Below are 56,555 nucleotides of genomic sequence, written 5' to 3' on the forward strand. Positions count from 1 at the left end.
AGTTCGCCCAGAACGCCGTCGCCACCCGGATCCGTCTGCACAACCGGGCCGCCGGGCCCGCCACCCCGCGACCACGGCCCTTCGAGAACGGGCCGCTGGCCGTCGTCGACGCCGAGGGCGGCACGGTACGTGCGTACTGCACGGGCGGCCGCGTGCTGCACTCCCCCGCGACGACGCTCGACGAGCTCCTGGAATGGACGCTGACCCGGTCCGGGCTCGGCGCGGCGCGGCTGCACCGCTACGGCACGGACGCCGATCCGCTGCTCGCCCTCACCCCGGCCGCCGCCGAACGGTTCGAGCTTCCGCGCGGTCCCGGCGACGGCCCCCGGTGGTCCCTTCCGGACGGCCACGAGGTCCTCGTCCGGCTTCGGCGGGCGGGCTGGCAGCCGACCCGGAGCGGCTTCGGCCCCTGGGCCCGGTTGTACCGGACCGCTCCGGGGGGCCGGCGGCGATGCGTCCGGTTGTGCGTACTGCCCTGGGGGGCACTCGACCCCCACCACTGGGGCGCGACCGCGCAACTCCCGCCCGCCGAGGCCGCCCGCGTGCTCGGCGTCTACGCCGAGCGCGTCATCACCCCGAGCGGCTCTCCTGGAGTCACGGGGCTGTCCCTGATGACCGCGCTGCGCCCGCCGACCCGCGCGGTGCGGGACAAACGGACCGGGGCCTGGGTGACCGGCCCCAACCCCGGGGCGCTCACGGACGCGGTGGACTGCGCGCCGTGCGAGGCCCCGGACGGGCACCCGGTGCTCGCAGGCCTTCACCGGTCCGGCCACCGGCGCACTCCGGACCAGGTGCTGATGGAGGAGGCGCACGCGTGGTCGCGGCCGCCGACCGACGCCGAGCTCCGATCGTCCCACGTGGTGGGCATCCGGGTGAACCTGGTGCCGGCCGCGGCGGCGAGTCGGCTCGGCCTGGGGCTCGACGCCCCCGTGCACGTCGTCCGGCCGGGCTTCGACAAAGCGCTGCCCGGCAGTTGGCTGGTGGACCTGTCCCGCATCCCTCTCGACGAGCGCCTGCCCTCCCCGTTCACATCGCACGGGCGACCGCCGACGGGCCCGGCCTGGTACACCACCCCCACCGTGGCCTACGCGGTGGAGCTGGGCTTCGCGGTCCACCCGATGGAGGCGTACGTCCGTACCAGGAGCGCCCCTTACCTCGACCCCTGGTACGAGCGGCTGCGGGACGGCTACATGGCCACCATGGCCGACCTCGGCATGGGCCCGGGCCTCACCGGCAAGGAGTTCCTGGACGCCATGACCCGCCGGCACCGGACCGATCCGGGGGCGGCGGTCGTGCTCGGCGCGATCGAGGCGACCGCCAAGGACGGTCTGGCGATGCTCGGCGAGCATCCGTGGCCGGTGCCGCAGCGCCCGACCTGGCGCCCCGACATCCGGGCCGCCGTCACCGCGCGGGCCCGGATCAACATGCACCGCAAGATGCTCACGTCGGCGCGGCGGACCGGTCTGCATCCGCTGGCGGTCTTCGGCGACTACGTGGTGTACGCGTCGAACAGCCCGTCCCCCCTGGACCTGCTCCCCCGCACGCCGGAGGGCGAACCGCTCCTCGGCGGCTTCCGGCTCGGGGTGTCGCCGGGGATGGTCACGTACGCGGGCGCACGGACCACGAAGTGGTTCGAGGCCCTGCGCGCGGAGCACGGTCCGGAGTTCAACATCGCGCAGGACATCGCGACCGACGGAGGCGAGGAACTCTGACCTGTCCTCATGTGCCGTCGGAGGCCCGGCGGATCGCGTCCAGGGTGTGTGACACGTCCTCGTCGGTCGTCGACCAGTTGCTCACCGAGATCCGCATGACGCGGCGGCCGTGCCAGGTGGAGCCGCTGATCCAGGCCGCGCCCTCGTCGAGGAGGCGGGCCAGCACCCGGTCGGTTCGGTCGTCGTCGCCGAACTCGGCGCAGACCTGGGTGAAGACCACGTCGTTGAGGACGGTCGCGCCGTCGATGGCGTCGATGCCGGTGGCGAAGGCGCGGGCGTGTCGGCACAGCCGGTCGACGAGGTCGGCCACGCCCTGGCGGCCGAGGGACCGGAGGACGGCCCATACGGTGAAGGCGCGTCCGCGGCGGGAGAGTTCGGGGACCTTGTCGATGGGGTCGCCGTGTTCGTGCTGGATGAGGTAGTCGCCCTGCAGTCCCATCGCCGACCGGAGCGCGGCGGCGTCGCGGACGAGGGCGAGGCCGCAGTCGTAGGGGACGTTCAGGGTCTTGTGGGCGTCCGTGGCCCAGGAGTCCGCCCCGGCGCAGCCTTCGGTGAGGTGGGCGTAGGTCGGGGAGGCGGCCGCCCACAGGCCGAAGGCGCCGTCCACGTGTACCCAGGCGTCGGACTCGCGGGCGGCGCGGATCGTCTCGGGGAGGGGGTCGAAGGCGCCGGAGTGGATGTCACCGGCTTGCAGGATCACGATCGTGGGGGCGGGGACGGGACCGGGAACGGGGCCACGCGCCGCCAGGGTCCGGCGTAGCGCCTCGGGGTCCATGCGTCCTTGCGCGTCGGCCTCGACGAGTTCGGGCCGGCCGAGTCCGAGGTAGCGCAGGGCCAGGTCGATGGCCATGTGGCGGTCCCGGCCCGCGACGACGCGTACGGGCGGTCCGCCGGCGAGTCCGTCCTGGGCCACGTTCCGTCCGGCCCGCCGCAGCACCGTGTCGCGCCCGGCGGCGAGGCAGGTGAAGTTCGCCATGGTGGCGCCGGTGGTGAAGCCGACGGCGCTGTCGGGCGGGAGGCCGAGCAGGTCGAGCAGCCAGGCGCCGGAGATCTCCTCCGCCGCCGTGTACGCGGGCGAGACCGCGCGCATCACGCAGTTCTGGTCCCAGGCGCTGACGAGCCAGTCGGCGGCGAGCGCGGCCGGCTCGGTGCCGCCGACCACGAATCCGTAGAAGCGGCCGCTGGGGAATGCGGTGAGCCCCGGCTCACAGGCCGTGGCCATCAGGTCGACGACATCGGCGGGCGTGCTCGGCGCGTCGGGCAGCTCGGCACCGAGCGCGCGCACGATCTCGTCGACCGTGGCGCGGGCGGGAACCGGGCGGTCGGACAGACTGGCCAGCCAGCGGACGGCATGACCGTGCGCCTGTCGGAGCGCCGCCTCGCGCTCGTCCATACCTCGGACTATGGAACAGAGCCCGCCCGCCCGCAAGCGACGGGCCGGAGGGCGCGGTGTCAGGGCATCAGGGCGTCAGGGCGTCAGGGCGTCAGGGCGTCAGGGCGTCAGTGGATGACGCTGAAGCTGCGCCAGGGCAGGCTCACGGGGGCCGTGACGTTCGAGAGGGTGGTCGCGACGTAGATCCCGTCGGCCTTGTCGGTCTTCTGGCAGTCCGGCGTCCGGTACAGGACGACATCGACGAGGGTGTTGTTCTCCACGTGCGTGGCGCCCTTCGGGATGCCGATCTTGTGGCAACCGACGACGAGCGTGTTGGAGTAGCTCAGCTCGACCGGCGAGTCGTGCCCGCGGAAGGTCAGCATGCCGACGGTGCTCCGGCCCAGGCCCGAGCAGGCGCTTGCCGTCAGCAGCAGTGCTGCGACGCCCACGATGGTGCTGATACGTCGGCTGTGGGACATGGGCTCGGTCCTCGTCTGTGCGGTGGTGACGGTCCTTGTCCACAGCCTGACGCGGTGGGGCGCGGCCGTCCTCCGTTGCTCGGCCGACCGGATGACCGGCCGGCCGGATGACGGCGACGGCCCGCCGGCCTACAGGCTCAGTGCGTCCTCCGCGTTGTTCATCCAGGCGGTCACGGAGTTCTTGGTGGGCGAGACGTACAGGCCGGGGGTGGATGCCTTCAGCGGCGTCTGCGCCAGGTCGGACTCGGTGTTCATGGTCAGCGCGATCGAGTTGACGGTCTTGCCCTTGCCGTCATGGGCACCGCCCATGAGCCCGGCGTAGGCCGACTGGCCCGGCTCCAGGCGCAGTGCGTCCTCGATGCCGGGGGCGGCGCCCCGCTCCGTGGCCTGGCCGTCCAGGTCGCCGAAGGTGACGATCGGATGCCCGAGCGCCCGGCAGGCCTTGGTGCCCTTGTTGGTGATCTTCAGCAGGTAGCTGCTGGTCGTGGGCTCGGCCAGGCTCGCGGTGAAGGTCACGTCGAACGTGCTGCAGGGGAAGACGTCGTAGTCGGGGTCGGTCGAGCCCGACTTCGGCGGCTTCGTGGGGGTCACGGGCTTCTTCGGCGCGGCGGACTTCGACGGCGTCGCGCTCGGGGCCGGGGTCGCGGTCGCGCTGCCGCCGGAACTCGCGGTCGGGCTCGCGCTCGGTGTACCGGGCCCGCCCGCCGCGCCGTCCTCGGTGGGTCCACACGCCGTCAGGGCCAGTGCGGATACGGCGGCGAGAGCGACGGCTGCCTTGCGTACGGTGCTCATGATGGTGGTCCCCCCTGGGGAAAGCGCGCGGAGCGCGCCGGGCTGGGCCGGGCTGGCTGAGCACCAGCGTCCCGTAGAAGCTTCACAGCTTGGTGACGGTGTGTCGTCGGATCGACCACGGTTACGCACCCGGCCCGCTCGGCGGGCCAGCCCTTAGCATCTGGGTCCATGGGGACATCGGAGGAGAACGGCCCGGCGGGCGACGCGTGGCGGGTCACGGTGCGGGCGCGGGGGCGCGGGGCCGGTCTGCCGCCGGACGGTCCGGACCGGCCCGTCGGCCGGCCGCTCGCCCGGCGGCAGGATCTGCGCATCCACGGCACCGCCGGGAAGATCAGCTGTGTGGACGACTCGGGTCGTACCCGTTGGACCGCGCTCTGTTCCGGTGTTCCCAACGCCGCCCACATCTCCGGCGGCCGGGTCCTCGTCACGACGGACTCGCTCGCGTACACGCCCTGGGGCCATCTGGGGCCGGCCGTGCTCCTCGACCTGACGGACGGCAGCCGGGTCGCCGAACTGCGCGGCGCACGCGGCGCCGCGCTGGGCGGTGGCCGGTTCGTACTCGGTCTGGAGGGCTACGACGTCTTCGACACCTGGGCCTACGACCGTGACGGCACCCTGTACGACTCCTGGCGCAGCTACGGTCATTACGTGGTCGGGACCGGCATCCGGGTCGTCGAGACCGACCGCAACATCCCGACCGGCAGCCGGGTGGTACGGCTGCTGCCCGGTGGCACCGTCGAACGCGGACCGGCCCTTGCCGACCCGCAGGCACCGGAGCCGCTCGTCCTCGCGGACGGCACCATCCTGGTGCTCGACTGCGGAGTGCTGCGCGCCGTGGGCCGCCGGCTGGAGGACCAGGTCCTCGCCGAACTGCAGGCCATCGACCCGGAGGAAGCGTGGCGTCACCACGGCGCGCTCCACCGCTCCGGTCACGAGGTCACCGTGACCATCACCGAACAGCATCCCGACCGGCCCGGCAGGCACACCTACCGCACCTGGACGCTGACCCTCCACCGGGGCGGTTGAGCCCCCGCGGGTCCGGTTGCCGAGGGGCCGGTCGGAACGGTCGGGACGGTCGGGACGGTCGTCAGTTCGCCATCACCGTCAGTACGGCCGAGACGACCGTGACCGCGGACGCGGCCACCATCCAGTTCCGGGCCCGGCCCGACAGCACCGGGATCCCGTCGGCGTCGTCCTCCTCGGACTCCTCTTCCGGCTCCCGGCGGCGCGGACACGACACGCAGGCCGGATCGTGGACCAGTGTGTCGAGCCAGACGACACCGTCGAGCGGCGCCCGAGCGAACAGCATCCCGTCAGATTCCATAACCGGACAACGCCATGATCCGCATCAGGCCACTGCCGGAGACCGGACCGAGGCCCAACCGTTGCCGACCAGCCGATCGGACAATGCGGTGAGCGCACCGGAGGGCTCCGGTGCGCTCCGGGTCACCGGCCGCGGCGGCTGTCGTAGATGGTGAGGCAGAGTTCCTTCATCGCGGTCTCCGCCCGCTTGGGGTCCGCGCCGTGGTCGATGGCTTCGAGGGCGGCGGCCGCGGAGGTCTGCACCGGGTAGGGCAGCCCCTCGTAGGCGGAGATCCGGTAGGCCATCGTGCGGCGCGCCGCCCGCTCGGCCTCGCTCACCCCGTCCGGGGTGAGCGGGAAGACGGCCGCCTGGTACGTCGCGATGCAGACGAGCGCGGCGTCGGCGAGGCCCTCGGCGTAGCCGTCTGCCGGAACGGTCTCGGGGTCGGGCTGGAAGAGGGCGAGGACCTGCCGGCGGGAGAAGTAGGAACCCAACCCGGCGCCGAGGCCGGCCACGGCCGCGAAGACCACGGCCGTCAGCCGGCCGGACAGGAGCAGACCGAGGCAGGCTCCGGCGACCGTGCCGCAGGTCACCAGGACGAAGGTGATCATCAGGTGGATGCGCGAGCCGATCGGGGACTTCATGGCAGCAGTATGCACAGGGCCGTCGGCCCGGGAGGAACCCGGCGGGCCGCCCCGCGCCCGATGGGGTCAGGCGCGGCGGTCGGCGGCGTCGAAGTGGGCCAGGGTCAGGGCTCCGGCGTGCAGGCACTCCTCCAGTGCGCGGTACGTCGCCGGGTCCAGGCCGCCCAGTGCCTGCGCCACCTCCTCGGCCGCGTCGCGGGCGATCTCGCCGGCCAGGTCGCCCGGCGGGGTGCGGGGTCCCAGTTTGCTCACGGCCGCCGCGGCCCGGGCCGGGGTGAGCAGGCCGGTGCCGTGGGCGAGCAGCCGGCCGGGGACTCCTGCCGCGCCCTCGGCCGGCGCCTGGTAGGGGCGCGAGCCGTCGAACCGCTCGTCCTCGGCGAAGGCGGGCTGCTTGAACTTGGCCATGGGCCTCCCGGGTTCGCGGGATCCGTCGGCGGGTTTGACGACGAGGCCTTCGGCGAGGTTGTCGGGGAGCGTGGGCAGGCCAAGCAGTCCGGGCAGGCGGGTGGGGAAGACCGTCGGCAGCTCCTGGAGGCGCCCGAGCGGGCCTTCGGCGAGCAGTGGCACGCAGAGCAGCCCGGCCTCGGCGGCCGCCGCGCGCAGTGTCCGGTCCCCGATCCAGCGCGGGCCCTCGTCGTCGGTGACGGTGGCGTCGAAGGGGAACCAGAGGAGGTCGGGCGCGTACCAGACGCCGGTCTGCACGGGATCGGCTCCGGGCGTGGCGGGAACGTCGGGGTGGGGGTAGCTGCCGCCGGCGAGTTCTCCGTAGAGGGTGACGACCGCGGTGGCCGGGGCTCCGGTGTCCTCGCGCAGGCTCTGCGCGCAGCGGGTCGCCGCCACCGCGAGCGCGGGCCAGATCCTGCCGACGCCGAAGAAGTCGTCCAGGCCGCCGTCCGTGAGCAGTTCGCGCCGCTTGGCGGGGTGCGCGCCCGAGGTGTCGCACACGACGGCGAAGTTGGCGCCGTGGATCTTCTCGTGGGCGACCCAGTTCCGCCCGCGCGCCTCGCCCAGCCGGGTGTTCGAGGGGATCTTCGGGTACGGGGTCCAGGGGCGGGGTTCGGGGTGCACCGGGCGATCGTAGCGAGCGCGTCCGCGCGGGACCCGGGGTTTTCCTGCCCGCGGGACGCGCCCGTAGGGTGGCCGGGAAAGATCCACATCCTGACGCGGGAGGACTCCAGGCATGTTCGCTGTGATCTACCGGTGGCGGCTCCGTCCGGGCATGGAGCGGCAGTTCACCGAGGGCTGGCACCGGGTGACGGTGGCCATCCACGCACGGTGCGGCAGTTACGGGTCCCGGCTGCACCGGGCGGACGACGGTACCTGGGTGGCGTACGCGCGCTGGCCCGACGAGGAGTCGCGGGAACGCTGTGCGGTGCCCGACCCGCAGGGGATCGCGATGATGGTGGAGGCGATCGCGGAGCGACTGCCGGAGATCCGTATGGAGATCGTCGACGACCTGCTCGCGGAGCCCGGCCGGCTCTCGGGCGCGACTCCCGGACCGTGACCGGGTCGAGCGTGAACCCTTTTGATCACTGCGGAGTTGGCCCCTAGCATCCGTCCCATGCCTACCAATGAAGAGATCATCGAACGCGCACTGGACCGGATCACCACGGGTTACGTCTTCCCGGACAAGGCCGTGGTCATCGAGGCCGGTATCCGGGACCGGCTCGCGGCGGGTGCGTACAAGGGCCTGGAGGGGCCGGCGCTCTGCGAGGCGGTGACGGCTCACCTTCAGGAGGTGTGCCCGGACAAACACCTGAGACTGCTGTGGACGGACGAGCCGCAGTCGCTGGACCCGGTGGACGAGGACGGCGGGCAGGCCGCCTTCTCGGCTCTGCTCCGGGCCGAGAACCAGGGGATCCGGCGCGTCGAGCAGCTGGAGGGGAACATCGGGGTCATAGAGATCCGGCTCATCGCGGGCGCCATCGAGGGCGCGAGCGCGATCGGGGCGGCGATGCAGCTGGTCGCGCACAGCTCGGCCCTCGTGCTGGACCTGCGGGGCTGCCGCGGTGGGATGCCGGAGGGGGCCGCGATGTGGTGCAGCTACTTCTTCGCGGACGACCAGGTGCACCTCAACGACATCTACGACCGGGGCTCGGACAGCACCCGGCAGTACTGGACGACCTCGCACCTTCCCGCTCCCCGCTACCTGGACCGGCCGGTCCACATCCTCACCAGCGCGAGCACGTTCTCCGGGGGCGAGGACGTGGCGTACACCCTGCAGGCGCGGGGTCGGGCCGTGGTGGTGGGTGAGACGACGCGGGGTGGCGCCCATCCGACGGCCCGGCACGCGGTCGCCGAGCACGTTCTCGTGACGGTGCCGACGGCCCGGACGATCAACACCGTCACGGGAGGCAACTGGGAGGGCGTCGGCGTCGTTCCCGACGTCCCGGTCCCGGCGGAGCAGGCCCTGGAGACCGCGCTCAAGGCCGTCCAGCCGGGCGTCTGACCTCCGCACGACCTCCGCACGTCGTCAGGCCTCGCCGGACCTCGTAGGGCCTCGTAGGGCCTCCTCAGATGGGGTCCACGTCCAGGAAGGCGGCGAGGGCGGCCTCCGTGCCGCCCGCGCCGCCGGGCAGGGCCAGCTCCGCCCAGATGACCTTGCCCTCGGGCGTGTAGCGGGTTCCCCAGTGCTCGCTGAGCTGGGCGACCAGGAACAGGCCGCGTCCGCCCTCGTCCGTGGTGGCGGCGTAACGCAGGTGGGGGGCGGTGCTGCTGCCGTCCCACACCTCGCAGGTCAGGTTGTGGTCGTGGAGCAGGCGTACGCGTACGGGGCCGCTGCCGTGCCGCAGGGCGTTGGTGATCAGCTCGCTGAGGATCAGTTCCGTGGCGAAGCCGAGGTCGGTCAGGCCCCACTCGTCGAGCTTCTTGGCCGCGGCGTTGCGCGTGGCCCCGACGGCGCTCGGCTGGAACGGTACCTCCCACTGGGCCACCCGGTCCGGGCCGAGCGTCCGGGTCCGTGCGATGAGCAGGGCGACGTCGTCGGTGGGCCGGGGAGGCAGCAGCATGTCGAGCACGGCGCGGCAGCTCTCGTGCGGGTCCCGGTCGGGGTGGCTGAGCGCCACCCGCAGCAGTTCCAGCCCCTCGCTGATGTCGCGGGTCCGCTCCTCGATCAGCCCGTCCGTGTAGAGGACGAGCTGGCTGCCTTCCGCGAGGTCCAGCTCCGCGGTCTCGAACGGCATGCCGCCCAGCCCCAGTGGGGGCCCGGCCGGCAGCTCGACGATCTCCGTCGTGCCGTCGGGGGCGACCACCAGCGGTGGCAGGTGGCCGGCCCGTGCCATGGTGCACCGCTGGGACACCGGGTCGTAGACGGCGTAGAGGCAGGTCGCGCCCAGCACGCCGCCGTTCGCGTCGTCACCCTCGCCGTCGTGGTCGATGCGCTGCACGAGGTCGTCCAGGCGGGCCAGGATCTCGTCGGGCGGCAGGTCGAGGGAGGAGAAGTTGTGTACGGCCGTACGCAGGCGCCCCATGGTGGCGGCGGCGTGCAGGCCGTGCCCGACGACGTCGCCGACGACCAGGGCGACGCGGCAGCCCGCCAGCGGGATCACGTCGAACCAGTCCCCGCCGACCCCGGACTGCGCGGGCAGGTAGAAGTGTGCCACGTCCATGGCGCTCTGCTCGGGCAGGGCGCGCGGCAGCAGGCTGCGCTGGAGGGTCACGGCGAGGGCGTGCTCCCGCGTGTAGCGGCGGGCGTTGTCCATGCTGACCGCCGCCCGGGCGACGAGTTCCTCGGCCAGGGACAGCTCGTCCTCGTCGAAGGGTTCCTGTTTCTGCGACCGCCAGAAGTTGACCACGCCGAGCACGACGCCCCGGGCCATGAGCGGGGCCGCGATGAGCGAGTGGATTCCGTAGTCGACGATGGCCTGGGCGCGTGGTGGATCCTGCGCCTGCCAGCCCGGCGCGTCGGCCAGGTGGGGCACCAGCTCGGCCCGGCCGGTGCCGTAGCCGCGCGCCTGGGGGGTCGACGGCAGGAAGTCGATCAGCCGGCCGACGGGGTAGAGCGGATGGTCGGAGCGGATGCCGCTGACCGCGGTGCGCCGCATGTCGGAGCCGGCGCGGGGCTCCTCGCCGTCGATGACCTGGTCGGCCAGGTCGACGGTGACGAAGTCCGCGAACCGGGGGACGGCCACGGCGGCGAGTTCCTCGGCGGTCCGCACCACGTCGAGGCTGGTGCCGATGTCGCCACCCGCGTCGTACAGCAGCTTGAGGCGTCTGCGGGCCGTCTCCGCCCGGGTGGTCAGGACCTGCATCTCGGTGGAGTCGCGGATGGTGATGGCGGCGCCTTCCGGCCGACCGCGCGGATGGGTGGGCCGCTGGTTGACCACGAGCAGCCGGTCCCCGCTCTCCAGGACCTCGTCGGTGGCCTCGCGGCCGGAGAGCAGCAGGTCCGCCATCCGGCGGTCCAGGCCCGGCACGTCGGCGATCTCGCGTCCGTCGGCGTCCTCGGGCAGCCCGAGCAGGCGTTTGGCCTCGTCGTTCGCCAGCAGGAGCCGCCCTTCGCCGTCGGTGATCAGCACCCCTTCGCGGACGGCGTGGAGCACCGCGTCGTGGTGCTCGTACATGCGGGTCATCTCCTGGGTGCCGAGCCCGTGGGTCTGCCGGCGCAGGCGTCTGCTGATGAGCGCCGTACCCACGGTGGCGAGGGCCAGGCCGGTGGCGATGGCCAGGAGGATGACGGGGAGCTGGCGATCGACGACGCCGGTGACGTTCTTGACGGTGAGGCCTGCCGAGACCAGCGCGTTGACCTTGCCGTCGGGCCCGGTGACGGGCACCACCGCTTGGATCTCCTTGCCGAGCGGCCCGTCGACGCTCTCGGTGTGGACCTGGCCCTTGAGCGAGGGCTCGATGGTGCCGACGAAGCGTTTCCCGATGCGGTCGGGCTGTGGGTGGCTGTAGCGGATGCCGTTGGTGTCCATCACCACGATGAAGTCCACGCCGGCGGCCTTGCGCGTGGTCTCGGCGAGGGGCTGGAGCGTCTTGGACGGGTCGGACGTCTTCAGGGTGTCCTGGAGGCCCAGGGAGTGGGCGAAGGTCTGCGCGACGGACACCGAGCGGTTGCGTGCCTCGCGTTCGGTGTCGTGGCGCGATTGGAGGACCAGGGCCAGCAGGGCCCCGGCCGCGAGCAACACCACGATCGCCACCTGGAGGATGAATACCTGTCCGGCGACGCTCTTCTTCCGGTTGCCTAGAGGTGACCGCACCGACGTGCCCGGCACGGGTGGCGAGGAATGGTCACGAACCCAGTTGTAGCACTTCCGGGCGCCCACGGCCCCCGTCATGCACGGTATGCGCCCGGAATGTCACGCCTGGTCCCCCGATGGTGTCAGTCGGCTCGGCCCTGGGCCGTGGTCCGGGCCTCGTTCGTGGCCGTGCCGGACGGGGTCTGCGAGGGTCGGGGCGCCTGCGGGGTGGCGCCCGGGGTGACTCCCGGGGAGGCCTCCTGCGCACCTTCCGGAGCGCCTTCCGGGGTGCAGGTGACCTCGTCGCGCGGCGTGTAGTGGGTCTTGAAGTCCTCGTGCTTGACCTCCTTGCCCCCCTGCACGAAGGTCCGGCCGACGGTGACGTCGAAGCCCTCCAGCGGGGTCTGGACCTCGCAGGTCTCCCCACTGCCGGTCCGCTTCCCGGGCGGCGTGATGTTGGTGCGCGGCCCCTTGGTCGCCCGTATCTCGTCGTACTTCTTGGTACCGAGGAAGGAGATCGTCAGCGAGGTGTCGGTGGACCGGGCCTGGATGTAGAGCGGGTGGCCGGAGTCGTTGAGCCAGCGCAGGTCGAGGGTGCCCCAGGCGACGGTGGCCTCCCGGCCCTCGGGGTAGCGCTCGATGTAGAAGGAGTGCGCGCCGTGCTCGACGGGCTTGACGCCCGCGAAGAACGCGGCGTTGTACATGGTGGTGGCGACCGCCGAGACACCGCCGCCGGGCGACTTCACGTACTGGCCGTCATTGATCATGATGCCGTCGACGAAACCGTTCTCGGGGGTGCGCTCGCCGACCGTGCGGTTGAAGCTCCACTCCTGGCCCGGCATGACGACGGAGCCGTCGATCAGCTCCACGGCACGGCCGATGTTGGTGGTGCGGTACGGGGCGGCCGGGAATTCCACGGTGAAGGAGGAGACCTTCTCCTTGATACCGAGCCGCCGCGCTTCGTCGGCGGTGAGCTCCGGCTGGACCGCCACGGTGGCGACCTCGCCGCTACGGGCCGCACCCGAGCGGGTCAGCAGCGGCAGCACGGCCTGGCCGAGCGTCTCCTGGGTGACCTGGCGTCCCGCACGACCCTGGTCGGCGATCACCACGCTGCCGTCCGCGGCGAGGCCGGGGGCGGCGTCCCGCGGCGGGTGGGTGACCGCGTCGATCGTGGGCGCCACGGCGGGGTCCGCGAGCAGGCTCTTGGAGTCGAGGTCGGGCACGAGGCGGCCCTGTCCGTCCGCCCGCATCTTCAGGTGTTCGCCGAGGACGGTGGGGGTGATGGACATCCGCTTGCCGGCGACGGTGAGCGTGACGGGCCCGGACATCGCGGGCTCGGCGAACTGCCGCATGGCCCGTCCGGTCTCCTCGGCGCCGACCCGCGGCTCGGTGCGCGCGACCGGCAGGACGACGGGGCCCTTGTCCGGCTTCAGGTAGGCGGCACGGAGGGTGTCGACGGCCTTGTCCTCGACGAGGGAGACACCGGGGAGCGGGGTGACGGACTTCGCCGTGCCGTGGTCGAAGGCGATGGCGCCGTCGCGGACCTGCTGCTCGGTGGTCCTGCCGAGGCGGTCCACCGCGGCGCGGGCGGTCTGCTCGTTCATGCCGATCACCGGCGCCACCTCGCGGCTGCCCGAGGCGAAGAGGCTGCCGACGACGGCGACCGGACCGGATCCGGCCCGTACGGCGCTGTCGACGGTCGCCTCGGTGTCCAGGGAGAGCCCCAGCGCGGCGGGATCGGCCTTCTCCACCCGGTCGCCGATCTTCAGCGTGATCGGCGCCGCGGCGGCGGGCCCGAGTTCCCGGGTCAGCGTCCGGCGCGCCTCGGCCCGGCTCATGCCGCCGAGGTCCACGCCCAGGACCCGTGTGCCCTGGTCTATGTCGCCTCCGACCGCGAGGGCGGTTCCGTAGAGGCCGCCCAGCCCGAGTACGACGGCTCCTCCCACCGTCACCGGCAGAGCGATCCGTCGGTTGACAGTCCAGCTGCGCACGCGTCCCATATCTCTCCCGTGGCGCCCACCGGTCCCTCAGGTGGCGCGGGCCGCAAGGCAGCCATATACGACAATTACGGGAAATAATGATCCCTGCTGGGGGACCGATTTGGGGACGAATGTAATCGTTCTCACGATTTTCGCCCCGACGGCAGCGGCTCACGCACCGGCTCCCGGCCCGCCCCCGCGTCGGCGCCCGTGTCGGCGCCCGTGTCAGCGCCGGTCGCCGGCCCGTCGACGGGTCCGGCCACACCTCGCCCCGCGGCGAAACCAGGATCAACTCGGCGTTCGGCGACCCGCGTTGCCGTCCCGGGATCATCAGGGTTAGATTCCTGGAAACTTCTCCAATTCGAGCGGGGCTGACGTGTTAGAGCTGACGGGGAGCGGGGCCGCGCCGCTGGAGGCGGAGGATCCACGCCGGATCGGGTCGATCCCGCTGGCGGGCCGCCTCGGGGCCGGTGGCATGGGGCGCGTCTACCTCGGGGTCCGTGAGGGCCGGTACGTAGCCGTCAAGCAGCTGCTGCCCTCGGTCGTCGGTGAGGACCCGGACTTCCTGCGCCGGTTCGGGCACGAGTTGGACAACCTCGCCCGGCTGCCCGCGGACGCCACCGCGCCGCTGCTCGACAGCGATCGCACCGCCACTCCCCCGTGGTTCGCCACCGCCTACATCCCCGGGCTCACCCTGCGGGAGGCCGTCGCACTGCACGGCGGGCCGTTGCCCGCGCGGGCGCTGTGGCTGCTGCTGCGGGAGGCCGCGGCCGGGCTGGTGGCGGTGCACGCGCTGGACATGGTGCACCGCGACCTCAAGCCGTCCAACGTCATGCTGACCCTCGACGGTCTCACGCTCATCGACTTCGGGGTGGCCCGCGCCGCCGAGCAGAGCCGGCTGACCCGGACCGGCATGGTCGTGGGTACGCCCGCCTACATGGCGCCCGAACAGGCCTCGGGCCGAAAGCGGTTGAGCGGGGCCACCGATGTGTTCGCGCTGGGCTCCGTACTCGCGTACGCGGCCTGCGGACAGCCGCCGTTCGGCGACGAGTCGGGGCACGGGGTGCTGTACCGCATCGTCCACGAGGAGCCCGACCTGGAGCCGTTGCGGGCGCTGGAGCCGGCTCTCGCCGAGCTCGTCGCGGCCTGCCTCGACAAGGACCCCGAGGGCCGCCCCACGGCCGCCGAACTCCTGGAACGCGCCGGCGCGCACGGCCCGTTCACCGCTCCACTGTGGCCGGCGGCCGTCACCGAGCGCCTGACCGAACGGGCCGCCTTCGCCGCGGACGTGCAGGAGGCCGATGTACCGACGATCCCGCTCACCGGGGAAAAGCCGGAAGCCGAGCCGGAGCCGGAGCCCGAGCCGGAGCCGGAGCCCGGAAAGGCTCCGGCTCCGGCGGCCGACGCTCTCCCGGCCACGGTCCGGCCGGAACGGGCCGAGCACCGCCGCCGGACCCGCGTCCTGCTCGCCGTCCTGCCCGTCGTCGTGGTCGCGGGCGGTACGACCCTCGCCGTCCAGCACCTGCCGTACACCTCCGCGCCGCGGGCAGGGGCCGGGAACGCTCCGTCCGCCCCGGTCACGGCGGCGGCCGATCCGACGGCGTCGGCGGCGGCGGGCGTCGGCCCCTCCGGTACGGCGGCACCCGCGCAGCCGCCGGCCCAGGACCCGGGACAGGCCGGGGCCGGCGCTCCCCCGCCCGAGGCCGCGGGAGGGGTGGGCGGCGGTCCCGGAACCGGCACCGGCTCCGGCTCCGGCTCCGGCGGTGCACAGCCCGCCTCGGGCGGCGGCGGGAACTCCGGCAGCGCCGGCAACCCCGCGAACGCGGGCGGCTCCGGCAGTACCCGGCCCTCCAACGGCGGGGCCTCCACGGCGCCCACCACCGCGGCGCCCCCGGCGCCTCCCGCGTCCGGCACCTACCGCTTCCGCAACGGCAACAACAGCAAGTGCATCACCCAGGTCTTCGGGGCCTCGGACTACGGCGACTGCGCGGATGCGAGCGCCCGGTGGACCGTCCAGAGCAGGTCGGACGGCAGTTTCAAGCTCGTCAACCAGCAGGGCGGCGGCTGCCTGTACGCCAACATGCTCGGCCAGGCGGTCTTCGTCGGCGACTGCTCCAACGGCACCGCACAGCTGTGGCGTACGGGGTCGGGCGGCAGCCTCCGCAACGACTTCAGCGGGGGCTGTCTCGACCTGGGCATGAGCAGCGGTCTGGTGACCAAGACCTGCGGCGGGGAGGCGTCGCAGCGCTGGACTAGGCAGAGCTAGGTGTTCTGTCCGGGGAGGTTGTGAACGCGGTGATGCAGGTCTCGACTGAGGGATCTTGAACGGGTGAGGGCCTTCCGGGTTCGGTGTGGATTGCGACGTCTACACCGAACGATCAGAAGGCCCTCATGCCCCACCGTAATGCACCCCTGACAGAGACCGGACGGCTGCGGCTGGCCCGCTGCGTGGTCGAGGACGGTTGGCCCCTGCGGCGGGCCGCCGAACGCTTCCAGGTGTCTGCGACCACCGCTCAGCGGTGGGCCGGCCGCTACCGGACACTCGGTGAAGGCGGCATGGCCGATCGGTCTTCCCGCCCGCACCACAGCCCGCGCCGGACCCCAACCCGCACCGAACGCCGGATCATCAAGGTCCGCCTCGCCCGCCGGTGGGGACCGGCCCGGATCGCCGGACTCCTTCACCTGCCCGCTTCCACCGTCCACCGCGTCCTGACACGGTTCGGCCTCGCCCGCCTGGCCCACCTGGACCGGGCCACCGGAGCCGTCATCCGACGCTACGAACGCGAGCGGCCCGGCGAACTCGTCCATGTCGACATCAAGAAGCTCGGCAACATCCCCGACGGCGGCGGCCACAAGACCCTCGGCCGGCAGGCCGGCCGCAAGACCAAGACCGGCGTCGGCTACCAGTACATCCACACCGCCGTCGACGACCACTCCCGCCTCGCCTGCAGCGAGATCCACGCCGACGAGAAGAAGGAAACCGCCACCGCCTTCTGGCGACGGGCCCAGGCCTACTACGCCAGCGCCGGGATCACCGTCGAGCGGGTCCTGACCGACAACGGCTCCTGCTACAAGTCCCACGCCTGGCGCGACCTGCTGGCAGCAGCCGGAATCGCCCACAAGCGAACCCGGCCCTACCGGCCCCAGACCAACGGCAAGGTCGAACGACTCAACCGAACCCTGCTCGACGAGTGGGCCTACGCCCGCCCCTACCGATCAGAAGCAGAACGCCGGGCGGCGTTCCCCGAGTGGCTGCACACCTACAATCACCACCGCGGACACACCGCGCTCGCAGGCAAACCACCCGCCAGCCGCGTCCCCAACCTCACTGGGCAATACAGCTAGGCCGTGCTTTAGAAGTGATCCCATGCCTTGCCGCGTGCCGTGATGATCTCTGGTGTGGGGCGAGGGGACCTTTCTGACGAGCAGTGGGTAGTGCTGGAACCGATGCTGCCGAAGGCATTTCGGGCAGGCCGGCGGCATGTCGACGGAAGCTGATCAACGGGATCCGCTGGCGGGTGCGGACTGGCGTCCCATGGCGGGATCTGCCGCGGGAATACGGGCCATGGCAGACGGTCTACGGCCTCTTTCGCCGGTGGCAGCGAGACGGCACCTGGGCCGCCGTGCTCACTGGCTTGCAGGCGCGAGCGGACGCGGCCGGGTTGATCACGTGGGAAGTGAGTATCGACTCCACGATCTGCCGGGCCCACCAACAAGCCGCAGGCGCCCGCCGTACTGGAGCGTCCCAGAAGGAGCCACCGGGCGGGGTCCGCGTTGAGCCCGACGATCACGGCCTGGGCCGGTCCCGGGGAGGATTCACCACCAAGATTCATTTGGCCTGTGAGCAGGGGCAGCGTCCGCTGTCGCTGCTGGTCACTGCCGGTCAGCGTGGTGACAGTCCCCAGTTCACCGCGGTCCTGGAGGCCATCCGGGTGCCGCGCATCGGGCCGGGGCGTCCCCGGGTCCGTCCGGTGCTGGTGAGAGGCGACAAGGCGTATTCGTCCCGTGCCAACCGGGCCTACCTGCGGCGGCGGGGGATCCAGTGCACGATTCCCGAGCCGGCGGACCAGGTGGGGAGCCGAAAGCGACGTGGGCAGGCTGGAGGTCGACCTCCCGTCTTCGACCCTGAGGACTACAAGGCCCGGCATGCAGTGGAGTGCGGAATCAATCGCCTCAAGCGCAACCGTGCGGTGGCCACGCGGTTCGACAAACTGGCCGTCCGTTTCGAGGCCACCGTCGTGGTCGCAGCGATCAACGAATGGTTGTGACCGGACATTACTGTCACACGCGCGTGCCATCCTGAGCCCTACCAGAGCGTGCAGACGAGGGGAGAGCAACCAATGGGCCGCCTGTACTACCGGGCAGACAGCGAGGACGGCGACCGAATCGACGACCCATCCGAGGACGCGCTGTTCATGATGATCAGTGATCTCAACGGCTCGGACAACACCTTCGTCGTAGTCAAGCCCGACGAGGGCGACCCCGTCTGGTTCGCCTCCGTCACTGTCGCGGGCGAACGCGGCTACGAGGTCGTCCGCCGCGATACCTCTCGGAGCGAGCACGAGGTCACCATGGCAACCAGCATCAACGACATCGCCCGAGACCTCACCGTCTGGATGGCCGCCCGGCACTTCCCTGGCCGGTAGCCAGAACAATCACCACGTCTAAAACACGACCTAGTGCTGTGGCCGGGAAGGTTTGCCGGGTCGCGGCGTCCGGTGCGGTGGATCGCAAGGCGGCGAGCCGCGGCTCGTACCGGACGTACGCGCGTGGTCCGACAACGCGGCGAGATGCCGTGCCGGGCGTCGCGACCCGGTGAACCTTCCCGGTCACAGCACGGGAGGGGGCGCCTTGTCGATCATGCCGGGCTCAGGCAGGCTGTGTCGCATGGTCTCAGTGGTGCAGAACGTGGCGATCGACTGTTCGGATGCGTATGAGTTGGCCCGGTTCTGGAGTGAAGTGACCGGTTGTCCGCTGCATCCGGAGGTCGAACCGGGCGACCAGGAGACCGTGGTGATGCTCGCGGAGGGCCCGCTGCTGTACTTCAACCAGGTTCCGGAACCGAAGACGGTCAAGAACCGGATCCACCTGTGCCTGCGTCCGACGACCTCCCGCGAGGAGGAGGTCGAGCGGTTGTTGAAACTCGGAGCCACCCTGGTCGTCGATCGCCGGCAGCCCGACGGCGCGGGCTGGGCGGTGCTCGCCGATCCCGAGGGCAATGAATTCTGCGTCCTGCGCGGCGAGTCCGATCACGCCGCGACGTCCTGAGACGCCCGCGCCGGCCGGCCCTCGCGACGTACGCGGAACCGGCGGATCGGGCGCCACGATCACTCCCCGCGAGCGTCCGGAAGCGTAGCGCGTGAACCGAAGATCCCGTTCCGTACGACTACGACTTTTGGCGGAGGGACCGGGCCGGCCGATGATCTAATCTGCGCGCTATGTGGTCTCCTCTCCTCCGTTTCCTCGCCGCTTCCGGCAAGGGGGCGGTCCTGCTGCGGTCCCTCGCAGCCTGTGTGCTCGCGGCTGCGGCCTGGGCGGATGTACGGTCCGGGGCGTTCACCGGATCGGCGTCGCCGGGCCTGCTCGCGCTGTCGGCGGCCGTCGTAGGCGCCGCCCTCGTCCCCCTGCTCCTGGTGAAGCGGGCTCGGTCGTTCGTCTACATCGGGGGCGCCGCCGCCGTGGCCTCGCTGGTCTGCTCGGCGGTCCTGTACGTGGGTCACGACGCCGCCGACGCCGTGTCCGTCCACGGGGCGTTCGAGCCGGTCGCCCTCCTGGTGTTGCTGGCCTTCGTCGCCAGGCGGGGCCCGGTGGCCTCGGGCTCGCCGGTCGCCCTGCTGCTGGCGGCGGCCGTCGTCCTGCGTCCCCTGTCCACCGGGGTGCGGGAGGGTGGTCTGCTCGTGTCGTTCGGCCTCACGCTGGTGATCGTCCTGGTGGCGGGGGCGAGTGTGACCGCGCGGACGGTGGCGGCGGTCCGGCGGCAGCGCGCACACCGCACCCGGCTGGAACAACGGATCGAGCTGGCCAGGGATCTGCACGACTACGTCGCCCACCACGTGACCGGCATCGTGGTGCAGGCCCAGGGCGCCCGGGCGGTCGCCGCCAGGCGGCCCGACCTGGTCCTCCCCGCGCTGCAGCGCATCGAGGAGACGGGCGCCGAGGCCCTGGCGTCCATGCGGCGGATGATCGCCGGGCTCAGCGCCGACGAGAGCGGCGTACCACCGGCCGCGCCGGCCGGTATGGATGACCTACGGGCCCTGGTACGGGGGTTCGCCCTGAACGGGGTGCCGGCGTACCTCACCGAGGAGGGGCCGACGGACACGGTGCCGCCCGAGGTGGCCGCGACCCTGCACCGGGTGACGGTGGAGTCCCTCACCAACATCCGCAAGCACGCCCGCCACTGCCGCCACGTCAGCGTCCATGTGCGCGTCCGTCCCCACGAGGCGGCCGTACGGATCACCAATGACGGGACGACCCACCGGGCCTCCCTCCCGGGCTACGAGCTGAAGGGCATCGGCGAACGCGTCACCCTGGCCGGCGGCACCTTCCGGGCCGAGGCCACGGCCGAGGGCGACTGGCAGGTCCGGGCGCGTATGCCGCTCACGGTTCCCCGCTCGGCCTAGAAAGCGCGTGCGGCCCCGTGATCCACGTGCTTCAGTTGGCTCTCGAACACTGATGATCACGCGGTGGCCACGTCTGATCAACCTTCGCAGCGCCACCGTCGCAACGAACGGACCGGATCTCCGGCCGGAGGAGTCGACCCACCATGGAAGCCCAACAACCCACCGCCGTCTGGTTCCGAACCCACCTGTCACTCGGCGAAGTCTCGGCACTCTTCGATACGCCGGTCGACGACTGGGACGGGGAGAACCACTGGGAGTGGGTCGACCTCGATTTCGCGGATATCGGCATCAACATCTCGCGGACCCATACCGTGCCCCCCGAGCAGACCGAGACCCGCATCGCCCGCAGGGGGTATCCGACCTGGGAATACGAATTCCCCCAGGACGCACTCCGTCAGATCGTCGCCGCCCTGCAGCGTGCCGGCGTCGACCCGATCCACACGGGCAAGGTGGAATGCCCGCAAGGCAACGACCTGATCTTCACCGTCCACGAAAAGATCACGGCCCCGGCACCACCGCCGGGACGGTGACGACCCGCTCGACGCCCCTCCCTGTGCGGCCGTTCCGGGCGCGGTCAGGCATCGGGCTCGAGCGACCGGCCAGGCCGGCGTCAGGGAGCTCGCACAACGCCGAGTGATCGTTGGACACCAGCACTTGAGCCAACCGGGCTGCCGCGGCGACCACGGCGGACCATCCCGGTGAGTCCAGGTAGACCTCGTCGGGGGCGGTGGCCCCGACCGAGTCCTGCACCGCACCGTAGGCAGCGCCAAGAGCTGCCATCAGCTCGACTTCCTCTTCGGTGCGAAGGCATCGCCCCAGCCAGGGCGTCGGATCGTCCGCATCGCAGAAGTCGTCGAAGAGTACGTGCACGATGTGGTCGAGGTCCTCGAACCGGTCCGGATCGAGCCACACCTCTCGCTGCCACGTCGGGCTGGCCAACGCCACGACGGCAGGCACGACGTGGAGGCGGTAGTAGGGCAGAGCAACACCATGATCGTTCACGCGGCCAAGGGTACGTCCCTCGCACACCTCATGATCGGCCGGCCAACTCCTGGGCCGAGGCCGGACCCGCCCGGCGGACCGGTTCGTTCTCTACGGACGCCCGGGACTTGATCGCCATCGCCCGGGACGTCACCGGGCGCCGCCTCGTACTGGACCACCGCCGAGGAGCGACCGTGGCCGCGTCCACGAAGCCGATCCGGTAGAAGGTCTCGCACGGGGCAAGTCCCGTGGGCTCGTCGCCGTCATCACACCAGCCACCGCTGGATCAGGCTTCGATCTCGACGAGATGTGGGGCTTCGGCGGGGAGCGCCTCTGGAGTGACGTCACCACCTCGCTCGAACCTCTCCTGGATCGCCCCGACGACGGTGGAGGCGAGCTCTCGCCCACCGAATGCGCCGCGCTCCTGCCGCGGATCGAGGAGATCGTCGACCACTGGCAGAGTGAGGTCGGCGTCCCTCGAACACACATCGACGCGGCCCAGCAGCTGGTAGGCGTTCTGCGGCTCTGTATCGCGAAGGACGTCGAGCTGATCTTCCTGTGACGCTCCGTGGAGCCGGGCCGGGTCCTCACCCTGCGGGGTAACGGGACAGCCCTTGGCCCTCACCGGATCGCGCCGCTGATGTCGGCCGATCCGGTCCGTGGGTCGTCGGCGGCAGCCGGAAGGTGGTCCTCGCCTCCGTCCGGAGAGAACCTAGGCCGAGGCCTTGCCTCGGCCGCCCTTGGAGCCGCCGTTCGTCGGCGGGTAGCCGGGCCTCGCCGGTATCGGGGGTCGGGGCGGCGCCGGCAGGGGTGGCAGGGCCGGCGTGTGGAGCCAGGCGGTGAACAGGTCGTCCAGCGGCTCGACCGTGTAGCGGGCGACGTGCTGGGTGAAGGCCACGGTGGACACCACCCCGTGGCGGTGCACCGTCGCCCAGTCGCGCAGCATGCGGAAGAACGCGCTGTCGCCGAGCGCGCAGCGGATCGCGTGCACGGTGAGGCCACCACGCTGGTACAGACGGTCGTCGAACATCAACTTGCGGCCCGGGTCGGCCAGTCGCATGTCCTGCGGCTGCGTGGACAGCAGTCGGTGTGCCGCGGCGGCCCGTTCGTGCGCGGTGCGGCTGCCGGAGCGTTCCGACCAGAGCCATTCGGCGTACTTCGCGAAGCCCTCGTTCAGCCAGATGTGCCGCCAGTCGGCGATGGTCACGCTGTTGCCGAACCACTGGTGCGCGAGTTCGTGGGCGACCAGGCGTTCCGAACCGCGGACGCCGTCCACGTGGTTGGCGCCGAAGGTGGACAGCCCCTGTGCCTCCACGGGCACGTCCAGTTCCTCGTCGGCGACGACCACCACGTACTCGCCGAAGGGGTAGGGCCCGAAGAGTTCCTCGAACAGGGTCATCATGGCCGGCTGTCGGGCGAAGTCGCGGGAGAACCGCGGCAGCAGGTGCGGCGGGACGTGCGCGCTCTGCGGTACCCCACCGAGGCCGGGGTCCCCGAGGAGCACCGTCTGGTACATGCCGATGGACAGGCCGACCAGGTAGCTGGAGGTCGGCGCGGACTGCTCGTAGACCCAGGTGGTCGTGCTGGCCTTCGTCGTGCGCGTGAGGAGCCGGCCACCGGCCACGACCGTGTAGGCGGACGGCGTGTTGACCGAGATGTGGTACGAGGCCTTGTCGGCGGGCCGGTCGTTGCACGGGTACCAGGAGGGCGCGCCGACGGGCTGGCTGGCCACCAGCGCGCCGTCGGTCAGTTCCTCCCAGCCGAGGCCGCCCCAAGGGCTGCGGACCGGCTTGGGGTTGCCCGCCCAGTGCACCTCGACGGTGAAGGCGGAGCCGGCGGGCAGCGGCTTGGCCGGGCGGATCCGGAGTTTGCCGCCGCGGTGGGTGTACTGCGGCGCCCGGCCGTTCAGCAGGACCCGACCTATTCTGAATTCGGCCAGGTTCAGGTGGAACTCGGTGAGCGGCGCCCGCCCGGCGATCGCGCTGAGTCGGGCCGTGCCCGCGAGCCGGTTGGGTCCGGGGCGGTACTCCAGAGCGAGTTCGTACCGGTGCACTCGGTAACGGGAGTCGCCGTTGGCCGGGAAGTACGGGTCCGATGGCACTGTTCGCTGGCCGCTCATTGCCGCTTTCCGCTCCCTGCGCTGTGCTCGTACGACGTGCTGGTGTACCGGTGTGCCGGTGCTGCCCTGCTGCCTACCGCGGCGGGGACGGCCCGGTCAGGACCGCCACGCCTCGATCGGATTGCCCAGCCAGCGGGTGTCGGCGGGGACGGATTCCCCGGCCATCACCAGGGACGCGGGGCCCAGTGTGCTGCGGGCCCCGACCGTGCTCCCGGGCAGGACGATTCCGCCCGGGCCCAGGGTGGCGCCCTCGCGGAGCACCACAGTATCCGTCCTCAAGATCCGGTCGTGGAAGAGGTGTGTCTGCAACACACAGCCGCGGTTCACACTGACCGCGTCGCCGAGCACCACAAGGTCCGTCTCGGGCAGCCAGTAGCTCTCGCACCAGACGCCGCGGCCGATGCGGCCGCCGAGCGCGCGCAGCCACAGGGTCAGCACCGGCGTGCCGGGAACCGATCCGGTCAGCCACGGCACGGCCAGGACCTCCACGAAGGTGTCGGCCAGTTCGTTGCGCCATACGAAGCCGCTCCACAGGGGGTGCTCCCCCGTCCGGTGCCGGCCCACCAGCAGCCATTTGGCGGCCACCGCGATCGCGCAGGCGGCCACGCCGGCGGTGAGCAGGACCGCTCCGGACAGCAGCGCGGCACCCCAGATCCCCGAACCGCTCCGGGTCATCAGGGCGCAGAGCGCCGCCCCGGTCAGGACGGCCAGGGCCGCCGAGCAGAACACCGGGACGAGCCGGCACAGCTCGACGAGGCCGCGAGCCCACAGCAGCCGCACGGGCGGCTCGTAGGTACGGCTCTGGTCGGCGCCCGCGCTGGACCGGGGCAGCCGGACCGGCGGGAGTCCCAGGTACGAGCTGCCCTTCTTGGCCTTCTTCGGGGTGGCGGACAGGACGCCGACCAGCCCGTCGTCCGGCACGGTGCGGCCGGGGGCGGTCATGCCGGAGTTTCCGAGGAAGGCTCGGCGGCCGATTTCGGAGTGTCCGATGCGCATCCAGCCGCCGCCGAGCTCGTAGGGGGCGGTCAGGGTGTCGTCGGCGAGGAAGGCGCCCTCGCCGACGGTGGTGAGGCTGGGCAGGGCGAGCACGGTGGACACCTCGGCGCCCCGGCCGATCTTCATCCCGAGCAGCCGCAGCCAGACCGGGGTGATCAGCCCGGCGTACAGCGGGAAGAGCGTCTCGCGGGACAGGTCCATCAGCTGGGTGACCGTCCAGGCCTGCCAGCCGACCCTGCTGTGCGTCGGGTGGGTGCCGGTCCGCAGGCCGAGGCTGAGCAGGCGTACGGAGACCAGCAGCAGGGCCGCGTACGCGAACCCGTAGGCGAGCGCCGCGGGCACCACGGCGAGCAGTGTTCCGCGCAGTGCTTCGGCGAGCCCGGCGTCGGCGGGGACGAAGCGGCTGACGACGAGCAGGGCGGGCAGGGCGGCGAGCACGGGCAGGACGGTGAGGCCGAAGCCGGCCGCTCCGTAGGCGGCCCGCCAGGGAAGGCCGCGCGGCGGGCGTTCCTTGGGCCAGTTGTGCTTGGCCTTGCCGAGTTTCCCGGCGGGTGCGCCGGCCCAGCGCTGGCCGGTCGGGATCTGTCCGACGACGGCGGAGCCGGGGGCCACCTCGGCGCGCTTCCCGACCCGCGCGCCGGGGAAGAGGATGCTGCGGGTGCCGACCACCGCGCCCGCGCCGACCTTGATCGTGCCGATCTCCAGGTGGTCCCCGTCCAGCCAGTGGCCGCTGAGGTCCACCTCGGACTCCACGGCGCAGCCGCGGCCGAGTTTGAGCATGCCCGTGACCGGGGGCAGGGAGTGCAGGTCCACCTCGGGGCCGATCTTCGCGCCGAGGGCCCGGCCGTAGCGTTCCAGCCAGGAGCCGGTGAGCGAGGTGGCGCCGGCGCATTCGGCGAGTCGTTCGGCCGTCCAGAGCCGCAGGTGGACGCTGCCGCCGCGCGGGTGGCGTCCGGCGCGCACGCCGCGCAGCAGGAGGCGGGCTCCGCCCGCGGCGAGGGCGAGCCGGCCGGGCGGGCTGTGGAGCAGCAGCGCGCCGGCGGCGACGAGCCACCACGAGGCGGTCGGCGCCCACGGGAAGGGTCCGAAGTGGTGCAGTACGTTGCCCAGGGCCAGCAGGGCGACCGTCCAGCGCAGCCCCACCAGGGTGAACAGGGGGATCAGCAGCAGCGACTGGGCCACCTGGGAGCGCGACGGGACCGGTGCGACCGTGCGGGCCGTTCCGTCGCCCTGGGCGGACTTCTCCAGGTGCCGGGCCAGCTTGCGCAGGGTGGGCTGCTGGTAGATGTCGAGGACGGCCGCGCTCGGGTAGCGGGTGCGCAGCCGGGTGGTGAGCTGGGCGGCGGCGAGGCTGCCGCCGCCGATCGCGAAGAAGTCGTCGGCGGCGCCGGCGACGGTGACGCCGAGGGTCTCGCTCCACTGCTCGGCGAGCCAGGCCTCGGTGCCGTAGAGCTGCTCGGTGGGGCCGGACGTCTCCAGGTCGGGCAGCGGCCACGGCAGTGCGTTCCGGTCGACCTTGCCGGAGGTGCGGGTGGGCAGTTCGGCGACGGGTGCGAGCAGCGGTACGAGGGCGGCGGGCAGTTCGGCGCGCAGCCGGGTCACGGCGGCCGCGTGGTCCCAGCCGTCCTGGGTGACGAGGTAACCGACGAGCAGCTGGTTGCCGCTGCGCGCGGTGCGGACGGCGGCGGCCGCGCCCGCGACGCCCGGCAGGGCCTGGAGGGCGGCGTCCACCTCGCCCAGCTCGATCCGGCGGCCGCCGAGCTTGATCTGCTCGTCGGCGCGGCCGAGGAAGACCAGGCCTTCCGGTTCGGCGCGTACGAGGTCGCCGCTGCGGTAGGCGCGCTGCCAGCCGAGGGTTTCGAGCGGGGCGTACTTCTCGGCGTCCTTCTCGGGGTCGAGGTAGCGGGCGAGGCCGACGCCGCCGATCACCAGCTGGCCGCTGCCGCCCATGGGCACCGGCTCCCCGGACTCGTCGACGACGGCCAGTTCCCAGCCGCTCAGCGGGAGGCCGATGCGGATCGGTTCCTCGCCGGTCAGCAGAGCGGCGCAGGCGACGACGGTGGCCTCGGTGGGGCCGTACGTGTTCCAGACCTCGCGGCCTTCGGTGACCAGGCGCTGGGTGAGCTCGGGCGGGCAGGCCTCACCGCCGAAGATCAGCAGCCGGACCTCGTTGAGCGCCTCGGGCTCCCAGAGGGCGGCCAGGGTCGGCACGGTGGAGACCACGGTGATCTCCTGCTCCACGAGCCAGGGGCCGAGGTCGGCGCCGCTGCGCACCTGGGAGCGGGGTACGGGGACGAGGCAGGCGCCGTAGCGCCAGGCCAGCCACATCTCCTCGCAGGAGGCGTCGAAGGCGACGGAGAGTCCGGCCATGACGCGGTCGCCGGGGCCGATGGGCTCCTCGGTGAGGAACAGCGCGGCTTCGGCGTCGACGAAGGCGGCGGCGCTGCGGTGGCTGACGGCCACGCCCTTGGGCTTGCCGGTGGAGCCGGAGGTGAAGATGATCCACGCGTCGTGCTCGGGGCCGGGGCGGGAGGCGGCGGCGCGGGCGCCGGGCTCCGGGGAACGGCCGGCGTGGATGCGCTGCCCGCCGCCGAGGACGGCGCGGACCCCGGCCTCGCCGAAGACCAGGTCGGCGCGCTCGTCCGGGTCCTCGGCGTCGACGGGTACGTAGGCGGCGCCGGCGGCGAGGACGGCGAGGACCGCCACGTACAGCTCGTTGGTCCCGGACGGCACGCGGACGCCGACCCGGTCGCCGAGTCCTACCCCGGCGGCCGCGAGGGCCCGGCGCCGGCGTTCCACCTCGACGGCGAGGGCCCGGTAGGTCAATCGGGTGGTCCCGTCGTCCAGGGCGAGCTCGTCGGGGTACGCCCGTACGGTGGCCTCGAGGATGTCGACGAGGGTGCGCGTGGGCGCCGCGGGACCGGCGGTGAAGCGGGCGGACTTGCCGGACTCCTCCGGGGTCTCCTCGCCGTCGAGCAGAGTGAGTTCACCGTGCTCAGGTGTGACTGCCATCGGCCCTCGCGTCTCGTTCCCGGCAGCATCCGGGTCGCCGGCGGAGCCCGGGTCTGCCCAGGTTGTTCCGGCCCAGCGCCAAACAACCCACCAGTCTAGTGCGCCATCAAGGATTTTCTTGTTGAAGGCTTGCGCATGGCCGGTAAGAGACGGTATTGGCGCGACGCGACGAGGAGGGAATTCCGACCGTCGGGCCGGTCCGGGGGCGGCACGGACCGTGGTCGGCGGCTCGCTTGTCGTCGACCGGTATGAACGATCGTGTCGCGCCCTCGAAGCGCTTTCTCGTCCTGCACGACTACGGCATGGGCAGCCTGTGGTGGTGGGTCCACGCGCGGTCGGTACGGGAGGCGCGCGAGACGTTCGCGGAGGTCGAGGTCGTCGACACCCCCGAGACGGTCGAGCAGGCCGCGGGCTGGGGACTCGACGAGGTGCGGGTCGACGGGACGAGCACGCCCGCCGGGTTGGCGGACCTGCGGGCCCGGCGGGAGGCTCAGCGCGACCGGGAGGGCTTCGGTGCGCTCGCCGACCGGGAGGTCGTGTGGCTGCGGCGGTCCTGGGACCACGAGGACGGCGAGGGCCGGACCCTGTACCTGCTGGAGGTCGGGAACGACGGCCGCAGGCTGCGCCAGGTCGAGTGGGGCCCGGAGGGCCCCGGTGTGCGCAGCGGCCCGGACGACTGGATCTTCAACCCGCCCCTGTTCGACCTCTTCGACCCCGACCTGGTGGGCATGGAGATCGGCGAGGAGGAGTTCGAGACGGCCTGGCTCCGCGCCCGGCAGGTGGACCAGGGGCAGCCGGAAGGACAGGGGCGAGGGCAGGGGTAGCGCGGGAGCGCCCGACGTGGCCGCCCCGCGGCCGCGCTACGCGCAGTCCGGGCACAGACCCCGGTAGGTGACCTCGACCCCGGACACCGCGAAACCGAAGCGCTCGTCCGTCGGAAGGCCGGCCAGCGGGTCGTCCGTGGGGTGGACGTCGCGGATGAGTCCGCAGGCGGAGCACACCAGGTGCTGGTGCGGGTGGTGCGCGTTGGGGTCGTAACGCTTGGCCCGGCCGTCGGTGCTCACCTCCGCGACCTCGCCGAGGGCCACCAGTTCGCCCAGGGCGTTGTACACGGTCGCCCGGGAGATCTCCGGCAACCGCAGCGCCGCGCGGGCGTGCACCTCGTCCGCCGTGAGGTGCACGTGGTCACCGTCGAGGACCTCCGCGACCACGCGCCGCTGCGACGTCATCCGCCAGCCGCGCCCGCGCAAACGCTCCAGCAGGTCACTCATATCGGCCCACCTGTTCAGGTTCGACGGGGTGCCCCGCAGGGTGTCGGCGGACATCCGGGATCCGATCGCATGTGGATCTGGTGTCCTTCTTGACTTGGATTCCGTCCATCGTAGGATCGCTTTCGTAGACAGCCAAGAGACAGGAAGACTCCAGAGCGGCAGGTGACGCAGACGTGACGGATCACCGCCGAGGAGCTGCCCGGTGCCGGCACGCGCGCACCGGCCGTCGGCGTCCCGCGTCTCGCAACCGTCCGGGACGGTGACCCCTCGGCGTCGAGGCGATCGACGAGGCCGAGCACATGCACGTGGGGCCCCGCGCCCCGGTTGTTCCATCTCATTCAGTCGCATTCAGACGCATTCAGTTCCTGAACACCGTGATCCGCCTGGTACGGAAGGATTCCCATGTCCGAGAACCACGATGCAATCGTCACCGACGCCAAGTCGGAGGGTGGCGACGGCTGTCCGGTAGCCCACGGACGCGCCGCGCACCCGACTCAAGGTGGCGGAAACCGTCAGTGGTGGCCTGAACGGCTCAACCTGAAGATCCTCGCCAAGAACCCGGCCGTCGCGAACCCCCTCGGCGAGGAGTTCGACTACGCCGAGGCGTTCAAGACCCTCGATCTTCCCGCGGTCAAGCGGGACATCGCGGACGTGCTGACCACCTCCCAGGACTGGTGGCCCGCCGACTTCGGCCACTACGGCCCGTTCATGATCCGCATGGCCTGGCACAGCGCGGGCACCTACCGGATCAGCGACGGTCGCGGCGGCGCCGGCGCCGGCCAGCAGCGATTCGCGCCGCTCAACAGCTGGCCGGACAACGGCAACCTGGACAAGGCCCGCCGTCTGCTGTGGCCGGTCAAGAAGAAGTACGGCCAGAGCCTCTCGTGGGCCGACCTCATGATCCTCACCGGCAACGTGGCCCTGGAGTCGATGGGCTTCGAGACCTTCGGCTTCGGCGGCGGCCGCGCCGACGTGTGGGAGCCCGACGAGGACGTCTACTGGGGCCCCGAGACCACCTGGCTCGACGACGAGCGCTACACCGGCGACCGCGAGCTGGAGAACCCGCTCGGCGCGGTCCAGATGGGCCTCATCTACGTCAACCCCGAGGGCCCGAACGGCAATCCCGACCCGATCGCCGCGGCGCGCGACATCCGCGAGACGTTCCGCCGGATGGCGATGAACGACGAGGAGACGGTGGCCCTGATCGCGGGCGGCCACACCTTCGGCAAGACCCACGGCGCCGGCCCGGCGGAGAGCGTCGGCGCCGACCCCGAGGCCGCCCCGATGGAGGCGCAGGGGCTGGGCTGGAGCAATTCCTTCGGCACCGGCAAGGGTGGCGACGCGATCACCAGCGGTCTCGAGGGCATCTGGACCAACACCCCGATCACCTGGGACAACACCTTCTTCGAGATCCTGTTCGGCTATGAGTGGGAGCTGTTCGAGAGCCCCGCCGGGGCGCACCAGTGGCGGCCGAAGGAGGGCGCCGGCGCGGGGACCGTGCCCGACGCCCACGACCCGTCCAGGACGCACGCGCCGACGATGCTGACGACCGACCTCTCCCTGCGGTTCGACCCGGCCTACGAACAGATCTCCCGGCGCTTCCTCGAGAACCCCGCCGAGTTCGCCGACGCGTTCGCGCGCGCGTGGTTCAAGCTGACCCACCGCGACATGGGCCCGATCGTGCGCTATCTCGGCCCGGAGGTCCCCGCCGAGACGCTGCTGTGGCAGGACCCGCTCCCCGCGGTGACGCACGAGCTCGTCGACGCCGCCGATGTCGCCGCGCTCAAGCAGCAGGTCCTCGCCTCGGACCTGACGGTGTCCCAACTCGTCTCCGTCGCCTGGGCCTCGGCCTCGTCGTTCCGCGGCAGCGACAAGCGGGGCGGCGCCAACGGTGGCCGGATCCGCCTCCAGCCGCAGAGCGGGTGGGAGGCCAACGACCCGGACCAGCTGGCCGCGGTGCTGTGCACCCTGACCGGGATCCAGGAGTCCTTCAACTCCGCCCAGAGCGGCGGGAAGCGGATCTCGCTGGCGGACCTGATCGTGCTGGCCGGCGCGGCCGCCGTCGAACAGGCCGCCCAGGACGGCGGGTTCGCCGTCCAGGTCCCCTTCACCCCGGGCCGCGTGGACGCGACGCAGGAGCAGACGGACGTGGAGTCGTTCGCCGCGCTGGAGCCGGTCGCCGACGGGTTCCGCAACCACCTCGGGAAGGGCAACCGGCTGCCGGCTGAGTACCTGCTGCTCGACCGGGCGAACCTGCTGAACCTCAGCGCCCCCGAGATGACGGTCCTGGTGGGTGGCCTGCGCGTGCTGGGCGCGAACCACCAGCAGACCGCGCTCGGTGTCTTCACCGCGACCCCCGGGGCCCTCACCAACGACTTCTTCGTCAACCTGCTCGACCTGGGCACGACGTGGTCGGCGACGTCCGAGGACGCGAACGCGTTCGAGGGCCGCGACGCCGCCACCGGCCGGGTCAGGTGGACGGGCACCCGTGCCGACCTCGTCTTCGGGTCGAACTCGGAGCTGCGCGCACTCGCGGAGGTCTACGCGAGCGACGACGCGAAGGAGAGGTTCGTGAAGGACTTCGTCGCGGCGTGGGACAAGGTGATGAACCTGGACCGGTTCGACCTCGCCTGATCCTGAGGTCCGGGCCGGCCCGACCGGCCGGCCCGGACCTCCCCCACCGGGTGGCCGGTCTACGGCTCCGCGTGGACGCGGCCCACGACGAGCCGGACGGCGCCGATCGTCAGGTCGGGATCGTGCACCTGGACGTAGTGGTCGCTGCCGGTGGCCAGGAACTGCGGGGTCTGGTTCCCCCGTTCGACCAGCTTCCGCTGCACCTGGGGCCAGGCCCGCTCCAGGGTGTCCAGGAGGTCCTTCGGGGTTCCGGGCGGGGCTGCGAACGGTTCCGTCTTGCTGAGGACGGCCATGGGGACCGCGGGCAGCGGCGGCGCGGCGGTGACGGAATCGATCGCGCCGTCGATGTCCACGCTCTCGAACGCGGGGCGCGCGTCGAAGGGTGTGCCGGGCCTGTTCAGCAGCGCGCGGTACGCGGCCCAGCGTGTGCCGATGAGGGGGCGGATGTCCGTACCGAACGCGTCGACGAAGACCAGCCCCGCGGTCTTGCGGGGGTGCCGCTGGGCGTAGAGCCGGGTGATCATCCCGCCGAAGGAGTGGCCGACCAGCACGTAGGGGCCCGGCAGGCGTGCGGATGTCAGCAGCTTGTCGAGGTCATCGGTCATCGCGGTGAGGGTGCGGGTGCCGTCGAGCGGCGTGCTGCGGGTGGTGAGCGTCGGCGGGTCGGTGTACCGGACCGTTCCCGGCCGGTCGTAGACGCAGACCCGGGTGAACGCCGCGACACCGGGGAACACCGCCGGGGCTTTCGGTACAAGCGGCCGGGTGTCGGTGACGGTCCAGGTGTCGGAGGAGTCGTGCAGCCCGGATTCCAGGATGACGGTGGGGCTGCCGCTGCCCTTGCACCTCAGATGGATCTTCCGGCCACCGCCCACCTCGACCTGGCCGGAGAAGTCGCCGGTGGCCGGCACGGAGGAGGGCGCGGGCGGCGTGCCGTGCAGGGCCGGGGGAGAGCCGCACCCGGGAACGGCGGCCGACAGCGCCGCCGCCAGGAGGAGGGGCAGCAGCGGAATTCGGTGTCGCATCGGCACTCCGGGTCCCTCGTCGGCGCCCCTCCCCCGATCATCCGGCACGAGGGGCCGCGGGCCCGGCATTGCCGAGGCGGGAGTCGCGGCCCCTCGACCCCCGGTTCGCCGGACGCCGTCGCGGGCGGCGGTGCCGGCGCCGGATGGGCCGTCGGGGTCAGCAGCCGAGGAACGACAGCCGGACCTGCCGTCGGGGGTTGTCCCGGTTGGTGTCCACCAGGGTGACGGACTGCCAGGTTCCGAGCTCCAGCAGTCCGTCGATCACGGGCAGCGTCGCGTGGGGCGGGACGATCGCGGGCAGCACGTGGTCCCGGCCGTGGCCGGGGGAACCGTGCCGGTGCCGCCAGCGGTCGTCGGCCGGCAGCAGGGACGCCAGGGCCTTCAGGAGGTCGTCGTCGCTGCCCGCGCCGGTCTCGATGACGGCGAGCCCGGCGGTCGCGTGCGGCGTGAAGATGTTGAGCAGTCCGCTCCGGCCCCGTGCCACCTCCCCGAGGAACGACGTGCAGGCGTCGGTCAGGTCATGGACGGTCTCCCGGTCCCCGGTCGTCACGTCGATGGTGCGTGAAACGAAGGTGTCGGCCATGACCGCATCCTCACCCCCGACCGCCCCGCCGGCCGGCATCCCCGGCCGGTGTCGGCCGACCCGGCCGGCGTTCGCGACCGCCCCGGACGGCGGGACGCTCGTGGTGCGGTGCGGCCTCAGGCTTCGGCCAGGCCGGTGACCTCCTGTACGTGGCGCAGGCTGGGCGGGGCGAGCACCTCGTTCAGCTGCTGGAAGATCTGCCGGGCGGCGACCGCGTTCCAGTCCGGCGGGAGCAGCTCGGCGGGCAGGCCGGGGTCGAGGTAGGGCAGGCGGCGCCACTGGGTGAGCATCGGGACGTAGTGGCGGAAGGCCTCGGCGCCGTCGATGGCGGGCCGCTCGGCCAGGTCCGCGGCGACGGGGCCGTAGGCCTCGGTGAAGCCGGCGTACTGCTCCTCGATCGCCGGGAAGTCCCACCAGGAGCTGACCGTGCCGGGCAGGTCGCTGAAGGCCGCGTACTCGGCGGCGAACAGGTGCACGTACTCGCTGAGCCCGAGCCGGACGAGCATGTCACGGGCGTCTGCGAGGAGTCGGCCGGGCGCCAACCAGACCCCCGGGGCGATGTTCCCGAAGCCCAGCCAGGTCAGCCGGGTGCGCAGCTGGTAGCGGTACGAGCGTTCGGACTCCGGTACGGAGAAGACGGCCATGGCCCAGCCGTCGGTCAGCTTCGCCGGTTCCAGGCTGCCGAAGATGCGCCGGTCGCCCTCGTCGAAGACGGGCTGCGCGCCCGGGCTGAGCCGGTACCCGGTGGCGCCCCGGCGTTCCGGTTCGAGGACGCCCTTCTTCTTCAGCCGGGAGATCGCCGAACGCGCCGCCGGGCCGTCCACGTCCAGCTCGGACATCAGGGTGATCAGGTCGGCGACCGAGATCCAGCCACCGAGGCGTCGCAGGAACGCCCCGTAGACCGTGTTGATCAACGAGCTGGGCCTGAGGGGACTGTCCGCCATGATCACCTTCCGTCGGATGCGGTGGTGATCCTATCGACCTGGGCGGACGCGGTGCCGCCCAGGTCACGGCCCCCGCCGGCGGGTTCAGAGGCGGGCGGCCCGCTTCACGAGACCCAGGTCGACGAACTTGAAGTCCGTGTCGGTGCGGGGCTCGCCGTCGGCTCCGGCGGTCGACGGGGTGTTGTGGCCGTCCTGCACGACCAGCAGGCCGTTCGGGAACCTCTTGCCCAGCGGTGCGGTCGTGACGGCGGCGCCGTCGCACTCCTGCGAGCCGTCGGGCGATCCGGGCTTCGCGGCGTCACCGATGCGGAAGCCGCTGACGTAGGCGTTGCCGTGCTCGCGGTCGAAGACGGCGAAGGTGTCGTCCCCCTGGCTGGAGGCGAGCAGGTAGCCGCGGCGGCCGGGCTGCTTCGGGTCGCGCCAGATGGTCAGGCCCTCGACGTCGGCGGAGACGTGCCGGCAGCCGAAGCCGGGGTCGGTGCCCGCGTCGCACTCCTCCGTCCCGGGGTTCCATGTGCCGGGCACGCCGAACGAGCGGACCTTCTCGACGAGGCGGGCGGGGGAACGCAGGTCGGCGTCGAGCTTCCAGATGCCGACGTCCTCCTGACCGGCGTAGAGGTCTCCCGTGTCGGGATCCACGACCATGCCCTCGACCTGGGGCCGCTCGCCCGGTTCGCCGCAGGGCGTCCAGGTCTTCCCGTTCGGCAGGGTGAAGGAGGCGGGCAGGGAGGTGGTGCGGACGGTGCGGTAGCCGACCTTGCCCTGGGCGTTCGGCAGCAGTTCGGCCAGCGCGAGGTCGGTGGCGTGGCGCCGGCTGGTGATCGCGTACGACCGGCCGCTGCGGCGGTCGGTGTACGCGGCCAGGCCGTAGGCGGTCCGCTGGTCGTTGACCTCGTCCTGACCGGTGGAGAAGACCTGCGGGGCGGCCGTCTCGTCGGTGACGTCGACCAGCGGGGCGGTGGGCCGCTTCGGGTCGATCCGGTAGACGCGCAGCTGGTCGCGGCCGCGGTCGGAGACGACGGCCACGTCGTGCCGGCCGTCCGGGAACCGCAGTCCGCTGATCAGGTCGACGTTGTTGAAGCGTCCGGGCTTGTCGCCGTCCCTCGGCGGCGCGGGCGCGGGCAGGGACTGCACCTGGCGTCCGTCCAGGTCGTAGACGCGCAGGCCTCCCTCCTTGGCGGTGGCGACGACCAGGCTGGCGTCGGGGTTCTCGGCGTTGCGCCAGATCGCCGGGTCGTCGGCGTTCGCGTTGCCGCCGACCTCGTCGTCGAAGAGGGAGGGCGTCTCGACGGAGGCCGTCACCCGGGGCAGCGGTGATGTCGTGCCGCCGTGGTCCGGGTGGGCGTGCGCCGGTCCGGCGATCGCCCCCAGGGCCACCATGGCCGCCGCGGCCACGACCGGGGTCCGCCTGCTCGGGATCACGCGCATCTTGCCTCCTGTTGAGGGGTACGAGGTGGGGTCGGCGGGTGGTGTGCCGGGGTCCGCCGGCGTCCCGCGACGAGCCGCCCCCACCGTGGGCCACGTTCGGGTGACGACCGTGGAGCGGACATGACGTGCGCATGACCGAATGGTGAAATCCGGCGGCCCCGGGGCCTTCCCAGGAGCTTTCTTAGCGGAACGTTAGATCTGCGTGGCGGACCTTGTCCGGGTACGACGGCCGCCGCATGCTCTGGACACTCCCCCATCGCCGGGGCAGTTCTGCCGTCCCTCATCAGGGACTTCTCTCTGGAGCCGCCATGTCCTCGTCCGTCGTCATGCCCGCGTCGCCGCCCGGGGACGAGCGCAGGAAGCGCCGTCTGGCCCTGGTCGGCGGCTCGCTCGGCAACCTCGTGGAGTGGTACGACTGGTTCGTCTACGCCAGCTTCGCGATCTACTTCGCCGATTCCTTCTTCCCCGGCGACAATCCCACCACCCAACTGATGAACACGGCCGGGATCTTCGCCGTCGGCTTCCTGATGCGTCCGGTCGGAGGGTGGATCCTGGGGCGCGCCGCTGACCGGCACGGGCGCAAGAGCGCGCTCACGCTCACCGTCACCATGATGTCGGTGGCCGCCCTGCTGATCGCCGTCGCCCCGACCTACGGGCAGGCCGGTTACTTCGGCGCCCTGGTGCTGCTGCTCGCGCGGCTGCTCCAAGGGATGAGCATCGGCGGCGAGTACGCGGCCAGCGCCACCTACCTGACCGAGGCGTCGGCCCGCAATCGGCGCGGACTGGGCTCGTCCTTCCAGTACGTGTCGATGACCTGCGGGCAGCTGCTCGGCCTGGGCATCCTGATCACCCTGCAGCACACCTTGACCACCGCCCAGTTGGAGAGCTGGGGGTGGCGGATCCCGTTCCTCGTCGGGGCGCTGTTCGCGGTGGTCGTCTTCTGGCTGCGGCGCCGGCTGCAGGAGACCGACGCCTTCCGGGAGGAGTCGTCGGCGTCGGGCGAGGACGCCCACGACGACAGCACGCGCGGCACGCTGAAGGCCCTGTGGCAGTACCGGCGGCAGGCGGGACTGGTCATGGCACTCACCCTCGGCGGCACCGTGGCCTATTACACCTACACTACCTACCTCACCAAGTACCTGGTCGGCAGCGCGGGCATGGAGAAGACCACCGCCACCCTCGTCAGCTTCACCGCGCTGACCCTCTTCGCCGTCCTGCAGCCCTTCGCCGGCATGCTGTCCGACCGGATCGGCCGCCGGCCGCTGCTGATCACCTTCGCGGTGGGCTGCACCGTCGGCACGTACCCGATCATGACCGCCCTCGGGTCGGCGTCCTCGTACTGGTCCGCGCTCGGGCTGTCCCTGCTGGCGCTGGTCATCATCACCGGCTACACGTCCATCAACGCGGCCGTCAAGGCCGAGCTGTTCCCGACCCGGGTGCGCGCCCTGGGCGTGGCACTGCCGTACGCGATCGCCAACGCGCTCTTCGGCGGCACGGCGGAGTACGTGGCGCTGTGGTTCAAGAACAGCGGCCACGAGAAGATGTTCTTCTGGTACGTCTCCGGGTGCGCGCTGATCTCCCTCGTCACCTACGTGCTCATGCCGGACACCCGCGCCGCCGCCCTGAGCCGCGCCGAGGCCGAGGCCGACGGCGAGCCCGAACGGGAGGGGCGGGCGGCGGCTCCCGCCGAAGCCGCGCACTGATCGTCCGACCCCGGAGCGGTGGCCCGGTCCGGTGTCCCGGGCCACCGGCCCCGATCCGGTGACTCCCGTAAGCTGCTGCGCCCGGGCCACGGGGATCCGGGCCCGGTGGCTGCGCCAGAGCCTCCGCCGGAGCGGCTCCGGTAGGTCGGGGCCCGGTCACAGGTCGCGAGGGACTGTCTATGCACGCGCTACTGGTCGAGGACGACGACCGCATGGCCCAGGCCCTCGGCACGGCCCTCGCCCAGCGGGGGCACACCGTCCGCCGGGTCGGGCGCGCCCTGGACGCCCTGCGGCACGTCCGCGAGGCCGAGTTCGTCCTGCTCGACCTGGGCCTGCCCGACCTCGACGGGCTGGAGCTGCTGCGCCGGCTGCGTACGGTCTGCGACGCGCCGCTGATCGTGGTGACGGCGCGCTGCGAGGAGCGTGACATCGTGCAGGGGCTGCGGGCGGGGGCCGACGACTACGTGGTCAAGCCGTTCCGGATGGCCGAGCTGATGGCCCGTATCGACTCCGTACGGCGCCGCACCGATCCGCACCTCGGCCGTCCGGACCCCGGTGACCTGACAGTGGCCGGGTCCCGGCCCGTGCGCACCGGCGATGTCGAGGTGGATCTCGCCGCTCGCACCGTCACGGTGGCGGGAGCCGAGGTACGGCTCACCCGGCGCGAGTTCGACGTCCTGGCCTTTCTGGCGGCGCGTCCGGACGAGGTGCATTCCCGCGAGGTGATCCTGGACCGGATCTGGGGCGACGTCTTCCTCGCGGCCTCGCGCTCCCTGGACGTCCATGTGGCGGGCATCCGCGCCAAGACCGGCCGATCCGGCCTGGTACGCACCGTCCGGGGGTTCGGCTACCAGCTCGGCCGGCCGGGCCCGGCCGCGGGAGGCGGTGAGCGGTGAGGCGCCGGCTGCTGGCGGTGCTGATGGTGCTCATGGGGGCGGCGGCGCTGCTGCTCTGCGTACCCCTGGCCGATGCCTACGCACGCGGGCGCACCGAGCACCTGCTCCTGCAACGGCGCTCGGAGGCCGTCCGGTTCGCCGACCTCGCCGATCGGATGCGTACGGCCGCCGACCGGGCGGAGCTGTCGGCCGAGATCGGCCGCTACGCGCAGCTGTACGGAGCCGGGGTGGTCGTGGTCGACTCCGCGGGGGCGACGGTGGCCCGGGCCGGAACCGGTCCGGCGGCGGAGGCCGCCACGAACGCGGCCACCGACGCCGACAGCGCCTCCGGCGGCTCCTCCGCCGGGGCCCAGGCCCGTCTCCGCGCCCTCACCGGCCGCCCGACCGACCGGCTTCCCACCCTGCGCCCGTGGGGGCCGCGCACCGTCGTGCTGGCCGAACCGGTGGGCCGGGACGAGCGGGTGAGCGGGGCGGTCCTGATGGCCGTACCCACCGAGGCCGCCCGCCGGGACGTGACGGTCCGCTGGGCGCTCATCACCGCCGGGGCGTTCGGCGCGTTCGCGGCAGCCGCTCTGGTCGCGGCCGGGATCGCACGCTGGCTGATGCGCCCGGTACGGGACCTGGACCGGGCGGTCGAGCGACTGACGGCCGGCAGCCTGCAGGCCCGGGCCGTGTCCGACACCGGTCCGCCGGAACTGCGTCACCTGCGGCGGCACTTCAACACGATGGCGGAGGCGATGGCCGATTCCATCGGCCGCCAACGCGACTTCGTCGCCGACGCCTCCCACCAGCTGCGCAATCCGCTGGCCACCCTGGTGCTGCAACTGGAGAACGTCGAGCCGCACATCGCACCCGGGCCGGGCCTGGCCGAGCACGGCCGCGCCCTGGACGAGGCGGAGCGCCTGGAGGAGCTGCTCGACGGCCTGCTGGCGCTGGCCCGTGTGGAGTCGGGAGCGGCGGACCTGACCGAAGAGGACGTGTCGCGGGCGGTACGGGAGCGGGTGGCGGCCTGGACGCCGGTCTTCCGCGCCGCGGGGGTGGAACTGGTGACCGCCGACCTCGCCGAGGGCCTGCGGGCCCGCGCCCTGCCCGACGCGACGGGCCGGATCCTCGACGCGGTCCTCGACAACGCCGTGAAGTTCGTCCCGCGCGGCGGCCGCGTCGAGGTGCGCGCCACGCGGGCGCCGGACGTGAGCACCGCCGGCGCCGTCGTCGTAGGGGTCACGGACGACGGCCCGGGCGTGCCGGAAGAACAACTACCCCTGCTGCTGCGCCGTTTCGCGCGTTCCCCGGATCACCAGAATGTCCCCGGCAGCGGCCTGGGACTGGCCATCGCCGACGAGATCGCCCGGATCAGCGGCGGCCGACTCGACGTCGGCGGCCATGAGCCGCACGGCCTGGCGGTGGAACTCCGACTCCCGGCCCCCGCTCCCGTGTGACGGCCGAGGCCGGACCCGAAACCCGGTCGCCGGACGGACACCGGGGCTGGTACGCACTGCCTCGACCCGGCAGGTGGCGGCTACCGGCCTCGGCGCTTGCGTGCGACGCCCACCCCAGGAAGAGTTCCGTCCTGCGGACCCCGCTCGGGGCGAGGGAACGGGGGCAGTGAGTTGTGTGTGATGGATGCGGCGGTCAAAGAGGCCGCCGTCGATCGGTTCCTCCGCGAACATCCGCAGATGCGGCAGGCCGCATGCGACCACCCCGCTCTACTGGGCTGCGCCGATGTCGCCTGGTCACAGATCCCCGGATGCCCTGCCGGGGTCGAGGCCCTGCTCCACGCCCTCCTGGACGAGGTAGTCGGCCCCGAGGCCTTGCGGGTGCTGGGCAATGTCTTGATGGACAGCGTCTTTCACGTGAGCGCCGCGATGCCGGCCGCCCTGCCGTTCCTGATCCGCCTGGCAGCCGTCCCGGACATCGCGGTGCGGCCCGGCCTGGTTGACCTCTTGGTCGTCGCCGCTCTGCTGTCCGAGCCCGTCGACGTCGACGCCGAACACCAGGCGCCGCTCTTCGGGACGGACCGCGATCACCCGGAACGCGAGCGGTGCAGGGCCGCCTTCGTCGCGCACGCCGATGCCCTGCGGGCGTTGCTGGAGGACGAGACGCTTCCCGACGGACCGCTCGGCGCGGACGACCGTGACTGCCTGCTCAAGGCCATGGAACCGCATCGCTAGTGCTCCCGCCCGTACAGGCCCGAACTCCCGGAGGCCCACCCTCTTGCGAAAATCCTGGCGTCGATACCGGGGATCGGCATCAGGACCCGCCCCCGCGTATCCAACGGGCCTTCTTCCTCTCCGCGTTCGCCGCCCTGCCCGACCGCATCGCCGGCCGACGACGACAAGACGGCGGGCCGATGTCCTCTTCGCGATGCTCCGTACCGGCACCTGCTACGAGTCCCGGCCTGCGGCCGCAGCGCTCACTACCGGCGGTTCAGTCAGAAGGACGACCCGATCGGCCTCGACATCGAAGCCGAGCACCGGATGACCGTAGTCGCCTTCCGGATCCATCAGGACCGGCTTGCCCAAGCGTCGCCCGATCTCCCGAAGGAAGCCGCAGAACACATCGAGTCGTTCCTGGCCCTGCAACTCCCGCAGGTCGACGTCGAAGTCGATGGCCTCGTCGTCCTTGAAACGGAAGATCGCCAGCACCTCGGGAGTCGGCCAGACCCGCAGGTCCGGGCACTCGGCGTCAGCCGCGCGGGACAACACGGTCTCCGCCCGGGGCACCGGCAACACCGTCTCGCCTTCCGAGTACCGGCACTTCCAGCCGCGGGACTCGACAAGATCGAGGACTGCCTGCCAGTCCTCCACCGAACAATCCGGGACCCGCATGTCCGGCAGCGACCCCATCAGGTCCGGGTCGAAGAAACAGCTCACGTCATCCCACAGAAGATCAGCCACGCCGCCATACTGCCCGGCCGCCCGATCCGACGCGGCCTCGTTTCCCTCGAGGGAAGAGATGGGGGCGTCTCCGGCTGCCGGCCGCTTCGGCGGCCTGGTTCCGGCGAACCTCACCGGAGCAGTGCCCGGGGTCGTCAGCCGTACACCGCCCGGTAGTGGGCGACCGCGCCGGGGTGCAGCGGCACCTCGCCGGTGGAGATGGCGAACCGCGGCTCCAGCCGGGCCCCCGCCGTCACCTCCCGCAGCAAGTCGCGCCAGCGGTCGAACACCACCTGGAGCAGGTCGCGCACGGCGCCCTGGGGCACATCGGCGCGTGCCAGGAGGTAGTTGCCGACCCCGATGGTCCCCACCGGCTCCGTCAGCCCGTACACCCCGGAGGGCAGTGTGACCGCCGTGTAGACGGGGCCGTAGCGCTCCCGGAGCGCGCCGACGTGGGCGTCGAGCGGCAGGAACCGCAGCGGCAGCTCGCGGGCCAGGTCCGCCAGGGCCGGCGTGGGTACCCCTCCGGACCAGAACAGGGCGTCGATCGAGCCCTCGCGCAGGGCGCCCACCGAGGGGGCCAGACCCAGGTGACGCTCGTCCGCCGCGGCTTGCGAGGCGGGGGCGCCGCTCAGCCCGGCCGCTCGCAGGACCCGTTCCGCCACCACCTGTACCCCGGAGCCCGCCGCGCCTGCCGCGACCGGGCGCCCCGCGAGGTCCCGCACCGAGTGCACCGGCCCGTCCCCCCGGACGAGCAGGTGCGTGTAGTTGACGTAGACCCTGGCCAGGGCCGTCGCGACGGTCGGCCGCGGGAACGTGTCCCGCCCGAGCACCGCGTCCTCGGCGGCGTCCGCCATGGCCAGGGCCAGCTCGACGGATCCGTCGTCCAGCTTCCGCAGGTTGTCCACGCTGGCCGCGGTGCTCACCGGGACGATCTCGATCCGGCGGCCGCTCGCCGCGACGGCCTGCGCGAGCGCCCGCCCGAACGCGTTGTACGGCCCGCCCTCGGGCCCCGTGGCGAGCCGTAGCCGCCGTACCGGACCGGAACCCCCCGAGCAGCCCGCCGCCACCCCCGCCAGGGCACCGAGGCCGACACCCATCAGCCGCCGCCGGGTCACTTCTGCGCTGGTCACGGCCGAAGCCTAGACCCGCCGGCAAGGGCCGGGAAATCTCCGATGGCAAGCCGCCCATCTTCGGGTCGCGACGCCTTTCCTACCGGCCGATTCCCTGAACAGGGGAATTGTTTCGCAGAGGCAAGGAGGAGTTGATGAAGATCGCGATAATACTTTCCATATACGGCCCATATTCATGAACCGTGGAATCATGCCGCCCCGGATCGACGCGCTCTACGGGTTCACGTGGAATACGGGCCCGGCCCTGCTCCACAGCGCGCCACCCTAAGGGTTGTCCCGTAATCCCCGGCGGGCGCACGACGACAGATACGGCACCTCGCTGCGTTGTCGGAACGCCCGAATACGCCCAGTATGGGGACGCTCCTCCGCCTTGCGATGCACCGCATCTGACGCCGCGCGCTGATCCACCGGGGATGACGGGACAGCCCTTAGGGGCGAGTTTCACCGTCCTCCGGGCGGTGAAACCGTTCGCCGTAGAAGTGCTTCGCCGCCGCCACGACCACAGGGGCGGAATGCTCGCCCCCTCGGCCGGCGATTCCGATTCCCTCCCGGACCGGCCCGGCGCCGACGCACCGCGGCCACCGCCGCGGCCGCCCCGGTAGCGTCGCCGCCATGCGCTACCACCACGTCGACGTCTTCACCGACCGCCCCTACAGCGGCAACAGCCTGGCGGTGTTCCCGGAGGCGGATCCGCTGACCGGCGCACAGATGCAGGCGATCACTCAGGAACTGCGGCACTTCGAGTCCGTGTTCCTCATGCGCGACAACTCGCCCGGCCGGCCGGGCACATGGCGGGCGCGCGTGTTCGACCTCGCGGGGGAGCTGGACTTCGCCGGGCACCCCCTCATCGGGGCCGCCGCCGTGCTGCACGCCCTGCACGGCGCCGCCGGCCACGAGGCCTGGCGCCTGCGCCTGCCCGATCGTTCGGTACGGGTCACCACCGACCGGCGCGGCCCGGGCCGGTACGCGAGCCAACTCGACCAAGGCGCGGCCACGTTCCTCGGCAGCCCCGACCCCGAGGGCCTGGCGGACCTGTTCGCCCTCGGGCCGGCCGACCTGGACCCCGATCTGCCCCCGGAGGTGGTCTCCACGGGCCTGCGCTACCTGGTGCTCCCCGTACGCGGTGACGCGCTCGCCCGCGCCCGCGTCACCCAGCCGCTCGACGCTCCCCTGGCACGCGTCGGCGCCGAGTTCGCCTACCTGCTGGACGCCACGGCGATGGAGGGCAGGCACTGGAACAACGACGGGCTCCTGGAGGACATCGCCACCGGGAGCGGCGCCGGCTGCGCCGCCGCCTATCTGCGCAGCCACGGCCGGATCGGCCCCGGGGAGCGGAGTCTGCTGCGCCAGGGCCGCTTCACCGGCCGCCCCAGCACGATGACCGTCAGCGCCGACGGCCACGGCCGGGACATAGGCCCGGTACGCGTCGGAGGCGGCGTCGCGCTCGTCGGGGAGGGACACCTGCGCGAGCTCCCGCCGTTCTGAGGCCCCCGGCGGCGGGGGGCTCACCGCGCGATCGGGGGCACGCGGACCTACGCTGATGGTGTTGCCCGGGTCCCTCGGACGGCAGGAGACCATGCCGTGAAGCCAACCCACCTCCGGCTACGCCGGGCCTGCGCGGCCGCCGCCGCAACAGGAGCGCTCATCGCACCGGCGGCCGCGGGCTCCGCATCGGGGGCGTCCGCTCCCGAACGCTCCGCCTCCGCCTCCGCGGCCCCCACACCGACCCCCTCCCCCACCCCTCCCCCTTCCTCGCAGGCCGATACGGGCTTCACGCCCCTCACACCGGCCGTCGCGGCGCAACTCGACGCGGCCGTGCGCCAGGTCATGCGCGAGGCACAGGTGCCGGGGGTCACGGTCGGACTGTGGGCCCCCGGCAAGGGGAGCTACCTGCGGTCCTTCGGTGTGGCGGACAAGGCGACCGGTGCGCCGATGACTCCCGACCTCCACGTGCGCATCGGCAGCGAGACCAAGACGTTCACCGTCACCGCCCTCCTCCAACTCGTCGACCAGGGCAAGGTGGGTCTGGACGACCCCATCGGCACGTACGTCGCAGGGGTTCCGAACGGTGACCGCATCACCCTGCGGGAACTGGCGGGCATGCGCAGCGGTCTCTTCAACTACAGCCTGGACGAGAGCTTCGTCAAGAAGTTCGAGGACGATCCGGAACAGTCCTTCACGCCGCAGCAGTTGCTCGACGTCGCGTTCGGACACCCCGTGCTGTTCGAGCCGGGCGCGGAGTTCGACTACAGCAACACCAACCTGATCCTGCTCGGTCTGGTCGTGGAGAAGATCACCGGGCGGCCGCTGCACGAGGTGATCACCGAAGACGTCCTCGGGCCGGCCGGACTCCGCAGCACGGTCTTCCCGACGAGCCCGGCCCTGCCGACGCCCTACGCGCACGGCTACACCGACCAGACGGCCTCGGGCAAGGTCGAGGACGCGACCCGCTGGAATCCGTCCTGGGCCTGGGCGGCCGGAGAGATGGTCTCCGACGTCCAGAACCTGCGCAGTTGGGCCCGTACCCTCGCCACCGGCACGTTGCTGAAGCCGGCGACTCAGGCCGAACGCCTGAAGACCACCCCGATGGACATCCCCGGTGCGAGCTACGGACTCGGCATCTTCGACGTACAGGGCTGGATCGGCCACAACGGCTCGATCCCGGGCTACGAGGTGCTACCCGTCTACCTGCCGTCGGCGCAGGCGACGATGGTCATCGTCCTGAACACCGACAGCCAGTACAAGGGTCAGGAGCCCAGCACGCTCTTCGGCCAAGCGGTCACGAGCATCGTGACCCCGGATCACGTGTATCCCGGCCACAAACCGGTCGCGCCCAAGGCAGGTTGACGGGGCGAGGGGCCGCCTTCCCGGCCCTTCGCCGCGCCCGACCGCGCCCGACTCCGCTTACGCCGCGGTTCCCGGTCGGCCCGCCCGTCGCGCACGCCGTCCGGAAAAACCCGTACGGCAAGCGGAGGCTGAGGATCCTTCCGTGTCGGCTCCCCGCTGGAATCGACCCGATTCGACAGGGTGGAATTCCGGTCGGCCGACCGATTTCACACCGGTGGACATTCCGGAAACAGCCGGTGAAACACAGTCGCCCGGCCGCCGCCAGGGCCCGTATCTGCCCTGTTCAAAAGGTGCCCGGGTCAACTGTGTCGTCCACCAGATGAGTTACTACCCAGGACGCATGGAACGTCGCTCAGAGTTGAGGTAGCTTTCTGTCACGTCGCCGCCACACCCGGGGCACAGGGCCCCATGGGACTAGCGGCACAAAGGACCCGACCCCTGTTGACGACAGCAACCGAAGTCTTCACAGTCCGGCCGTACACCCCGCATTGCCAGGTGATCAGCACCGAAGGCGATCATGCCGTCATAGGCATTTCCCCGGGGAACAGTTACTTCTCGGCCCAACGTGTGAATGACCTTGCCCATTGGGGCCTGCGCAACTTCGAGCAGGTCGACCTCATCTACACCGACATGCACGTGGCCGAGATGTACGAGGCTCTCGGCTACGGCGAGGACGAAGCACGACGGAAGGCGGTGAAGAACCTGCGCGGCGTCCGCGCCAAGGTCAACAACGCCGCCGCGGAGGCCGATCCCACCGGCGTACGCCTCCGTGCCCGCCCGATGTCATCCCTCACCGACATCCCTGCCTACCGGGCGCTCCACCGTCACCTGACCAACCTGCTGGACACCGACCCGGAGTTCCGCAAGACCAGCAACTCGCTGGTCGACGCGTTCCTCTCGTCCAAGGTCCTGAACGGGAAGGCCGCCACCACGCGACAGCGTGAGGTGTGCCTGGAGTACGTCTGCGCCGAGATGCCGCTCTTCCTCGACACGCCGGCCATTCTCGGCGTGCCGTCCTCTCTCAATTGTTACCACCAGCTCCTGCCCATGGCGGAACTGCTCTACTCACGCGGCTCGGGCCTGCGCGCCTCGCGCAACCAGGGTCACGCCATCATCACCCCCGCCGAAGGAGCTTCCGATGTCCACTGACGCCCTCCTCGATTTCCCCTTCTCGGCGCGCGGCGACCAGCTCCCGCCCGAGATCGAGGAACTGCGCGGCGAGCCGGTGAAGCGGGTTCGCACGATAGCCGGCGACGAAGCCTGGCTCGTCTCCTCCTATCCGCTGGCCAAGCAGGTCCTCGAAGACCCCCGGTTCAGCCTGAAGGACACCTCGGCACCCGGTGTGCCGCGCCAGTACGCGCTGACGATCCCGCCCGAGGTCGTCAACAACATGGGCAACATCACCGGCGCGGGCCTGCGCAAGGCCGTGCTCAAGGCGATCAACCCCAAGACCGACGGGCTCACCGACTGGATGCGCGCCCAGGCCACCAGCCTGGTCGACAGCCTGCTGAGCCACGGGGCGCCGGTCGACCTGCGCGGTCAGTTCACCAACCCGTACGCCGAGAACCTCCACTGCCGCATCCTCGGCATTCCCGAGTCCGACGCACCGCGTCTCGCGGCCAGCCTCGACATCGCGTTCATGAACTCGGCCTGCCCGGTCACCGGTGCCAAGCTCAACTGGGACCGCGACATCGCCTACATGGTGGAGCGGCTCGACGACCCCACCACCACCGGCCTGATCGCCGAGCTCGCCGCTCTGCGCAACGACCCCCAGTACGACCACCTGACGGACGAGATGCTCGCCACCGTGGGCGTCACGCTGTTCGGCGCGGGGGTCATCTCGACCATGGGCTTCCTGACCATGGCGATCGTCTCCCTCCTCCAGAACCCGGAGATGTGGGAGCGGCTGCGCAGGGAGCCGGAGAAGATCCCGGCCGCGGTGGACGAACTCCTGCGCATCAACCTGTCGATCGCCGACGGCCTGCCCCGACTCGCGCTGGAGGACGTCACCCTCGGCGACGTGGAGGTCAAGAAGGGCGAGCTCATGCTCGTCCTGGTCGAGGCCGCCAACACCGACCCCGACGTCTACCCCGACCCGCACGTCGCGGACATCGACCGGCCGAACGCGGGCACGCACCTCTCCTTCGGCGGCGGACAGCACTACTGCCCGGCCACCGCTCTCGGCAAGCGGCACACCGAGATCGCCATCGAGGTGCTCCTGGAGAAGATGCCCAACCTCGCACTCGCTGTGCCGGTCGACCAGCTCGTGTGGCGTACCCGCTTCATGAAGCGCATCCCGGAGCGCCTGCCCGTGCTCTGGTGAGTCACGCCAGCGCGTGGGACGACGCGTCCGCCCGATGATGGCCCGGCCGGGGGGAATTCGGCCGGGCCATCGCCCTGCTCTCCGGGCCGCCCCCTTCCCTACGTCAGGAACGCCGCGGTGGTCGCCACGAACCGGTCGGCATCGTCGAGCCACGGGTAGTGGCCCGCGCCCCGCTGTACGACGAGTGTGGCGCCGGGCAGCAGCGCTGCGAACTCGGCCACCGCCCGAGGGGGACTGTTGAGGTCGAACTCGCCCGCGAGCAGCAGCGCGGGGTTCCGCCAGGTGGCGAGGGCGGCCCGGGTGGCCGGCGGGTCGAAGGCGCCCTCGGCCGCGAAGAGGGTGACGGCTTCCGTGTTGTCGGGGCGGGCCGCTGCCTGGTGCCGCCGGGCAGCGGCGTCCCAACGCCCGTGGAAGAAGGGGCCGATGGCGTCCCGGTCACCGCCGCCGGCGCCCTCGGTGATCGCCTCCAGTGCCGCGAACGCCTCGGGGAACCAGGGCTCGTCCTTCCGGAGCCGCGCGAGCTCCCGCCGGCTCTCCCCCGTGATCTCCACGCCGACGGCCCGGGTACCGGGGGTGATCAGGGCGAGCCTGCGGACCCGGCCCGGGTACCGGGCCACGTAGCGCGCGGCGAGGTTCGCGCCGGCCGAGTGCGCCAGCAGGTCCATCCGGTCGAGGTCGAGGTGTGCGCGCAAGGCCTCGACGTCCTCGACGAGGCGGTCGCAGCGGTAGGAGGAGGCGTCCTCGGGGACCGCGGACCGGCCGGTGCCACGCAGGTCCAGGACGATCAGCCGGCGGTGCGCCGACAGACCGCCGAGGTTCCCGAGGTAGGCGGAGTCCGCCGGGCCACCGGGGACGCAGACGAGCGGGTCGCCGCTGCCGTGGACGCGGTAGGCGAGCCGGGTTCCGTCAGGTGCGGTGAATGTGGGCATGCCACGGATCCAGCCGGCCATAACCTGGTTGTACAACCTGGTTATGAGGGAGGCGCCCGGGCCGTGTATAACCGAGTCGTGGCAGACCGAGAGCGTGACCTGAAGACTGACCCAGGGGCACCCGGAGCGCTGACCGAGGAACAGGCCGTGCGGATGCTCGCCGGTATGAACGAGGTCATCCGCGCGGGTGAGGAGATGCGGCGGCTGCGCGCCGAGATGATCAAGCTGTTCGCCGACCTCGGCTGGACCCAGGGCACGATCGCCCGGATCACGGACATGAGTCAGCCCGCCGTCTCCAAGCAGGTGGCGAAGTACACGGGCGAACACCCCGCGCCGCCGATGGATCTCGCCCTCGACCAGTACGACACCCCGTGGCTCGAAGGGCGCCTGTGGGGGCTCGCGGAGGCAGTCGCGGAGAGCGTCGACACCGCACGCTGCACCCGCCGCGTCGACGCCCTCGCCCGGGGCGGCAAGCGCTTCACACCCCGCACCGTCGACGAGCTGCGGCGCCTCCTGGAGGAGGACCTGACACGCCATCGCACGGAACTGCCCGCCGGCTTCCGGGCCGCGTACGACGAGATCAGCCGCGGTCTCGACGTCCCGCCCAAGCCGACGACCGGCACCCCGGCACCGGCGCCGGCCTCGGCCTCGGCCTCGGTCCGCCGCACCCTCGCCCACCAGGTGCAGCGCGACCGACTCCGGGACGAGCACGGATCGGCCTGATCCGGGAGTGATTCCGGCCCTTCCTGGATCGGAGGCGGAAGGCTCCACCGTGAGCTGCTGAAGTGGGTGTTGCCAGCACGCCGATCCTGACAAGGGGAAGATCCTCATGCGCAGTCGAGTCCGCGGCACCCTCGCCACCCGCTCCGTCGCCACCGGCTTCGTCGGCACCACGGCGGTCCTCGTGGCCCTGCTCGTTCCCGGCACCGCCCACGCCGCCCCGGCGAAGCTGAGCCACGCCTCGGCGGTGAGCAGGCTGAACGCGACGGGCGGCATCGGCCTGTCCTCCAGCGGCGGCTGCAGCAACCGGAACAACAGCACGTGCACCTCGCTGGAGCAGGTCAATGCCGCCACCATCAGCGACGTCAGCACCCTGCGCAACGCGAGCCACTGCACCCTCACCATCACGGGAGGCACCGAGGTGGGGCATGCTTCGGGCACCTACAGCCACTGGAACGGCTACAAGATCGACTTCAGCCCGACCAGCTGTGTCAGCGCCTACGTCACCGGCAGCTTCACCCGCATCGCCGACCGCGGCGACGGCGCCGCCCGCTACCGGTCCGCGGCAGGCAATGTCTACGCCCGGGAGAGCAACCACTGGGACGTCACGTTCTGCGGCGGCAGTACGGCCTGCACCTCCGCGGCCAGTTCCTGAGCGACGCAGGTCCGCCGAACGGCAGGGTCGGGCCCGGCGCGGTCCCGCCGGGCCCGGCCGGGCCTCACCGTCAGCCCTCCGCCAGCACCTCCCTGATCACGTGCCGGGCGTTGGTCGCCATCGTCCGATTCGTCGTGCGGTAGTAGGGCAACGCGTTCAGCGCCTGGGAGAGCGCCCGCCCCCGGCCGCGGCGCCAGGTCGCGTCGTCCACGCCGAGTTCCGCGCGGAAGACCGTCCTCGCGTCGGCCGGCAACAGGTTCCACGCGGGGAACAGATCGCAGGCCGGATCCCCCACCCCCATGCACCCGAAGTCGATGACCGAGCTCAGCCTGCCCCCGGCCACCAGCAGGTTCCCCGGTGTCAGATCGGCGTGCAGCCACACCGGCGGGCCCTGCGGCTCCGGCGCCCGCACCGCGTCCTCCCATAGGGCGGCCACGGCATCGCAGTCGATGCCCTCCTCCGGGATCCGACGCAGTTGCTCGATCGCCGCCCAGGTCGACCCGTCGAGCAGGGCGAGCGGCCCGCCCCGGTAGGCCTTCGGCGCCCCCGGCAGGGTGAGGCTCCGCAGCGCCGCGACGAACCCGGCCAGGTCGCGGGCCAGCGCCACGGGCTCGTGCAGCGCCCCGGCCACGGGGTTCTCCCCCTCCAACCATCGCAGGACCGACCACGACCACGGATACCCCTCGGCGGGCTCCCCGGCCCCGAGGACTTCCGGAACGGGTAGAGGCAATCGGCGTGCCAGGCGGGGCAGCCATTCCTGCTCCATCGCCACGTCCGCGGCCCCGCCCGCCAGCATCGGTAGCCGCACGACCATGTCGTCACCCAGCCGGTACATCACGTTGACCGTGCCGCCCGACGGCAGCCGCTGCACGCTCAGGTCGGCCCACCGGGGGAACTGCCCGGCGATCAGCCGGCGTACGAGGTCCTCGTCGACGGGGTACGCGTCGGCATGCATCTGCGCGGTGGTCATGGGGCACCATCCGATCTCCGACGGCCCACGGGGTCAAACCCTTTTCCGGTGCACCCGCGCGGCGCCGTTGCTCGACGGGGGTCGTGATCGTTTGCGTGGCTGACAGGACATTCGGGACAGTCATCGACGGACAGGGCGAGTGGTCGGAGTGCGCGTCACGAGAAGGACCCTGCTACAGGCGGCTTCGGCCGGTGCCCTGACGGCGCTGCTCGGCCGCCCGCCCGAGGCGTCGGCCACGCCGGGGGGAGCCGCCCCTGACAGCGCCACCGGGGACGTGGTCAGGCTGCGCTTCACCCGCGCGACCAACGGCGCGGCCACCGCCACCGCCACCGGGGACCGGGTCGTCGCGGAGGTGCAGGGTGTCCTCTGGTCGCTGCCCCCGGACGGTTCCCCCGCGACGCCGCTGACCCCGCCCGACCTCGAACCCGGCCGTCCGGTGTACTCCCCCGACGGCCGCCAGGTGGCGATGAGCGCCTACCGCGGCGGCGCCTTCCACATCTGGGTGATGAACGCGGACGGCTCCGGCCTGCGCCCCCTCACCGACGGCCCGTTCGACCACCGCGCACCCGCCTGGTCGCCCGACGGCCGGACCATCGCCTTCTGTTCCGAGCGCGGCGGCGATCCGGTGGCGGGCAGCCCGTACCGGATCTGGTCGGTCACCGTCACCGGCGGCCGACCGCGCCGCCTGACCGGATTGCCCGGGCAGGACGGTCCCGGCCAGGGCGGCGAGTGGGAGGACTTCGACCCGGTCTGGTCGCCGGACGGTTCGCGCGTGCTGTTCGTACGCGGCACGCCCGCCGGGGAAACCCTGACCGCCCGGACCATCGCCTCCGTGGCCGCGGAACCCGCCGCCGGGGACCCCGTCCGGGTCGAGCACACCGTCACCGAGGGCAGGCTGCTGGCACCCGCGCTCTCCCCGGCCGGACGCACCGCCTGGCTGTCGGCGGCTCCCGGCCCCCGCAAAGCCGAGAACCTCTCCCTCGTCGTCGACGGCCGGCCGGTCCCGCTCGACGGCGACCTCGCGCCCGCACCCCCGCGCTGGATCGGCGACGACCGGCTGCTGATCACCCTCGACGGCCGGTTCCGGGTGATCCGCCCGCACCGGGAGGACGGTGCGGGCGGTGCGGGCGGCGCCGACCGCCGCGAGTTCCCCCTCGACGCCACCCTCGACGTGCCCCGACCCCGTTACCGGGTCAAGGAGTATGTCCTCGAGGCCGTGCGGAGTCTTCCGGTCCGCGGCATCCACCTGCCCGCCCTCTCCCCCGACGCACGCAGCGTCGCCTTCGCCGCGCTGAACGCGCTGTGGGTCGCCCCCGTCACCGGCGGCGCACCCCGCAAGGTCGTCCAGGCCCCCGTCACGGCGTACGTCCAAGGCCCGGTGTGGAGCCCGGACGGCCGGGCGCTGGTCTACACCGACGACCGCGACGGCCTGAACACCGTGCGCCGCCGGGAACTCGACACCGGCCGGGAGAGCGTCCTCGCCCCGGGCGGCCGCGTCTACGGGGTGTTGTCGCCGGACGGCAGCCGGCTCGCCGCCCTCGACCTCGCCGGCCGACTCCTCGTCCGCGACCTCGCGACCGGGTCCGAGACCCCCCTGGTCGCGGCCCTCGGCGGCGGCGGTCTGCCCGGCCCGCCCAGCTGGTCGCCGGACGGCCGCCACCTCGCCCTGTGCGACCGCAACCGGCTCAGCAGGCGCTTCCGTGAGGGCTACAACCTCATCCGGATCGTCGACACCCGCACCGGGGCGGCCCGTCTCCACGCGCTCGCCCCCCACGCCTCGCTCGCGGACCGCTACGCCTCCGGCCCCGTCTGGTCGCCCGACGGCCGCTTCCTGGCCTGCGTCGCCGAGTCGGCCCTCTGGCTGCTTCCCGTCGCCCCCGACGGCGCCCCGACCGGACCGGCCCGCCGCCTGACCGACGAGCCCGCCGACCACCCTTCGTGGTCCGCCGATTCCCGCACCCTGCTCTACCAGTCCTGTGCGCGGCTTCGTCTGCTCTCCCTCGACGGTGCGGGCGTACCGGTCGGAGCGCCGCGGACCGTGCCCGTCTCCCTGAACCACCGGCGCCCCACTCCCGTCGACACCGTCGTGCACGCGGGACTGCTGTGGGACGCCACCGGCTCCCCGCCCCGGGCCGACGTCGACATCCTGATCGGCGGCGGCCGGATCACCGCTGTCGAACCGCACCGGTCGGGCCGCCGCGCGACCCGCACCGTGGACGCCTCCGACGGCACGGTCCTGCCGGGACTGTGGGACTCCCACGTCCATCCGTACCCCTACACCTACGGGGCGCGGCAGGGCGCGCTGCACCTCGCGTACGGGGTCACCACGGTGGTCTCCCTCGGCGGTTCCGCCTACGAACAGGCCAGGCTCCGCGAGGACATCCGGGCCGGACTGCTCGCCTCCCCCCGCATGCTGGCGGGCGGGGAGCTCCTCGACGGATCGCGCGTCGCCTACAGCATGGGGCGCGCCCATCGCACGGAGGCGGGGTTCGCCCGCTCGCTGGCCCGGGCCGCGGCGCTGGACTGGGACTTCGTCAAGACGTACGTACGGGCGCCGTACCCGTACATGGCCGAGGCGGCCCGGTTCGCGCACGAGCGGCTCGGTGTCCTGGCCGGTTCCCATCTGTGCGCCCCCGGCATCCGCTCCGGCCAGGACCTGACGACGCATCTGGTGGCGACCGAGCGTGCCGAGTACGGGCACGGCGCGACCCCGCGGGGGCACACGTACCAGGACACCCTGGAGGTCTACACGCACGGCGGTTTCGACCTGATCGCCACCCCCTTCACCGCCCTTCCGCTGATCGGCGCCGATCCGGCGCTCGCCGACGACGTCCGGGTGACGTCCCTGATGCCGCCGTGGGACGTGGCGGCCGTCCGGGCCGCGGCGGCCGCACCGCCGACCGCGGAGCAGGGCCTCGCCCTGGAGCGGGAGGTCGCCGTCTACCGGAGCGTCATCGCGGGCGGCGGGCGCCTGGCGCTCGGCACCGACGCACCGCTCACCCCGGTCGGTCTCCACCTCCACCTGGCCCTTCGGGCCTTGCACCGGTACGGCCTGTCGCCGGCCGAGGCGCTGACGACGGTGACTTCGGCCCCGGCCCGGATGTTCGGCGTCGCGGACCGGCTGGGCACGGTCGAGCCCGGCCGGATCGCCGACCTCACCCTGGTCGGGGGCCACCCCTTCACGGACTTCGACGAGCTGGTCCGGGTACGGGCGACCTTCCGTGGCGGAACACTCCATGAACAGGCCGCCCTGGAGCGGGCCTTCACCCCGCCGGCCCCGGAGTCCGGGGACTGGCGATCGGTGCTGGATCAGATGCTGCGGGACGGCTGCTGCACTCCGCACACCTGAGCTGCGGGCATGGCTGTCCCCGACATCATCCCCCTCGCTCATGAGCCGGACCACCGGACGAGCACCATCGGCCGTTTCAGCGGCGGACAGTTCCTGGCTTCGGTCACCTACGCCTTCCCGGACGGGTTCACGAGCGGGGACGGCTGGGAGGAGCAGAAGCGGCTCTTCGCCGTGCTTCACACGTTCGACCACCACGGGCACCGACAGGAGTCGGACATCTGGTGTGCCGGAACGTGGGCGGAGCCGATGAAGCGTCCGCATGACGAGCAGTCCGTGGTGGCCCGCGCGGAAGCCCGTCTCGCCGCCGGTCTCGACGGGCTCGCGAAGCGGGAGTAGCACGACATCGCGATCCGGCCGTCCGGATCGCTGTCGATGGTGTGGTCTTCGGGCTCGTCACGGAGTGCCGTGCCGATGACTCGGACGGCGAGGACGACCGGGCTGAGCTGCATCCCGAGCGCTTGGGCTTCTCGGCTCCGTGGAACGGCGAGTACGACACCTGACAGGCCCGCCGGCCGGCCGGGTCGGAGGGGCGGCACCCGCTCCGGTGAGCCGGCGCCGAGGCCCGGTCCACCGGCCCGCCCTGTCAGTGGTCGCGTCTACCGTCGACGCATGACCGTGAACGACAGGGCCGACGCCGCGGGGCCCGGCCGCGCCGTCCTCGACCATCTGCTGTGGCTGATCTCGGACTCCGCGTGGGGCGACGACCTGGTCCTGCGGGGCAGCATGGTCATGCCCGCGTGGGTCGGGGGCCGGGCCCGGCCGCCGGGTGACCTCGACTTCGTCGTGACGCCGCCGTCGCCGGTCCCCGTCGACCCCCGCGATCCCCATCCGTACGTCGCCGGGTACGACGCCGTGCAGCAGTGGCCGGAGGCCGCCGATGGTGCGGCCCGCTACGAGATATGGGGGGACGGGGAGGCGGAGTTCGAGACCCGTGGCCTGCGCGCGAACGTCCCGCCGGAGGGCCTGACCTGGCAACCGGAGCCGGAGCCGGCGGATTTCCCGCCGTACGAGGAGCTGCTGGAGCGGATCCGCGCATGTCCGCGGGCCACCGCGGGCGTCCTGCTGGACGCGGACGGGGCGCGCCGGGACGGTACGTGGGCCTACACGTACGCGGACGGCGAGTTCGGGCCCCCGGGGATCAGGATCCTGATCCCGTGGCGGGCGGACTCGGGGGCGGTGGGGACGGCGCAGCTGGACTTCGCCCGCGACGAGCGGCTGCCCGAGGCACCCGTGTGGACGGCCGTGCCACGCGGCGACGGCGGGGTCACGGTGGTCCGGACGGCGAGCCTCGGGCTTTCGTTGGCCTGGAAGTTGCGCTGGCTGGTGGCGGACGCCGTGACCGAGGACGGTCCGCGGTGCAAGGACCTGTACGACGCCGTGCTACTGGCCGAAGCGGGACGGGAGCGACCCCTCCCCGCGCCACCTCGCCTGGCCGGGGTCCGGGTGGACGAGCGGGCGTGGCAGCGCTTCCGTGCGGCCCAACCCGGGGTGGAGGGGTCGGCCGCCGCCTGGCTCGCCCGACTGCGCGCCGCGCTCGCCCCGTGCGTCCCGGCCTGAGCGTCGTCAGGCCCGGGCGGCGGCGGTCCGTAGGCGGCGCAGTCCGAGGGCGGAGAGTTCGAGCAGTTCGCCGCGGGTGCGGTCGTGGTGCGTCGGGTGGAATCCGGCGAGGGAGCCGAGGCGGGTGCCCGTGGTGGGGTTCCAGATCTCGAGCCCGGACTCCGAGGAGGCGAAGAGCAGCCCGTCCGCGGCGAAGAACCGGCCTCGGGGCCCGCCGAAGGTCGCGATCTCGGGGGGCTGCTCGGGCACGCCGGCTGCGCCCGGCCCTCGGCGGCCGAGGTCGAACACGCGGGCCCCGGGCAGCAGTTCCTCCTCGTCGTCGCCCAGACCGCCCAGGACGAGGCGATCCTCGTCGAGCCAGACGAGCGGGCGGTTCCAGTGGTACGCGCAGGTCGGCAGATCGGCCCAGCCGATGTCCCCGCTCCAGGCTTCCTCCCCTTCGGTGAGCCACTGGTCCAGGTTCCAGACGACGGGCGTGCCGAGGGGGTGCCACACCCAGGCGTCCGAAGCGATCCTGGTGCCCGCGGGGCTGGGATGCAGGGCGCCGTGGAAGTGCTCCGACCGGGACGGGGAGTCGCCGTACGCCGCCGGCATGCGCGCGACCTGGGTGCCCGTGGCGGCATCCGTGGCCTCGATGAGGTTCCACTCGCTGCGGTGCAGGACGACGGCACGTCCGGCGTGTTCGACGAACGCCAGGGAGAAGGGCACCGTCTCGCTGTCGTACCCGTCGTTCTCCAGCGGAACGGTGACGCGACCGGTGGACAGGTCGAGGACCTCGCCGGTGCGGCCGTGGTCGATGACGACGGCCGCGAAGGCGCCGTCGCGCGAGGCGTGCAGCCGGAGGGTCTGTACCCGGTCGCCCCAGGGCTCGGCGTCGGCCGGCACGGTGACCGTGGTGCGGGCGACCTCGGTGCAGCGGCCCGAGTCGGTGTCCCAGCGCAGGATCCGTCCCTCGTCGCCCAGCAGGACGACGCCACGGTCGGTGGGCGCGATGTCCAGCACCGTCCCGGCCGCTTCGGGCAGCGCGGTGGTACCGACCGTGCCGTGTACGGGGCTCGGCATCGCGTCGCCGCGGGTGAGGGGCATACCGGGAACTCTCCTCGAAGGCAGCCGGAGGGTCCGGCCGGCCGTGATCAGGGCTGGTCGTACCAGGCGAAGGCGGCGATCCGCCAGCCGTCCGTGGTGCGGACGAACTGGATGGTCTTGGTCCCGGCCCCCTCGAACGGCTCGCCGTCCAGGGTCCCGGACTTGCGGTACTCGCCGAACCGCGACGCGATGTCGCCCACGATCTCGGTCCGTTCGGAGGTCTCCCACTCGGAGAACTCGACGAGGCTCCCACCAGGGGCCAGCAACAGGCGGCGCGGCTCGATGAACTCCTCCACCGTGTAGACCGTGAACCGCGGGCCGGTCATGGTGATCACGCCGCCCGGCAGGACCAGCCGCCGGATCCGGTCCAGATCGGCGGCCTTGCCACCGCGATTGTCGAAGGCGCCGAAGAACTCGGCGGTCACCACGTCTATTTCGGC

At 72.2% G+C, this 56,555-nt stretch carries 49 protein-coding genes (2 of these 49 cut by a window edge); 27 read left to right on the plus strand and 22 right to left on the minus strand.

All coding sequences use genetic code 11. The features are described 5' to 3' along the window. Positions 1–1,712 carry the 3' portion of a telomere-associated protein Tap gene (gene tap / locus ACGFYY_RS21240; RefSeq protein WP_393711310.1) on the plus strand. It extends 754 nt beyond the left edge of the window, so only the last 1,712 of its 2,466 coding nucleotides appear in the window; the start codon falls outside the window, past its left edge; the stop codon is at positions 1,710–1,712. A gap of 7 nt (positions 1,713–1,719) precedes the next feature. Here tap and ACGFYY_RS21245 read toward each other — a convergent pair whose 3' ends face one another. The 3 genes from ACGFYY_RS21245 to ACGFYY_RS21255 all read right to left on the minus strand — a co-directional run bounded on the left by ACGFYY_RS21245 (position 1,720) and on the right by ACGFYY_RS21255 (position 4,355). Further along, complete coding sequence (locus tag ACGFYY_RS21245) at positions 1,720–3,105, minus strand: pyridoxal phosphate-dependent decarboxylase family protein (protein WP_393711312.1); 1,386 nt, start codon at positions 3,103–3,105, stop codon at positions 1,720–1,722. Between the two features lie 107 nt (positions 3,106–3,212). Beyond that, positions 3,213–3,563 carry a hypothetical protein gene (locus ACGFYY_RS21250; protein WP_030762898.1) on the minus strand — a complete coding sequence of 117 codons (351 nt, stop codon included), beginning with the start codon at positions 3,561–3,563 and terminating at the stop codon, positions 3,213–3,215. Between the two features lie 129 nt (positions 3,564–3,692). Beyond that, positions 3,693–4,355 carry a DUF4232 domain-containing protein gene (locus tag ACGFYY_RS21255; RefSeq protein WP_393711314.1) on the minus strand — a complete coding sequence of 221 codons (663 nt, stop codon included), beginning with the start codon at positions 4,353–4,355 and terminating at the stop codon, positions 3,693–3,695. Positions 4,356–4,523: 168 nt separating this feature from the next. Here ACGFYY_RS21255 and ACGFYY_RS21260 point away from each other — a divergent pair, with 168 nt between their 5' ends. After that, entirely contained in the window at positions 4,524–5,381 is an 858-nt protein-coding gene (locus ACGFYY_RS21260; protein ID WP_393711316.1) for a hypothetical protein, read from the plus strand. Positions 5,382–5,442: 61 nt separating this feature from the next. Here the strand turns inward: ACGFYY_RS21260 and ACGFYY_RS21265 are convergent, their stop codons facing one another. The 3 genes from ACGFYY_RS21265 to ACGFYY_RS21275 all read right to left on the minus strand — a co-directional run bounded on the left by ACGFYY_RS21265 (position 5,443) and on the right by ACGFYY_RS21275 (position 7,370). Next, positions 5,443–5,664 (minus strand): hypothetical protein, encoded by a 222-nt coding sequence (locus ACGFYY_RS21265; protein ID WP_393711318.1) that lies wholly within the window; start codon positions 5,662–5,664, stop codon positions 5,443–5,445. 137 nt (positions 5,665–5,801) lie between these two features. Beyond that, on the minus strand, positions 5,802–6,302 hold the full coding sequence (locus ACGFYY_RS21270; protein ID WP_393711320.1) for a hypothetical protein: 501 nt from the start codon (positions 6,300–6,302) through the stop codon (positions 5,802–5,804). Positions 6,303–6,368: 66 nt separating this feature from the next. Then, positions 6,369–7,370: an RNA ligase family protein gene (locus tag ACGFYY_RS21275; protein ID WP_393711322.1), complete on the minus strand. Its 1,002-nt coding sequence runs from the start codon at positions 7,368–7,370 to the stop codon at positions 6,369–6,371. 112 nt (positions 7,371–7,482) lie between these two features. Here ACGFYY_RS21275 and ACGFYY_RS21280 point away from each other — a divergent pair, with 112 nt between their 5' ends. Both ACGFYY_RS21280 and ACGFYY_RS21285 read left to right on the plus strand, forming a co-directional pair. Beyond that, positions 7,483–7,806: a hypothetical protein gene (locus ACGFYY_RS21280; protein ID WP_365268781.1), complete on the plus strand. Its 324-nt coding sequence runs from the start codon at positions 7,483–7,485 to the stop codon at positions 7,804–7,806. A gap of 57 nt (positions 7,807–7,863) precedes the next feature. Further along, a complete protein-coding gene (locus tag ACGFYY_RS21285; protein WP_393711324.1) occupies positions 7,864–8,751 on the plus strand; it encodes a S41 family peptidase in 888 nt (295 codons plus the stop codon). 64 nt (positions 8,752–8,815) lie between these two features. Here ACGFYY_RS21285 and ACGFYY_RS21290 read toward each other — a convergent pair whose 3' ends face one another. Both ACGFYY_RS21290 and ACGFYY_RS21295 read right to left on the minus strand, forming a co-directional pair. Next, positions 8,816–11,503: a SpoIIE family protein phosphatase gene (locus tag ACGFYY_RS21290; RefSeq protein WP_393711326.1), complete on the minus strand. Its 2,688-nt coding sequence runs from the start codon at positions 11,501–11,503 to the stop codon at positions 8,816–8,818. 122 nt (positions 11,504–11,625) lie between these two features. Next, positions 11,626–13,482 (minus strand): VanW family protein, encoded by a 1,857-nt coding sequence (locus ACGFYY_RS21295; RefSeq protein WP_393711328.1) that lies wholly within the window; start codon positions 13,480–13,482, stop codon positions 11,626–11,628. Positions 13,483–13,837: 355 nt separating this feature from the next. Here ACGFYY_RS21295 and ACGFYY_RS21300 point away from each other — a divergent pair, with 355 nt between their 5' ends. From ACGFYY_RS21300 to ACGFYY_RS21330, 7 genes are all read left to right on the plus strand, one after another. Further along, positions 13,838–15,727, plus strand: a complete 1,890-nt coding sequence (locus ACGFYY_RS21300; RefSeq protein ID WP_393711330.1) for a protein kinase — start codon at positions 13,838–13,840, stop codon at positions 15,725–15,727. Between the two features lie 125 nt (positions 15,728–15,852). Then, a complete protein-coding gene (locus ACGFYY_RS21305) occupies positions 15,853–16,806 on the plus strand; it encodes an IS481 family transposase (RefSeq protein WP_393711332.1) in 954 nt (317 codons plus the stop codon). Between the two features lie 54 nt (positions 16,807–16,860). Further along, positions 16,861–17,729, plus strand: a protein-coding gene (locus ACGFYY_RS21310; protein ID WP_393711523.1) for an IS5 family transposase whose coding sequence is annotated in 2 segments (ribosomal slippage) — positions 16,861–16,945 and positions 16,945–17,729 — 870 coding nt in all. Because the reading frame shifts where the segments join, the coding sequence is not laid out codon by codon here. Between the two features lie 72 nt (positions 17,730–17,801). Further along, positions 17,802–18,107: a hypothetical protein gene (locus tag ACGFYY_RS21315; RefSeq protein ID WP_393711334.1), complete on the plus strand. Its 306-nt coding sequence runs from the start codon at positions 17,802–17,804 to the stop codon at positions 18,105–18,107. A 241-nt stretch (positions 18,108–18,348) separates the two neighbouring features. Continuing rightward, positions 18,349–18,729, plus strand: coding sequence for a VOC family protein (locus ACGFYY_RS21320; protein WP_393711336.1), 381 nt, complete (start codon positions 18,349–18,351; stop codon positions 18,727–18,729). Between the two features lie 170 nt (positions 18,730–18,899). Next, positions 18,900–20,081 (plus strand): sensor histidine kinase, encoded by a 1,182-nt coding sequence (locus ACGFYY_RS21325; RefSeq protein WP_393711338.1) that lies wholly within the window; start codon positions 18,900–18,902, stop codon positions 20,079–20,081. Between the two features lie 143 nt (positions 20,082–20,224). Then, positions 20,225–20,611, plus strand: a complete 387-nt coding sequence (locus ACGFYY_RS21330; RefSeq protein WP_393711340.1) for a hypothetical protein — start codon at positions 20,225–20,227, stop codon at positions 20,609–20,611. Here the strand turns inward: ACGFYY_RS21330 and ACGFYY_RS21335 are convergent. Further along, positions 20,580–21,083 carry a hypothetical protein gene (locus ACGFYY_RS21335; RefSeq protein ID WP_393711342.1) on the minus strand — a complete coding sequence of 168 codons (504 nt, stop codon included), beginning with the start codon at positions 21,081–21,083 and terminating at the stop codon, positions 20,580–20,582. The two genes, ACGFYY_RS21330 and ACGFYY_RS21335, sit on opposite strands and share 32 nt — an antisense overlap. A 286-nt stretch (positions 21,084–21,369) precedes the next feature. Between ACGFYY_RS21335 and ACGFYY_RS21340 the strand changes: the two genes are divergently transcribed. After that, entirely contained in the window at positions 21,370–21,624 is a 255-nt protein-coding gene (locus ACGFYY_RS21340; RefSeq protein ID WP_393711343.1) for a hypothetical protein, read from the plus strand. A 150-nt stretch (positions 21,625–21,774) separates the two neighbouring features. Here ACGFYY_RS21340 and ACGFYY_RS21345 read toward each other — a convergent pair whose 3' ends face one another. Together ACGFYY_RS21345 and ACGFYY_RS21350 are read right to left on the minus strand one after the other, a co-directional pair. Continuing rightward, complete coding sequence (locus ACGFYY_RS21345) at positions 21,775–23,181, minus strand: M1 family metallopeptidase (RefSeq protein WP_393711345.1); 1,407 nt, start codon at positions 23,179–23,181, stop codon at positions 21,775–21,777. A gap of 96 nt (positions 23,182–23,277) precedes the next feature. Further along, positions 23,278–27,189 (minus strand): Pls/PosA family non-ribosomal peptide synthetase, encoded by a 3,912-nt coding sequence (locus tag ACGFYY_RS21350; RefSeq protein WP_393711347.1) that lies wholly within the window; start codon positions 27,187–27,189, stop codon positions 23,278–23,280. 248 nt (positions 27,190–27,437) lie between these two features. Between ACGFYY_RS21350 and ACGFYY_RS21355 the strand changes: the two genes are divergently transcribed. Then, a complete protein-coding gene (locus tag ACGFYY_RS21355) occupies positions 27,438–28,013 on the plus strand; it encodes a hypothetical protein (protein WP_393711349.1) in 576 nt (191 codons plus the stop codon). 36 nt (positions 28,014–28,049) lie between these two features. Here the strand turns inward: ACGFYY_RS21355 and ACGFYY_RS21360 are convergent, their stop codons facing one another. Further along, positions 28,050–28,460 (minus strand): Fur family transcriptional regulator, encoded by a 411-nt coding sequence (locus ACGFYY_RS21360; RefSeq protein WP_393711525.1) that lies wholly within the window; start codon positions 28,458–28,460, stop codon positions 28,050–28,052. 402 nt (positions 28,461–28,862) lie between these two features. Here ACGFYY_RS21360 and katG point away from each other — a divergent pair, with 402 nt between their 5' ends. Further along, on the plus strand, positions 28,863–31,094 hold the full coding sequence (katG, locus tag ACGFYY_RS21365; protein WP_393711351.1) for a catalase/peroxidase HPI: 2,232 nt from the start codon (positions 28,863–28,865) through the stop codon (positions 31,092–31,094). A gap of 59 nt (positions 31,095–31,153) precedes the next feature. Here katG and ACGFYY_RS21370 read toward each other — a convergent pair whose 3' ends face one another. From ACGFYY_RS21370 to ACGFYY_RS21385, 4 genes are all read right to left on the minus strand, one after another. Next, positions 31,154–32,116, minus strand: a complete 963-nt coding sequence (locus ACGFYY_RS21370; protein WP_393711353.1) for an alpha/beta fold hydrolase — start codon at positions 32,114–32,116, stop codon at positions 31,154–31,156. Positions 32,117–32,273: 157 nt separating this feature from the next. Beyond that, positions 32,274–32,699, minus strand: a complete 426-nt coding sequence (locus ACGFYY_RS21375) for a secondary thiamine-phosphate synthase enzyme YjbQ (protein ID WP_365273779.1) — start codon at positions 32,697–32,699, stop codon at positions 32,274–32,276. 116 nt (positions 32,700–32,815) lie between these two features. Continuing rightward, entirely contained in the window at positions 32,816–33,643 is an 828-nt protein-coding gene (locus ACGFYY_RS21380) for a PaaX family transcriptional regulator C-terminal domain-containing protein (RefSeq protein WP_393711355.1), read from the minus strand. Positions 33,644–33,727: 84 nt separating this feature from the next. Continuing rightward, positions 33,728–35,071: a phytase gene (locus ACGFYY_RS21385; RefSeq protein WP_393711357.1), complete on the minus strand. Its 1,344-nt coding sequence runs from the start codon at positions 35,069–35,071 to the stop codon at positions 33,728–33,730. 326 nt (positions 35,072–35,397) lie between these two features. Between ACGFYY_RS21385 and ACGFYY_RS21390 the strand changes: the two genes are divergently transcribed. The 4 genes from ACGFYY_RS21390 (at position 35,398) to ACGFYY_RS21405 (ending at position 39,841) form a co-directional block, all read left to right on the plus strand. Further along, a complete protein-coding gene (locus ACGFYY_RS21390; protein ID WP_393711527.1) occupies positions 35,398–36,774 on the plus strand; it encodes an MFS transporter in 1,377 nt (458 codons plus the stop codon). 179 nt (positions 36,775–36,953) lie between these two features. Then, complete coding sequence (locus ACGFYY_RS21395) at positions 36,954–37,670, plus strand: response regulator transcription factor (protein WP_393711359.1); 717 nt, start codon at positions 36,954–36,956, stop codon at positions 37,668–37,670. Beyond that, on the plus strand, positions 37,667–39,109 hold the full coding sequence (locus ACGFYY_RS21400; RefSeq protein ID WP_393711361.1) for an ATP-binding protein: 1,443 nt from the start codon (positions 37,667–37,669) through the stop codon (positions 39,107–39,109). Before ACGFYY_RS21395 ends, ACGFYY_RS21400 begins: the two co-directional genes overlap by 4 nt. Before the next feature lie 180 nt (positions 39,110–39,289). Next, on the plus strand, positions 39,290–39,841 hold the full coding sequence (locus tag ACGFYY_RS21405; RefSeq protein WP_393711363.1) for a hypothetical protein: 552 nt from the start codon (positions 39,290–39,292) through the stop codon (positions 39,839–39,841). A 213-nt stretch (positions 39,842–40,054) separates the two neighbouring features. Here ACGFYY_RS21405 and ACGFYY_RS21410 read toward each other — a convergent pair whose 3' ends face one another. Both ACGFYY_RS21410 and ACGFYY_RS21415 read right to left on the minus strand, forming a co-directional pair. Further along, a complete protein-coding gene (locus ACGFYY_RS21410; RefSeq protein WP_393711365.1) occupies positions 40,055–40,567 on the minus strand; it encodes a hypothetical protein in 513 nt (170 codons plus the stop codon). Positions 40,568–40,701: 134 nt separating this feature from the next. Next, complete coding sequence (locus ACGFYY_RS21415; protein WP_393711367.1) at positions 40,702–41,679, minus strand: TAXI family TRAP transporter solute-binding subunit; 978 nt, start codon at positions 41,677–41,679, stop codon at positions 40,702–40,704. A gap of 612 nt (positions 41,680–42,291) precedes the next feature. Between ACGFYY_RS21415 and ACGFYY_RS21420 the strand changes: the two genes are divergently transcribed. The 4 genes from ACGFYY_RS21420 (at position 42,292) to ACGFYY_RS21435 (ending at position 46,849) form a co-directional block, all read left to right on the plus strand. Then, positions 42,292–43,164 carry a PhzF family phenazine biosynthesis protein gene (locus ACGFYY_RS21420; RefSeq protein ID WP_393711369.1) on the plus strand — a complete coding sequence of 291 codons (873 nt, stop codon included), beginning with the start codon at positions 42,292–42,294 and terminating at the stop codon, positions 43,162–43,164. A 96-nt stretch (positions 43,165–43,260) separates the two neighbouring features. After that, positions 43,261–44,526, plus strand: a complete 1,266-nt coding sequence (locus tag ACGFYY_RS21425) for a serine hydrolase domain-containing protein (RefSeq protein WP_393711371.1) — start codon at positions 43,261–43,263, stop codon at positions 44,524–44,526. 408 nt (positions 44,527–44,934) lie between these two features. After that, positions 44,935–45,675, plus strand: coding sequence for a tRNA-dependent cyclodipeptide synthase (locus ACGFYY_RS21430; RefSeq protein ID WP_393711373.1), 741 nt, complete (start codon positions 44,935–44,937; stop codon positions 45,673–45,675). Beyond that, positions 45,665–46,849: a cytochrome P450 gene (locus ACGFYY_RS21435; RefSeq protein WP_393711375.1), complete on the plus strand. Its 1,185-nt coding sequence runs from the start codon at positions 45,665–45,667 to the stop codon at positions 46,847–46,849. Before ACGFYY_RS21430 ends, ACGFYY_RS21435 begins: the two co-directional genes overlap by 11 nt. A gap of 98 nt (positions 46,850–46,947) precedes the next feature. Here ACGFYY_RS21435 and ACGFYY_RS21440 read toward each other — a convergent pair whose 3' ends face one another. Further along, entirely contained in the window at positions 46,948–47,778 is an 831-nt protein-coding gene (locus ACGFYY_RS21440) for an alpha/beta fold hydrolase (protein WP_393711377.1), read from the minus strand. A gap of 78 nt (positions 47,779–47,856) precedes the next feature. On the opposite strand from ACGFYY_RS21440, the gene ACGFYY_RS21445 reads away from it, so the two are divergent. Further along, positions 47,857–48,501, plus strand: coding sequence for a sigma-70 family RNA polymerase sigma factor (locus ACGFYY_RS21445; RefSeq protein WP_393711379.1), 645 nt, complete (start codon positions 47,857–47,859; stop codon positions 48,499–48,501). A 100-nt stretch (positions 48,502–48,601) separates the two neighbouring features. Then, the gene (locus ACGFYY_RS21450; RefSeq protein ID WP_393711529.1) at positions 48,602–49,153 is read left to right on the plus strand and encodes a hypothetical protein; all 552 of its coding nucleotides are present in this window, start codon (positions 48,602–48,604) and stop codon (positions 49,151–49,153) included. A gap of 70 nt (positions 49,154–49,223) precedes the next feature. Here ACGFYY_RS21450 and ACGFYY_RS21455 read toward each other — a convergent pair whose 3' ends face one another. After that, entirely contained in the window at positions 49,224–50,123 is a 900-nt protein-coding gene (locus ACGFYY_RS21455; RefSeq protein ID WP_393711381.1) for an aminoglycoside phosphotransferase family protein, read from the minus strand. 148 nt (positions 50,124–50,271) lie between these two features. Here ACGFYY_RS21455 and ACGFYY_RS21460 point away from each other — a divergent pair, with 148 nt between their 5' ends. From ACGFYY_RS21460 to ACGFYY_RS21470, 3 genes are all read left to right on the plus strand, one after another. Next, on the plus strand, positions 50,272–53,472 hold the full coding sequence (locus tag ACGFYY_RS21460; protein ID WP_393711383.1) for an amidohydrolase family protein: 3,201 nt from the start codon (positions 50,272–50,274) through the stop codon (positions 53,470–53,472). Between the two features lie 9 nt (positions 53,473–53,481). Further along, complete coding sequence (locus tag ACGFYY_RS21465) at positions 53,482–53,808, plus strand: hypothetical protein (RefSeq protein ID WP_393711385.1); 327 nt, start codon at positions 53,482–53,484, stop codon at positions 53,806–53,808. Between the two features lie 273 nt (positions 53,809–54,081). Next, a complete protein-coding gene (locus ACGFYY_RS21470) occupies positions 54,082–55,029 on the plus strand; it encodes a nucleotidyl transferase AbiEii/AbiGii toxin family protein (RefSeq protein WP_393711387.1) in 948 nt (315 codons plus the stop codon). A gap of 6 nt (positions 55,030–55,035) precedes the next feature. Here the strand turns inward: ACGFYY_RS21470 and ACGFYY_RS21475 are convergent, their stop codons facing one another. Together ACGFYY_RS21475 and ACGFYY_RS21480 are read right to left on the minus strand one after the other, a co-directional pair. Continuing rightward, positions 55,036–56,115: a hypothetical protein gene (locus ACGFYY_RS21475; protein WP_393711389.1), complete on the minus strand. Its 1,080-nt coding sequence runs from the start codon at positions 56,113–56,115 to the stop codon at positions 55,036–55,038. Positions 56,116–56,162: 47 nt separating this feature from the next. Beyond that, positions 56,163–56,555: the 3' portion of a DUF4440 domain-containing protein gene (locus ACGFYY_RS21480; protein WP_365273729.1), read on the minus strand. 12 nt of this gene lie beyond the right edge of the window; only the last 393 of its 405 coding nucleotides appear in the window; its start codon lies beyond the right edge, outside the window — the gene reads right to left on this strand; it ends in the stop codon at positions 56,163–56,165.

Source organism: Streptomyces sp. NPDC048331, from assembly GCF_043201215.1.
Taxonomy (GTDB): domain Bacteria; phylum Actinomycetota; class Actinomycetes; order Streptomycetales; family Streptomycetaceae; genus Streptomyces.

Coding starts and splice junctions, on each gene's coding strand:
- ACGFYY_RS21245 (WP_393711312.1), bottom strand. CDS start 3,105: ATGGACGAGCGCGAGGCGGCGCTCCGACAGGCGCACGGTCATGCCGTC.
- ACGFYY_RS21250 (WP_030762898.1), bottom strand. CDS start 3,563: ATGTCCCACAGCCGACGTATCAGCACCATCGTGGGCGTCGCAGCACTG.
- ACGFYY_RS21255 (WP_393711314.1), bottom strand. CDS start 4,355: ATGAGCACCGTACGCAAGGCAGCCGTCGCTCTCGCCGCCGTATCCGCA.
- ACGFYY_RS21260 (WP_393711316.1), top strand. CDS start 4,524: ATGGGGACATCGGAGGAGAACGGCCCGGCGGGCGACGCGTGGCGGGTC.
- ACGFYY_RS21265 (WP_393711318.1), bottom strand. CDS start 5,664: ATGCTGTTCGCTCGGGCGCCGCTCGACGGTGTCGTCTGGCTCGACACA.
- ACGFYY_RS21270 (WP_393711320.1), bottom strand. CDS start 6,302: ATGAAGTCCCCGATCGGCTCGCGCATCCACCTGATGATCACCTTCGTC.
- ACGFYY_RS21280 (WP_365268781.1), top strand. CDS start 7,483: ATGTTCGCTGTGATCTACCGGTGGCGGCTCCGTCCGGGCATGGAGCGG.
- ACGFYY_RS21285 (WP_393711324.1), top strand. CDS start 7,864: ATGCCTACCAATGAAGAGATCATCGAACGCGCACTGGACCGGATCACC.
- ACGFYY_RS21295 (WP_393711328.1), bottom strand. CDS start 13,482: ATGGGACGCGTGCGCAGCTGGACTGTCAACCGACGGATCGCTCTGCCG.
- ACGFYY_RS21305 (WP_393711332.1), top strand. CDS start 15,853: ATGCCCCACCGTAATGCACCCCTGACAGAGACCGGACGGCTGCGGCTG.
- ACGFYY_RS21315 (WP_393711334.1), top strand. CDS start 17,802: ATGGGCCGCCTGTACTACCGGGCAGACAGCGAGGACGGCGACCGAATC.
- ACGFYY_RS21320 (WP_393711336.1), top strand. CDS start 18,349: ATGGTCTCAGTGGTGCAGAACGTGGCGATCGACTGTTCGGATGCGTAT.
- ACGFYY_RS21325 (WP_393711338.1), top strand. CDS start 18,900: ATGTGGTCTCCTCTCCTCCGTTTCCTCGCCGCTTCCGGCAAGGGGGCG.
- ACGFYY_RS21330 (WP_393711340.1), top strand. CDS start 20,225: ATGGAAGCCCAACAACCCACCGCCGTCTGGTTCCGAACCCACCTGTCA.
- ACGFYY_RS21340 (WP_393711343.1), top strand. CDS start 21,370: ATGTGGGGCTTCGGCGGGGAGCGCCTCTGGAGTGACGTCACCACCTCG.
- ACGFYY_RS21345 (WP_393711345.1), bottom strand. CDS start 23,181: ATGAGCGGCCAGCGAACAGTGCCATCGGACCCGTACTTCCCGGCCAAC.
- ACGFYY_RS21350 (WP_393711347.1), bottom strand. CDS start 27,189: ATGGCAGTCACACCTGAGCACGGTGAACTCACTCTGCTCGACGGCGAG.
- ACGFYY_RS21355 (WP_393711349.1), top strand. CDS start 27,438: ATGAACGATCGTGTCGCGCCCTCGAAGCGCTTTCTCGTCCTGCACGAC.
- ACGFYY_RS21360 (WP_393711525.1), bottom strand. CDS start 28,460: ATGAGTGACCTGCTGGAGCGTTTGCGCGGGCGCGGCTGGCGGATGACG.
- katG (WP_393711351.1), top strand. CDS start 28,863: ATGTCCGAGAACCACGATGCAATCGTCACCGACGCCAAGTCGGAGGGT.
- ACGFYY_RS21370 (WP_393711353.1), bottom strand. CDS start 32,116: ATGCGACACCGAATTCCGCTGCTGCCCCTCCTCCTGGCGGCGGCGCTG.
- ACGFYY_RS21375 (WP_365273779.1), bottom strand. CDS start 32,699: ATGGCCGACACCTTCGTTTCACGCACCATCGACGTGACGACCGGGGAC.
- ACGFYY_RS21380 (WP_393711355.1), bottom strand. CDS start 33,643: ATGGCGGACAGTCCCCTCAGGCCCAGCTCGTTGATCAACACGGTCTAC.
- ACGFYY_RS21385 (WP_393711357.1), bottom strand. CDS start 35,071: ATGCGCGTGATCCCGAGCAGGCGGACCCCGGTCGTGGCCGCGGCGGCC.
- ACGFYY_RS21390 (WP_393711527.1), top strand. CDS start 35,398: ATGCCCGCGTCGCCGCCCGGGGACGAGCGCAGGAAGCGCCGTCTGGCC.
- ACGFYY_RS21395 (WP_393711359.1), top strand. CDS start 36,954: ATGCACGCGCTACTGGTCGAGGACGACGACCGCATGGCCCAGGCCCTC.
- ACGFYY_RS21405 (WP_393711363.1), top strand. CDS start 39,290: ATGGATGCGGCGGTCAAAGAGGCCGCCGTCGATCGGTTCCTCCGCGAA.
- ACGFYY_RS21420 (WP_393711369.1), top strand. CDS start 42,292: ATGCGCTACCACCACGTCGACGTCTTCACCGACCGCCCCTACAGCGGC.
- ACGFYY_RS21430 (WP_393711373.1), top strand. CDS start 44,935: ATGGGACTAGCGGCACAAAGGACCCGACCCCTGTTGACGACAGCAACC.
- ACGFYY_RS21435 (WP_393711375.1), top strand. CDS start 45,665: ATGTCCACTGACGCCCTCCTCGATTTCCCCTTCTCGGCGCGCGGCGAC.
- ACGFYY_RS21440 (WP_393711377.1), bottom strand. CDS start 47,778: ATGCCCACATTCACCGCACCTGACGGAACCCGGCTCGCCTACCGCGTC.
- ACGFYY_RS21455 (WP_393711381.1), bottom strand. CDS start 50,123: ATGACCACCGCGCAGATGCATGCCGACGCGTACCCCGTCGACGAGGAC.
- ACGFYY_RS21465 (WP_393711385.1), top strand. CDS start 53,482: ATGGCTGTCCCCGACATCATCCCCCTCGCTCATGAGCCGGACCACCGG.
- ACGFYY_RS21470 (WP_393711387.1), top strand. CDS start 54,082: ATGACCGTGAACGACAGGGCCGACGCCGCGGGGCCCGGCCGCGCCGTC.
- ACGFYY_RS21475 (WP_393711389.1), bottom strand. CDS start 56,115: ATGCCCCTCACCCGCGGCGACGCGATGCCGAGCCCCGTACACGGCACG.